The organism is Bradyrhizobium sp. NAS96.2 (genome assembly GCF_001908235.1).
GTDB lineage: Bacteria > Pseudomonadota > Alphaproteobacteria > Rhizobiales > Xanthobacteraceae > Bradyrhizobium.
Genome location: NZ_LGHK01000083.1, coordinates 1 through 40,474, shown reverse-complemented (window position 1 = coordinate 40,474; position 40,474 = coordinate 1). Strand labels below are relative to the sequence as shown.

The window sequence follows — 40,474 nt, the reverse complement described above, 5'->3', positions numbered from 1 at the left end:
GCACCCCTTCCCTACTTACCTTCCTCACAGSAGGACTACCCCAATGCGGGAAATCAAACTCCAGGACCTCAAATCTAAAACGCCCGCCGAGCTCGTCTCGTTTGCGGAAGAGAACGGGGTCGAGAATGCCAGCACCATGCGCAAGCAGGAGCTGATGTTCGCAATTCTTAAAAACCTCGCCGCCGCCGAGACCGACATTGTCGGCGAGGGCGTCGTGGAGGTGCTGTCCGATGGCTTCGGCTTCCTTCGTTCGCCCGACGCGAACTATCTGCCCGGCCCTGACGACATCTACGTTTCGCCGTCGCAGATCCGCCGTTTCGGCCTGCGCACCGGCGACACGATCGAAGGCCATATTCGCAGCCCGAAGGAAGGCGAACGCTATTTCGCGCTGCTGAAGGTCAACACGCTCAATTTCGAAGACCCGGAAAAGTCGAAGCACAAGGTCAATTTCGACAACCTCACGCCGCTGTTTCCCAATCAGCGTTTCCGCATGGAGCTTGAGGATTCCACCAAGAAAGATCTTTCTGCCCGCGTGATCGACATCGTCGCGCCGATCGGCAAGGGCCAGCGCGCGCTGATCGTGGCGCCGCCGCGCACCGGCAAGACCGTGCTGATGCAGAACATCGCGCACTCCATCACCGCCAATCATCCTGATTGCTATTTGATCGTGCTTCTGATCGACGAGCGTCCGGAAGAAGTCACCGACATGCAGCGTTCGGTGAAGGGCGAGGTGGTGTCGTCGACCTTCGACGAACCCGCCGTGCGCCACGTCCAGGTCGCCGAGATGGTGATCGAGAAGGCCAAGCGCCTGGTCGAGCACGGCCGCGACGTCGTGATCCTGCTCGATTCGATCACCCGCCTCGGCCGCGCCTACAACACCGTCGTGCCGTCATCCGGCAAGGTGCTGACCGGCGGTGTTGACGCCAATGCGTTGCAGCGCCCGAAGCGCTTCTTCGGTGCCGCGCGCAACATCGAGGAGGGCGGTTCGCTGACCATTATCGCGACCGCGCTGGTCGATACCGGCAGCCGCATGGACGAAGTCATTTTCGAAGAGTTCAAGGGAACCGGTAACTCCGAACTGATCCTCGACCGCAAGGTCTCGGACAAGCGGACCTTCCCGGCGATCGATATCGCCCGCTCCGGCACCCGCAAGGAGGAGCTCATCACCGATCCGCAGGTGCTGAAGAAGATGTACGTCCTGCGCCGCATCCTCAATCCGATGGGCACCATGGACGCGATCGACTTCCTGCTCGACAAGCTCCGGAACACGAAGAGCAATTCGGAATTCTTCGATTCCATGAACACCTGAGGCCAAGGTCGAATAGAGGCCGAAGAGAACAGGGCGCTCCGCACAATCGGGGCGCCTTTTTTCATGCTGCGGATTTGCTGCAGCAAAGTGCAGTATGAATCGAGCTCGGTCAGTGCGCCGAATATTCATGTAACCGACTGATATAATTTATATTTATGATTTAGGTTTCAGCGCAAGCCGGCAGAACCGCAGCAAAATTGCTGCGTGGCTGATGCAATGAAACTCGGCTATGCTGCAATGCAGCATTCCGCAATATTGCATGCGAAATGGAAGCGGCATTGCCTTTGCCGATTGGCTTGGGAAGAAATAGGCAATGCATCCGCGCGACCAAACCATCTTCGCTTTATCCTCCGGACGGCCGCCGAGCGCGATCGCCATTGTCAGGCTGTCTGGCCCAATGGCCGCGTCGGTCATTGAAGGACTGACGGGCAAGATGCCGGCCCCGCGAGTGGCGACCCGCGCGCTGCTCCACAATTCAAAGCCTGAGCCAATCGATGACGCGGTCGTGCTCTGGTTCCCAGGCCCGGCAAGTGCGACCGGCGAGGACGTTGCCGAATTCCATGTCCATGGTGGACGCGCGGTGCTGTCGGCGACGTTCGATGCCATCGCCGCGTTCGACAACGTCCGGCCGGCTGAACCAGGCGAGTTCACCCGGCGGGCATTCGAGAACGGCAAGCTCGACCTGACTGAGGCCGAAGGTCTCGACGACCTGATTCACGCCGACACTGATCGCCAACGGCGCCAGGCGCTGCGACAGTTGAAAGGGCTGCTCGGCGATCGCGCCCGGGACTGGCGCGAGCGGATCATCGCGGCATCGGCGCTGATCGAGGCCGGCATCGATTTCTCCGACGAAGGCGATGTGCCGGCGGAGCTGATCGCGCCGGCGCTCGAGAAGGTCCGGGCGCTGCATGATGAGATCAGAGAAGTGCTAGCGGGGCAGGGCCAAAGCGAACGGCTGCGCGACGGTCTGGTGGTCGCGATCGCGGGTCCGCCGAATGTCGGCAAATCGACCCTGATCAATCAGCTCGCCAAGCGCGAGGTCGCAATTGTCTCGCCGTATGCCGGCACGACCCGCGACGTGATTGAGGTGCAGCTCGACCTCGACGGCTATCCGGTCACAGTCATCGACACCGCCGGGATCCGCGAGACGAATGACCCGGTGGAGCAGGAGGGTGTTCGCCGCGCCCGGGCCCGTGCCGCGGAAGCCGACCTCGTGCTTTGGCTGGCCGACAGCGGCACCGAGAAGGCGGGGCACGGTGGGACGACGCCGACCTGGCTGGTGCGAAACAAGATCGACCTGGTCAGGGCTCAGTCGGGCGAGGGTGGCAGCACCGCCGAATTCAGGATCTCGGCGGCCCGCGGTGATGGCCTCTCTGAGCTGATCACCGCACTGGTCGGTTTCGCCCACGACTATTTTGGAACCAGCGAAGGCGGTTTGATCAGCCGGGCCCGGCAACGCGGGTTGCTCGAGGAGACCGTCGACGCGCTTCAGCGCAGCATCGATGTGGTCGGGCAGGGTGAGGAGCTGGCGGCGGAGGAACTCCGCAGGGCGGCCACTTCACTCGGCCGTCTGCTCGGTCGGGTCGATGTTGAGGACATCCTGGACGTCATCTTCCGCGAGTTCTGCGTCGGGAAGTAGTCGGGGGCCGGACCTGTTTCACGTGAAACATGGTTTTGGATTGGTTAACGAGCGTCTCCCGTTTCACGTGAAACATTTGGCTTGGCGTGACCGCGCTTGTTTCACGTGAAACAGCTCCACCTGTCATTGTGAGCGGTCCGGATCGATCCATATTTCGCTCAGATGGTCGGGTCTCAGACAGCCGATCTCAACTTCGTTCTTCCGGCTTTCATCACTCCACGATAGAAGTCCCGCCATGATCTCCAGGGCAGACTCATTTGACGTCATCGTCATCGGCGGCGGCCATGCCGGCTGCGAGGCCGCGAGCGCCGCTGCCCGGATGGGCGCGCAGACGGCCCTGGTGACCCATCGTTTTGCAACCATCGGCGCGATGTCCTGCAACCCCGCCATCGGCGGGCTCGGCAAGGGCCATCTGGTCCGCGAAGTCGACGCTCTCGATGGTCTGATGGGCCGGGTCGCCGATGCCGGCGGTATCCAGTTTCGCATGCTCAACCGCCGGAAGGGTCCGGCCGTCCGCGGTCCCCGGGCTCAGGCCGACCGCAAGCTCTATGCGGCCGCGATGCAGGCGGCGATCACCGAGACCGCGAACCTCTCCGTCATCGAAGGCGAGGCGGATGAACTGATCGTCGTTGATGGGCGCGTGACCGGTATTCACCTGGGCGACGGCCGTCAGCTTTCCGCAGGTGCGGTTGTCATCACGACCGGCACCTTTCTGCGTGGTCTGATCCATCTCGGCGAGAAGAACTGGCCGGCGGGCAGGGTCGGCGAGGCACCAGCCATGGGCTTGTCTGCGTCGTTCGAGCGGGCAGGTTTCGTGCTCGGCCGGCTCAAGACCGGAACGCCACCGCGCCTCGACGGCACCACGATCGACTGGTCAACGGTCGAAATGCAGCCCGGAGACGAGCCGCCGGAGCCGTTTTCGGTCATGACGGACCGGATCACGACGGCGCAGATCCAGTGCGGCATCACGCGGACCACGCCGGCCACCCATGAGGTGATCCGGGCCAATGTGCACCGCTCGCCCATGTATTCCGGCCAGATCAAGAGCTCTGGACCGCGCTATTGTCCCTCGATCGAGGACAAGATCGTCCGCTTTGGTGATCGCGACGGCCATCAGATCTTCCTGGAGCCGGAAGGGCTCGACGACTCGACGGTCTATCCCAACGGCATCTCGACCTCGCTACCGGAGGAGGTCCAGCTCGCGATCCTTGCCAGCATCCCTGGCTTGGACCGGGTAAAGATGGTCCGGCCGGGCTATGCGATCGAATACGACCACGTCGATCCGCGCGAGCTCGATCCGACCCTCGAGACCAAGCGTCTGCGCGGGCTTTTCCTGGCCGGCCAGATCAATGGCACCACGGGATACGAAGAGGCGGCGGGGCAGGGCATCGTTGCCGGCCTCAATGCCGCTCTGGCCGCCAGTGGGACCGACCCGATCGTGTTCGACCGCGCTGACGGCTATCTCGGGGTCATGATCGACGACCTTGTGACCCGGGGGATCACCGAGCCCTATCGGATGTTCACCTCGCGCGCCGAGTATCGGCTGACGTTGCGGGCCGACAATGCCGACCAGCGGTTGACCGACAAGGGCATCGCGCTCGGATGCGTCGGAACGGCGCGCGCCGAACGCCACCGAACCAAGATGGCGGCGCTGGAAGCTGCGAAATTCTTGGCGAAGTCGCTTGCGATCACACCGAACGAGGCCGCCAAGCACGGGCTCGCCCTCAATCGCGACGGCAATCGTAGATCCGCCTTCGAGCTGCTGGCCTATCCCGAGATCGAATGGCCTGCGGTCCAGGCCATCTGGCCGGAGCTGTCGGCCATTGACCGTGCGATCGCGGTGCATCTCGAGATCGATGCGAAATACGATGTCTATCTGAAGCGCCAGACCGCCGACGTCGACGCCTTCCGGCGCGACGAGGGCTTGGTCTTGACCGATGTCGACTATGCCGACGTGCCCGGTCTTTCGAATGAAGCGCGGGCCAAGTTGCAGAAGGCGCAGCCGCGGACGGTCGGGCAGGCGGGACGGATCGATGGGATGACGCCGGCCGCGCTGGGTATTCTGGCCGCTTATCTGCGGCGCGAGGCGCGACGAAAATCGGCCAAGGCGACGGCCTGACGTTTCACGTGAAACAATGCGGCCTGACGCCGTCATTGCGAGGAGCGAAGCGACGAAGCAATCCATGTCTCCGCAAGCTGTGAGATGGATTGCTTCTCGGAGCTTGTCATCGGGCGCGCGTTCGCGCGACCCGTTGGCTCGCAATGACGGACACCAACCTGGCATTCAAGAGAATGGCTTCAGCCTCCCGTTCTGCAGACCTCCAAATCTCCGCAGCCGACAAAGCGGCGGCGCTGGCCCTCACCCCTGTTTCACGTGAAACGGAGGCGCGGCTCGATCGCTATGTCGCCCTCCTCCTGGAGTGGCAGGCCAAGACCAATCTCGTCGCGCCGTCCACGCTGCCGCATCTCTGGACCCGCCATATCTCCGATTCGCTACAACTCTTGAGCCTCGCGCCGACGGCAAAATCCTGGGTCGATCTTGGCAGCGGCGGTGGCTTCCCCGGCGTGGTGCTCGCCTGCGCTCTGGCCGAGACGCCGGGCACGCAGATCCATCTGGTTGAGCGAATCGCCAAGAAGGCCGCATTCTTGCGCGAGGCGATTCGGGTCACGGCGTCGCCGGGGACGGTGCATCTGGCTGATATCGGGGATACTGTGGATAGAATCGCGGGTCCCATCGATTGCGTCACCGCGCGGGCACTGGCTCCGTTACATCAACTGATCGGCTTTGCGGAGCCGTGGGTCAAAAAGGGCGCTAAAGCGCTGTTTTTGAAGGGTCAAGATGTAGAGGCCGAATTGACCGAGGCCACTAAATATTGGATTATTGAGCCAAAGCTACACTCCAGCCGGACCGGCGGACAGGGCTGGATCGTCGAACTCGGGTTAATCGAGCGGCGCTAGGGGACTCCGCAAGAGCAAATGGTATTTTGGTATGACTGTGATGGACGAGGTTTATCAAGGGGATAAGGCGCTCCAAGCGCCGGGCCATCCGCGCATCCTGTCGCTCGCCAACCAGAAGGGCGGCGTCGGCAAGACCACCACAGCGATCAATCTTGGTACCGCACTCGCTGCGATTGGCGAGCGCGTCCTGATCGTCGATCTCGATCCGCAGGGCAACGCCTCGACCGGTCTCGGCATTGATCGCCGCAACCGCAGCTGCTCGACCTACGACGTGCTGATCGGCGAAGCGCCGCTGCGCGATGCCGTGGTCGCGACCGCGGTGCCGCGGCTGCACATCGCCGCCTCCACCATGGACCTCTCCGGCCTCGAGCTCGAGCTCGGCACCACGCCGGGCCGCGCCTTCCGGCTGCGCGATGCGATCGCCGGATTGAACAACAACGTCTCGCCGGAAGCCGACTACACCTATGTGCTGATCGACTGCCCGCCCTCGCTCAACCTTCTCACCGTCAATGCGATGGCCGCGTCGGACGCGATCCTGGTGCCGCTGCAATGCGAGTTCTTCGCGCTCGAAGGTCTGTCGCAATTGCTGCAGACGGTGGAGCAGGTGCGCTCGACCCTCAATCCGACGCTGTCGATCCACGGTATCGTCCTGACCATGTTCGACTCGCGCAACAACCTCTCCAACCAGGTCGTTGCCGACGTGCGCCAGTTCATGGGCAACAAGGTGTACGACACCATGATCCCGCGCAACGTGCGCATCTCGGAGGCGCCGTCCTACGGCAAGCCGGTGCTGGTCTACGATCTCAAATGCGCCGGCAGCGATGCGTATCTCAAGCTCGCGACCGAAGTGATCCAGCGCGAGCGCGAGCTGCGCGCGCATTGATGGCAATGCGTAGGATGGGTGGAGCGAAGCGATACCCATCGCGGCACTGAATGAGAGTGATGGGTTTCGCTGCGCTCTACCCATCCTACAATCCAGATATCGAAGTTCGGAGTACTGCGTGTGAATCCAAGGGAGCTCGCAACAATGGCCGATGAAGCGCGTTCGCGACTGGGGCGCGGGCTGGCAAGCCTGATCGGAGATGTCGGCGGCGAGGCGGCCGCGCATGTCGAGCGGCCGCGCAACCAGCGCAAGGTGCCGATCGAATTCCTCAAGGCCAACCCGCGCAATCCGCGGCGCAGCTTCGCCGATGCCGAGCTCGGCGAGCTCGCCGATTCGATCAAGGCGCGCGGTGTGATCCAGCCGATCGTGGTGCGCGCGATCAAGGGCGCGCAGGACCGCTTTGAGATCATCGCCGGCGAACGCCGCTGGCGTGCCTCGCAACTGGCCGGCCTGCACGAAGTGCCGATCGTGCCGGTCGAGGTCTCCGATTCCGACGCGCTCGAGATCATGATCATCGAGAACGTGCAGCGCGAAGACCTCAACGCGATGGAGGAGGCGCTGGGTTATCACTCGCTCGCCGACGAGTTCAAACGCAGCCAGGAAGACATCGCCAAGATCGTCGGCAAGAGCCGCAGCCATGTCGCCAACATGATGCGGCTGACCAAATTGCCGAGCGAAGTGCAGGCGCTGATCTCGAAGGGCGATCTCTCCGCCGGCCACGCCCGCGCGCTGATCGGCGTGCCGGATCCGCTCGCGGCCGCGAAGCGCATCGTCGCCGAGGGCCTCAACGTCCGCCAGGCCGAGGCGCTGGCGCATGAAGAGGGCGTGCCGGAGCGCAAGCCGCAGAAGGCGCGCTCGGGCAGCGCGACCAAGGTCGACAAGGATGCCGATACGCTGGCGCTCGAGAAGCGCGTCAGCGATGCGCTCGGCCTGACCGTCACCGTGAGCCACCGCGATCCCGGCGGCACCGTCCAGATCAACTACCGCAACCTCGAACAGCTCGACGAAGTGGTGCGGCGGCTGGAAGGCGGCTAGTTTTTCCAATCTCTCTCCTCGTCATTGCGAGGAGCGATAGCGACGAAGCAATCCACCTGTCCCCATGTGCGGAGCGATGGATTGCTTCGCTTCGCTCGCAATGACGACCCCAAGACAGGACGATTTCATCCTCTTCGCTTCGCATTCACCGCGATCGAGAGCAGGGCGCGATGCGCGATCACGGCGGCGAGCGCGGCCTGCTTGCGCATGTCGAGCGCCGCGGTCGCAAGTTGATCGATGATGTTCACCAGCCGCTGCGGCGTAAAATTTCGTAGCGCGATCTCGACCGCGGGTTTGCGCGAGAAGTGCAGCCGCGGAAATCCGCCTTCGAGCACGGCTGACGCCGGGGTGCCGTCCGCGATCGCCAGCGCCGATTTGTGCAGCCACGCCGCCTGGCGCTGCGCGGCCGAGATGATCACGCCGGGATAGGTGCCGGCGACCATCGCCTTGGTGAACTCGGTTTCGACCAGCGCCGCGTTCCCGGCGAACGCACCGTCGACGATCGGATCGAGCTTCAGCTCGGAGGCGTCGGAGACCACGGTCATGACGTCATCGAGCGTGATCTCGCCCTTGCCGTGCGCGAACAGCGCGAGCTTGCGCAGCTCGTTGCGCGAGGCCATGCGATCGCCGCCGAGCAGCGACATCAGCACCGCGCGCGCATCTTGCCCAAGCCGCAGGTTGGAGACGCGCAGCTCGTCCTCGATCAGCTTGGTCAGGTCGCGCTCGGTGTCGGGATAGCAGCCGATCGCGACCGCGTTCTTGGCGCGCTCGCAGATCTTGCGCAGCGGCGATTCCGGGCGGAGGTCGCCGGCCTCGATCACGATGCGGCAATCCCTGAGCGCCGTCGTTTCGGTCAGCGTCTCGACGCCGCTTGCGAAATTGCGCGAGCCGGCGCGGACGCGGATGGCGCGGCGGCCGCCGAACAGCGGCACTGTCATCGCTTCATCGACCAGCCGCGATGGCTCGGCGGCGAGCTCGTCGCCATCGAGCCGCACCAGCGAGAATGGATCATTGGGATCGTCGACCGCGGAGGCCATCAGCGCGTCGGCGCGCTCGCGCACCAGGCCGAGGTCCGGGCCGTAAAGCAGGATGATCGGGCGGCCGGCGTCGGGCCGGGCGAGGAAGCTGTCGATCTCTTTTCCGCGAAGTGCGACCAATGCGGCGATCAGGTCCCGCTGGAGAAGAACGAGGCGAGCCGGGTCTGGATATTGTCGGCGATCTCCTGCGCGGCGCGGTCCTCGGCATCGCGGAGGGCGCGCTGGCGCGCGAAGCGCTGGTAGGAGCCCGGCATGTCATAGGACACGCGCGAGAACGTGGTGCCGGTCATCACAGACTTGTTCGAGGCGATCTCGACCAGGTTGAACTGGGCGTCGATACCGTAGTTCTCGCTGGTCGGCAGCGCGGTGGTCGGGTCGATCATCAGCGATGAGCGGCTTGTATAGAAGCGCAGCACCAGGCGGTGCGTCGGCGGCATGCCGGTGGCGGTGCCGTAGAGCTTGAAGGCGAGGGCGTTGCGGACCTCGACGCCGACCCGGGCCTCGCGGGAGGCGTTCGGCTTGTCGACCGGCGGAACCTCGACGCCCATCAGCTTTTCGCGCAGGGCGGGCGAACCGTCGAGGGTGCGCTCGGCATACATCGGCTGGAAGCATCCGGCCGTCAGCGCGGCCAAGGCAGCCATAGCGATGAGCCGGGCGGCGATCCTGATCCTAGCCGACAACATTGACGATCCTCATGGGCACCACGATCACCTTGCGGACAGGCTTGCCGTCCAAGGCGGCTTTTACCGCATCGAGCGCCAAAACGGCAGCCTCTATATCCGCATTTTGGGCGGTGCGTGGCACGGTAACATCACCTCGTTTTTTACCGTTGACCTGGACGACCAGGGTCACGCTGTCTTCAACCAGCAGATCGCGCTCGATTTGCGGCCAATCGGCCTCGGAAACCAGCCCGGTCTGGCCCAGAACCACCCAGCACTCCTCGGCCAGATGCGGCATCATCGGCGAGAACAGCTGGACCAGGATGGTCGCGGCTTCCTTGACGGCCCAGGCCACATCCGCCGCCGGCTTGTCACCTCTGGCCAGCACCTCGGCCAGCGCATTGGCGAATTCGCGGATATGCGCGAGGCAGACGTTGAAATGCAGCCGCTCGATCCCGGACGACACCTTGTCGAGCGCGCCATGGGCCGCCTTGCGCAGCGCCTGCGCCTCGGCTCCGAAACTGGCCGGCCGGGCCGTCGGCGCGGTCTTGGCGATTTCGGCCGATTCGTTCACCAGCCGCCACAGCCGCTGCACGAAGCGCGCGGCACCCTGCACCCGCTCGTCGCTCCAGATCACGTCGCGGTCGGGCGGGGAGTCGGACAGCATGAACCAGCGCGCGACGTCGGCGCCGTAGCTCGCGATGATGTCGTCAGGGTCGACGGTGTTCTTCTTCGACTTCGACATCTTCTCGATCGGGCCGATCGCGACGTCCTCGCCGGTCTCAAGCAGCACCGCGCGGCGGGCGTTGCCATCAACCTCGATCTTCACCTCGGCCGGCGTGACCCAGGTGCCGTCGGCCTTCCTGTATGTCTCGTGCACCACCATGCCCTGGGTGTACTGCCCCTTGAACGGCTCATCGAACTTGATGTGACCGGTCGCCTTCATGGCGCGCGTGAAGAAGCGCGCATAGAGCAGATGCAGGATGGCATGCTCGACACCGCCGATATACCAGTCGACCGGCATCAAGCGATCGACCACTTCTAGGGTGGTCGGCGCGTCCTTGTTCCACGGATCGGTGAAACGCGCGAAATACCAGGACGAGTCCACGAAGGTGTCCATCGTATCAGTCTCGCGCACCGCCTTGCCGCCGCACTTCGGACAGTTGACGTGCTTCCAGGTCGGATGGTGGTCGAGCGCGTTGCCCGGTCTGTCGAAGGAGACATCCTCCGGCAGCGTCACCGGCAGCTGGTCGTCGGGCACCGGCACCACGTCGCACTTGGGACAATGGATCACCGGGATCGGGCAGCCCCAGTAGCGCTGCCGTGAAATGCCCCAGTCGCGCAGGCGGAAATTCACCTGCCGCTCGCCGACCGGTGCATTGCCGCGCATTTCCGATTCCAGCCGCTTGGCGACCTCTTCCTTCGCGGCTTCGATGGTCATGCCGTCGAGGAAGCGCGAATTGATCATGCGGCCGTCGCCGTCATAGGCGACGTCGGTGATGACGAACGTCTTCGGGTCCTGTCCTTCCGGGCAGACCACCGGCACGTTGCCGAGATTGTACTTGTTGACGAAGTCCAGGTCGCGCTGGTCGTGCGCAGGGCAGCCGAAGATCGCGCCGGTGCCGTATTCCATCAGCACGAAGTTCGCGACATAGACCGGCAGCTTCCAGCTCGGATCGAACGGATGCACCGCCTTGATGCCGGTGTCGAAGCCCTGCTTCTCGGCGGTGTCGATGATCGACTGCGCGGTGCCGATCTTCTTGATGTCGGCAATGAACTCCGCAAGCTTCGGATTCTTGGCGGCAGCCGCCTGCGCCAGCGGATGATCCGCCGAGATCGCCATGAATTTCGCGCCGAACAGCGTGTCCGGCCGCGTGGTGAAGATCTTCAGCTCGGTCTCGCCGGCCGGCGTGGTCGCCGCATCCAGCGCGAAGCGGATCAACAGGCCCTCGGAGCGGCCGATCCAGTTGCGCTGCATCAGCCGCACCTTGTCCGGCCAGCGGTCGAGACCATCAAGCGCGTCCAGCAGTTCCTGCGCGTACTTCGTGATCTTGAAGACCCACTGGCTCATTTCCCGTTGTTCAACAACGGCGCCCGAACGCCAGCCGCGGCCGTCGATCACCTGCTCGTTGGCGAGCACGGTCATGTCGACCGGATCCCAGTTCAGCTTGCGCTTCTCTCGCTCTGCGAGGCCGGCCGCCAGCATGTCCAAAAACATCTTCTGCTGATGCTTGTAGTAGCTGGGGTCGCAGGTCGCGAACTCGCGGGACCAGTCGAGCGACAGGCCGATCGACCGCAGCTGCTTTTTCATCGCGGCGATGTTGTCGTAGGTCCAGGCCTTCGGCGCCACCTTGCGCTCGATCGCGGCGTTCTCCGCCGGCAGGCCGAACGCGTCCCAGCCCATCGGATGCAGCACGTTGAAACCCTTGGCGCGCATGAAGCGGGCCAGCACGTCGCCGAGCGTGTAATTGCGGACATGCCCGATATGGATGCGCCCGGACGGATACGGGAACATCTCGAGCACGTAGTATTTCGGCCGCTTATCGTCGTTCTTGGAGGCGAAGATCGCCTTTTCGTCCCAGATGGCTTGCCAGCGGGGTTCGGATTCACGGGCGTTGTAGCGTTCGGCGGTCATGAAATCGCAAGGATTTTGGGTGGTTTTCGGTGATTTTCGGGTCCCATCCGGGGACGGCGGACTAGGCCACAAAAGCGCCTGTTCGGTCAACGGCTTGGGGCCTGCCAAATGGTCATGCCGGGGCCGCCAGCGAGGTGGGCACCCCGTCAGGAGCCCGTTTGGTGTCGTCACCCGGCTTGACCGGGTGACCCAGTATTCCAGAGACGTCCATGCTTGAACCGAGGGGCCGCGGCGTACTGGATCGCCCGGTCGAGCCGGGCGACGACAGCGTCATATGAGGCGCAATTCCGCATTCCCGCGACATGATTTGCCCGAGTTTTGTCCCTCGGGCACCGCCCGAACAGCGCCCGCGATGGCGCGACCGGTCAATGTCTGCGCGCGTCGGTCGTGTTTGATGCCAAAGGCACGACGGATGCTCGCGCTGATCTCGGGGGCGCAAGATCCTGGATGAAATCTCTGAGGGCCTCGGTGTCGAACGGCTTGCGGAGTATCTTTAGACTTGGGGGTGCTGCATTTGCAGCGTCGCTGTAACCGGTTGTAAGGGCGATCGGCAAACCCGGGTACCGCGACCGCACTTCTCTCGCGAGCCCGACGCCATCGATGGTTCCTGGCATGACGATATCGCTGAAGACGAGATCGATCCTGGTGCCGGCATCGAGCAGTTTCAACGCCGCTTCGGCCGAATCCCGATAGATCGTTTCATAGCCCAGATGCTCGAACAGCGAGGATGTCACGTCCGCGACTTCGGGGCTGTCGTCGACAACAAGAACCGTCTGCCGCTGCGGCTGCTTCGGTCTTGCTCTGGCGGCGGCGAGGTCTTTGCTGGCGGTTTGCTCGTCTGCACAGGATGGCAAATAGATCGTAATCGTTGTTCCCTGACCAACCTTGCTGTCTGCCGTCACCGTTCCACCCGCCTGGTGGGCGAAACCATAGACCTGGGACAGACCGAGACCGGTGCCCTTGCCGACCTCCTTGGTCGTGAAGAACGGATCGAACATCTTGGACAGAAGATTTGGCGGAATACCGGTGCCGGTATCGCCAAGCGCTATTGCAAAGAAAGCCTTTGCGCGGCGATCGCCGCCGGTCTCCTGGTTCGCGGTCACCGCATGGACGGACAAGGTGAACGTGCCGCCGCTTGGCATTGCATCGCGCGCATTGACGGCGATGTTGACGATCGCAAGCTCCAGCTCGGCGAGGTCCACCTTGACCGAGGCTATGCCCTCACCGACGTTCTCGTTGTACACGATGTTCCCGCGCAGCGAGCTTTCAATCATGGTCCGCATGTTCTTGATCGATGCATTCAGATCAACGACCGTCGGGCTGAGATGCTGATGACGAGAGAAGGTCAACAATTGGCGCGTGAGGCTCTCGCCGCGTTTGGCCGCGGTCTGGATGGCTTCGATTGCTTTGGGCAGTTTTGGATCAAGCAGGCGTGTGAAGATCTGGGCGCTGCCTCCGATGATCATCAATAGATTGTTGAAGTCGTGCGCAATCCCGCCGGTCAGTTTGCCGATCGCCTCCATTTTCTGAGACATCGCGAGCTGTTCGCGGGCCTGGACCAGCTTTTCCTCCGCGTCGCGCCGCTCGGTTGCGTCGCGCAGAATACTGATGAAGCCGATCAGATTTCCTGCGTCATCGTGGCTCGACGAGACGGAGCCCGTGATGAAGAACGGCGTACCATTCTTTCTGATGCGCCAACCCTCCACGTCGTACTTGCCTCTTTCGATTGCCGTCTCGAGCGCGTGTGCTGGCGAGCCCGCGCGGCGTTCATCCGGCCGATAGAAAATTCCAAAATGCTTGCCGATGATTTCTTCCGAGCTGTAGCCGATGATCTTTTGAGCGGTGCTATTCCAACTCGTAACGTGTCCCTCTCGATCGAGCGCAAAAATCGCATAGTCGACGACGCCTTCGATAAGGGTCTGGAAATGCCGCCTGATGTTGTCGAGCGCCAAGGCTTTCCGTTCAAGTTGACCGTTCAGTTGGTCCCGGACAGAAAGGAGATGGTCTTCCGTGGTCTGGCGCGTCGCAATTGCCGCTGCCAGCGCAAGAGGAGGTGCCGATACGCTGATCGAGAGCACGAGCAAGGATAACAGTGCGCCATTCGGATCCATTTTCGGAAATGGATCATTCCCTACCGAAAACCCCCACACGGCCATTCCGACAAAAATGAACGCAGCCGTCGACACGGTGCATCGATCGCCGCGCAGGCCGGCCCAGATCAAGGGCAGCAGAACCAGAAAGCCCAGAAGGCTCCGATGCGGCAGCAACACGTCGAGGTCAGGGCTGATGAGGTCGCTACCGATGAGCGGGCTGTAAGCAACGATCCCGACGATGCCGGCGAGAACGGGGATAGCGATCGATTCCAACAGCTTCCATTTGGAAGGAATGCGTAAGGGCATCGTCGCCCAGAGTACGATGAGCGGAGCAATGACCAGGGTCCCGGCAGTGTCCGCAAGCCACCAGGTCACCCCGGCGACGACGGAATCGGAAAGGCTCAATTCATTGGCGAGCGCGAAGCCGGCCGAGGCGATGGTTGAACTGATGATCGTGGTCGGCGCACAGGAAATGATTGCAAACTTCGCGACACCGACAGGCGTGGCAAACGTCTGGCGACCGTTCGACCAACGGTCGATCAGCCATGTCCCGGCACATGCAGCAAGCAGGCTGCCGATCCCGGCGGTGCCAAATTCCAGGAGCGATCGGTCGGCCATAAAGTAGGGAGAGATGGCCCCCACCAGGATCGCCGGCCAGATCCGGTAGCCGCGCAGCAGGACCAGCGCGAGCGCAAGCCCGGTCGGTGGCCACAGCAGTGTCGCGGTTGGATTGATCGCCGGAAGGAGCCGCGCGGCTTCGGCAAGGCCGCCATAAATCGCGGCGATTATCAGGATTTCGACCGCGTAGGTCGCAATGCTCCGAGCGTCGCCAAAAGCGAGCATCTTGGCTGTGCCGAACCCTGCCCTTTCCATCGCAAGCCTTTGCAGTGGGCATCTCAAGAATGCGTTGGCGACCTGTCCCCTGATCCAGTGTCACCAAAAGAGGCGAATCGCATTGTCATGACGTCGATGTTCCCGCCAAGCACTCAACGCAGTTTTGACCAAAGCATGGCCGCACGATGGTGAGTAGAGGGATGCCCGGCAACTTCGGAACGAGGGGCTATCGGGCAGCACCATTGACCTAATAGCAGTGGCGCACCGGGATCCGAAACGGGTCACGGCGGCATCCGGAATATCAATTGGGTACGATCCCGCTGCCTGTCGATGGGAGCGCCAGCAATCATTTTGTTTGTTGGCGCGAGGGATGAGCACTTGATGCTGCTCCACCTGCACGGGGCGATGCAGCTAGCTCGCCAGCGCCATCCCGGCTTCATCCAGCGTCTGCAGGAAGCCGTGCTCGATGACGGCATTCCTGCCGCGGCGCTTGGCGGCGTAGAGGGCGGCGTCGGCGGCTTCGATCAGATCGCCGGGGCGCTGGGTCTCGTTCGGCTTGGTCGTTGCGACGCCGACGCTGACGGTGACGACGCAATGGCTCGAGGGCGCGTGCGGTACGGCAAGGCCAAGTACTGCGGTGCGCACCGTCTCGCCGATCGCCAGCGCATGCGCGGCGTCGGTGTTCGGCAGCAAGAGGCAGAATTCCTCGCCGCCATAACGGCCGGCGAAGCCCATCGTGTCGGCGGCGATACCGGACAGCACCTCGCCGATCCGCGTCAGGCAGGCGTCGCCTTCGGGATGGCCGTAGGTGTCGTTGTAGAGCTTGAAGTGATCGACATCGATCATCATCAGCGACAGCTCGCATTCATACTGCTGCGCCCGCATCCACTCGAAGTCGAGCCGGCTCTGGAAGCCGCGGCGGTTGGCGAGGCCCGACAGCGCGTCGATCGAAGCCATCACGGTGAGACGGTCGTTGGACTCAACGAGCTCGCGCTCGCGCTGGCTGAGTTGCGCCGCCATCGCGTTGAAGGCGCGCGCCAAGGGCACGAACTCCGACGGCAGCTTGTGCTTGGCGACGCGCGCCGACCAGTCGCCTTCGCCGAACCGCCTTGCCATGCCGGTCATCAGCTCGATCGGATGGATGACGAGCCGTTCTGCGCCGACGAGGGCGCCCAGCAAAACGAAAAGGCAGACGAAGCCGAGCTGCAGATAGGCGGTGCGGATCTCGCGGTTGATCGCCGCCGTCACCTTGGCCTCGTCCATGCTGACGATCAGCCGGGATTGCGTTCCGGCGATGCGGGCGAAGCTCAGCGTACGTTGTGCGCCGTCGGAAGCCGTGAGCGACACCGAGCCCGACGGTTCGTCGTAGCTCAGCGCCTTCTCGGCAATTGCCGACATCAAGGGGATGGTGTCGAGCGAGTGGCCGATCAGGCTTGCATGATCCGATGGAGCCGCGATCACAACGCCGGTGCTATCGACCAGAGCGGCCGACATGCCGGGCTGGCCGCCGAGATTGGCCATGATCTGCGACAGCCAGTCGATGTTGATGCCGGCGACCACGATGGCGTCCTGTTCCGGATTGATCGCGGCCACCGGATAGGCCGCCATCATCATCGCGCGGCCATTGGTCCTGCCGCGCAGATAGTCGCTGAACACGAAGCCGCGGTTGTCCTGCGCCTTCTTGAAATATTCACGATCGCCGATGCTGAGCCCGACCTGGCTGTTCAGCGTCGAGCATTGCACCAGTCCGTCCCTGGACACGAACATAATGCTGCGGATCCAGGGCAGCACCGTCGGCAGGCTGGCGCGGAGCACCTCGCAGCTCTGCCCAATGCCGCCGGAGGCGCGGATATAGGCGGCCGATTTCAGCATGGTCTCGACCGAGGATACCACTTCGCGCTGGGTTTCAGCGGCGTGTGCGGTGAGGTTGGCATAGCCGGCCGCGGCCTGCGCGATCTGCTTGCTGCGAGAATCTTCCAGCGTGCGGACGCGATCGAGCATCAGCGGCGCGACCAGCATCACCGCAAGCAAGGCGAGCCGGGCACGGATACCCAGAACCTTCTTGAGCCTGACCCGGTTGCGGTTGAAAGTGACGCCCGACATTCTATTCCCTTGCCCGCGCGCAAGGTAGAATGCAGGGCTTCAAAAAGCCTTTCCCGAATTTGGTAAAATTCGAGCCAACCCTCGCACCTGTCAGAGAACGGCACAAGCATGACGCAAAGCCCGACCACGCCGTTATCGGCTGATTCACCACATGGCCTCGCCGCCGTGGAGCAGGAGATCGCGCGTGCCTGCAAGGAGGCGCGGCGCGATCGCGCGTCGGTAACGCTGATCGCGGTGTCGAAGACATTCGATGCCGACGCAATTTTGCCGATTATCGGCGCCGGACAGCGCGTATTTGGCGAAAATCGGGTGCAGGAGGCCAAGGGCAAGTGGCCGGAGCTGATCCAGGCTCATCCCGGCGTGAAGCTGCATTTGATCGGGCCGTTGCAGTCGAACAAGGCCAAGGAGGCTGTCGCGCTGTTCGATGCGATCCATTCGGTCGATCGCGCCAGCATTTGCGAAGCGTTAGCCAAGGAAATCAAAAATCAGGGGAAGCACCCGGAACTGTTCGTCCAGATCAATACCGGCGAGGAGCCGCAGAAGGCCGGCGTCGCGCCGCAGGACGCGGATACCTTCATCGCGGCGTGCCGCGACAGATACGGCCTGCAGATTTCAGGACTGATGTGTATCCCGCCGGTCGACCAGGCGCCGGCGCCGCATTTCGCACTCTGCGCCAAGATCGCCGCGCGCAACGGGCTGACAAATCTCTCGATGGGCATGAGCGCGGATTTCGCCGTGGCGATCGCGATGGGCGCGACGCATGTGCGGGTTGGGTCTGCGATTTTCGGGACGCGGACCGTGCCGCATAACTGAAGCCGCATAACTGGTGTCGTCCCTGCGAAAGCATGCGAAAGCAGGGACCCATAACCACCGAAGGTAGTTGTTGAGCGCCGACTAGCCGCGTGCCGTTTGCGTCGGCCGCGGCGTATGGGTCCCTGCTTTCGCAGGGACGACAGCGGTGTGTGCCGTAAGCGCTGCGCCTACGAGAACTTCACCGACACCTTCCCGATTGCGCCGAAATCGGCGGCGAAGACGTCGCCGGCGGCGATCGGCAGCGGTGGGTGGCAGGTGCCTGTCGTGACGACCTCCCCTGCCCGCAATGTGATGCCGAGCGCGCGCAATTCATTGGCGCACCAGGTCAGCGCTATCAGGGGATCGCCGAGCACGTTCTTGCCGTGGCCGACATAGCGCTCGCCGCGCAGCGTGATGGTCGGGCGTTCCTCGACCAGATCGATCGCGCGCCAGTCGGCTGATGTTGCAACACCGAGCACGAACAGATGGGCGCAGGCATTGTCGGCGATCAGCTGCGCCTCGCCGGCGGAGACGAAGTCGGCAAAACGCGAATCCGGAATCTCGATCGCTGGATGCAGCGTGCCGGCCGCCTCCAACACTTCCCTTACGCTGTACGGCGTTGCGCGCGGTACGAGATCACGCGCCATGCGGAAGGCGAATTCCGGTTCGCCGACGCGCATCTCGATGCCCTTCATCGACGCGGTGCCGCCATCTGCGATCACCGTTTCGGCGAGGATGCGCCCCGCCAGCGGCCCGGCGACGTTGATGTGCCTCTGGCCGGCCTCGCTGGTCGCCGCGATCTTCCAGCCGAACAATTTTTCGCGCGACGTCTTCTCGAGCTCGGCCTGCACCGCGTAGCCCTCGGTGCGATCGCGCGGCCGGATCGCGCCATCGAGTGCACCGAGTTTGGTGCCCGCGTGCCAGTGCTCGCTCAGAACTTTTGCGGCGGCGGCGATCTGGTTGTTGTCGAGCATGCTTCTTCGCTCCCGCGAGACTTAATTTTGGGAATTATTTTGTCTTGTGCGCAATCACAGCACAAACGCGTCGCGTCTGTCGTGTGGGAAAACCGATGCTCAGCTATTCCAACGTAGCGTGGATACCGGTTCGCGTGAAGAAAACGCGTCCAACAAAAGGGCCTCAGCCGATGATGATCCGGGTCCGCGGGGCCATCCGCCGCAACAGCCGCAGCATCGACGCCTTCGTCATCGAGACGCAGCCCGCGGTCGGTCCGAAATTCGGCCGCGCCAGATGCAGGAACACGGCGCTGCCGCGGCCGGCGATCCGCGGCGCGGCGTTGTGGTCGATCTCGACAATGAAGTCGTAGAGATGATCCTCGCGGGTCAGGCGGTCGCCGCCCTGCTCGCGGTCGAGCCGGATCGGCTGGTTGTAATGGCGGTCGCTGGGGTCCTCGCACCAGGCGTCCTCGCGGCGGATCGGCCGGGTCGGCAGCAAGGTCACCGGACGCCGGTGCCGGTCGGCGCGCCACCAGAGTTGCCGCGGATGGAAGATGCCGCGCGGGGTGCCGCCGTCGCCCTCGCGCTTGTTGGCGAGGATTCCGCCGCGTCCGAGCGCCACCGGAACGGTCCAGCCGTCGGCCGTCAGCCAGCCCCGGCGCGGATTGCCGGCGGCGGCGCGGACCTCGATGGCGGAGAGCGGGCGATCACGTTTGGCTGTCATATAAGTGATTGAAATAGCTGATCTTCCCTTAAGAATCGTTCCAAACTGAACTTGCCTAGGATGTTCGGATCATTCTATCACCCGGCATTACAGGACATTCACGTCCTGCCCCGCCGGATTTGAGGTAGACTACCGTTGCCTTGTGAATCGGTAACAATCGCCTACCTGAGCACATATCTAGCCGATGTTACGGTCTTAAGCGCCCTCCGCCTCTGACCGCCCCGCCCCCGAAGGATTGTACCTATGGCCAATGCCCGCAAGATCTTGATCGTGGATGACGATACCGATCTGCGCGATACGCTGGTCGAGCAGCTGTCTCTGCACGAGGAATTCGAAGCCTCCGCGGTCGACACCGGCGCCAAGGGCGCCACTGCCGCCAAAGCCAATTCTCCCGATCTGGTCCTGATGGACGTCGGCCTGCCCGACACCGACGGCCGCGAAGTGGTCCGCAGCTTGCGCAAGGGTGGCTTTAAGGCCCCGATCATCATGCTGACCGGCCACGACACCGATTCCGACACGATCCTCGGCCTGGAGTCCGGCGCCAACGACTATGTGGCCAAGCCGTTCCGCTTCGCCGTGCTGCTGGCCCGGATCCGGGCGCAACTGCGCCAGCATGAGGCCAGCGAGGACGCGGTGTTCTCGGTCGGCCCCTACTCGTTCCGTCCCGGCTCGAAGATGCTCACCGGCGCCAATGCCAGGAAGGTGCGGCTGACCGAGAAGGAAACCGCGATCCTGCGCTTCCTCTATCGCGCCGGCCAGATGCCGGTGTCGCGCGAGACCCTGCTCCAGGAAGTCTGGGGCTACAATTCCGGTGTCACCACCCACACGCTGGAAACCCACATCTACCGCCTCCGCCAGAAGATCGAGAAGGACGCCGCCAACCCGGAAATCCTGGTGACGGAAGCCGGTGGCTACAAGCTGGTGCCGTGATACGCTTCGCGCTCAACGATTCGTGAAATCGAGGCGCACCGCGGTTACCGGACCTGAATGTCGATCGATGATGACGTAGCCCTGCTTGAGCGGGTCCCGACGATGCGTCTGTTGGGCGAGAGCTCCTTGCGCATGCTGGCGATCGGCTCCGAGCAACGCGACTTCAACGCAGGCGAGGTGCTGTTCAAGGTCGGCGACGCCGCGGACGCCGGCTATGTCGTGCAGCGCGGCAGCTTCCGGGTCGAGGAAGGCGGCGCCGAGATCATCGCCGGCCCCGGCGCGCTGATCGGCGAGCTCGCATTGATCGTCGCGATGAAACGCCCGTCGACCGCGACCGCATTGGAGCGCGGCTCGGTGATCCGCGTCGCCCGCAGCCTGTTCCAGCGCGTGCTGGAAAGCGATCCCGCTGCGGCCCGCCGGCTGCGCGACGAACTCGCGCTGCGCACCAGCCAGCTCGCCAGCGATATTCTGATGGCGGGCGGGAAGTTGAGCACTTAGCTGCTGAGATTTGGCCGACAGCGGAGCCGCGTACTCCACCTCTCCCCTTGTGGGAGAGGTCGGATTGCATCGTGAGATGCAATCCGGGTGAGGGGTGAGGTCTGTCCACCAGCGTGGTCCCTCGAGAGGCCGTCACCCCTCACCCGGATCACATTCCGCTTCGCTTCATGCGATCCGGCCTCTCCCACAAGGGGAGAGGCGAAGCGAAGCAAGCGGCGACGTTCTAAACCTCCATCACCGCGGTCACCGGCACATGATCCGACGGCCGCTCCCAGCTGCGGGCGTCGCGGGTGATCTTGAAGTCGCTGACCTGATCCTTCAGCGCGCGCGAGACCCAGATGTGATCGAGCCTGCGGCCGCGGTCGCCGACGGTCCAGTCCGCGGCGCGATAGCTCCACCAAGTGTAGACCTTTTCCGACATCGGGATCCGCTCGCGCGCGATGTCGAACCATTCGCCATGCGCCTGCGCCGCGAGCAGCTTCTCGGTCTCGACCGGCGTGTGCGAGACCACCTTCAACAGCTGCTTGTGCGACCACACGTCGTTCTCGTGCGGCGCGACGTTGAGGTCGCCGACCAGGATGTGGCGATCGTCGCCGCGCGGATGCAGCGGCTCGCAGCTTTTCATCTCGTCGAGGAATTGCAGCTTGTGCTCGAACTTCGGATTGAGCGCGGGATCGGGAATGTCGCCGCCGGCCGGCACGTAGAAATTATGCAGCACCAGCGGCTTTGAAATCTGCGCCTTCTCGCCGAACGAAACCGAGATGTGCCGCGAGTCGATCTTGTCGCAGAATGTCCGGATGTCGGTCGTCTCGAACGGCAGCCGTGAGACGATGGCGACGCCGTGATAGCCCTTCTGCCCGTTCAGCGCGACATGCTCATAGCCGAGCCGCTTGAAGCGCTTCAACGGAAACGCATCGTCGATGCATTTGGTCTCCTGCAGGCACAGCACATCCGGCCGCGCGCTCTTCAGGAATTTGGCGACGATATCGATGCGCAGGCGCACCGAATTGATGTTCCAGGTGGTGACGGAGAACCGCATGAGAGCTGCGTCTTAGCATGGTTCTCGCGGCGGGTTTCAATTGTCCACAGGGGGAGATGCGTAGGATGGGTAGAGCGAAGCGAAACCCATCATCTTCCCACGCGGATCAAAGGTGATGGGTTTCGCTGCGCTCTACCCATCCTACGGCATCTCGCTATCCGGGCGACGAACCGGGATAGGTCGTGAAGTCGATCTTGAACAGCCCGGGATCGGGCTTCTGCGTGGCGTCGAGATTGTAGACCGCAACCGTGGTGTCGTAGCCCTGCGGATCGGTGACGGTCCACTGCTTGAGCTTGCCGTCCTTGGCGCCGATCATCAGCAGGAAGCGGCTGGTGCCGACCAGCGCCTGCTTCTCCTCGATCGTGATACTGACGAACACGTCATCGGCAGTGACGCTGACGACGTTGGTGTCCTTCATCAGATCGATGCGGTCCGACAACAGATAGCGCAGCGGGGTCTGCGACAGCGGATAGATGTCCTGGGTGGCGAGCCTGCGGTCGCGCACCGCCACCGAGGAGCCGTCGGCGATCACCTCGATCGTGCTCGGATTGTCATATTCGAAGCGCAGCTTGCCGGGCTTCTGGATGTAGAAATCGCCCTTGGTCTTGGTGCCGTCGGGGCCGACCTGGACGAAATTCCCGACCAGGGTCTGCAGCGACGACAGATAGGCCGAGACCTTGGCGGCCTGCGCCTTCTGGTTGGCGTCGAAGGTCTGGAAGATGCTGGCGGGCACGTTGCGGCGCGGATCGGGAATCACCGGGTCCGGCGGTGCCTGGGTGGCGCCCGTCGTCGTCGGTCCCTTGTCGGCATTGCTCTGCGCGCCGGCGTCCTTGGCCTTCGGTGCTGCCTTGGGTGCGGCGGGTTTCGGCGAAGGCGCATTTTGCGCAGTCGCGCCGCCTGCGATCGCGGCGGTGACGAGAAGAGCCAGCGCAGTGCGCGCGCCGCGGTCAATGAGGTGTTTTGCCATCAGATATGTCAGGTCTCTGTTCGACGCTCGTCCCGCTTCGCCGGATTTTATCCCGCCTCTTCCGAGGGAGATATGGTTTTTCCGTGATGATCGCCCCCGATCAGAACTGGCCTTCTTCCTCCCCGACCAGGATTTCGCGCTTTCCGGCGTGATTCGCCGGGCCCACGATGCCCTCAAGTTCCATCCGCTCCATCAGCGAGGCGGCGCGGTTATAGCCGATCTGCAGCCGGCGCTGGATGTAGGAGGTCGACGCCTTGCGGTCGCGCTTGACGATCGCAACCGCCTGCGTGAACAGGTCGCCGCCGCCGTCGCCGCCCATGCCGGTGGCATCGAACACGGCGCCGTCCTCGTCGGTCGGCTCTTCCGCGGTGACGGCTTCGAGATATTCCGGCTGGCCTTGCGTCTTCAGATGACGCACCACCTTCTCGACTTCCTCGTCGGAGGCGAACGGGCCGTGCACGCGGCTGATGCGGCCGCCGCCCGCCATGTAGAGCATGTCGCCCTGGCCGAGCAGCTGCTCGGCGCCCATTTCGCCGAGGATGGTGCGGCTGTCGATCTTCGACGTCACCTGGAAGGCGATGCGGGTCGGGAAGTTCGCCTTGATCGTGCCGGTGATGACGTCGACCGATGGACGCTGTGTGGCGAGGATCACATGCAGGCCGGCGGCGCGCGCCATCTGCGCCAGGCGCTGCACCGCGCCTTCGATGTCCTTGCCAGCGACCATCATCAGGTCGGCCATCTCGTCGACGATGATGACGATGTAGGGCAGCGGCTCGAGGTCGAGCTTCTCTTCCTCATAGATCGCCTTGCCGGTCTCCTTGTCGAAGCCGGTGTGCACGGTGCGCGTCAGCTCTTCGCCCTTGCCCTTGGCCTCGACGAGGCGCGCATTGTAGCCGTCGATGTTGCGGACGCCGAGCTTGGCCATCCGCTTGTAGCGCTCTTCCATCTCGCGCACGGCCCATTTCAGCGCGACCACCGCCTTCTTCGGATCGGTGACGACGGGCGTCAAGAGATGCGGGATGCCGTCATAGACCGAGAGTTCGAGCATCTTCGGGTCGACCATGATCAGGCGGCACTGATCCGGCCGCAGCCGGTAGACCAGGCTCAGGATCATGGTGTTGATGGCGACCGATTTGCCGGAGCCGGTGGTGCCGGCGATCAGCATGTGCGGCGTGCGCGCCAGGTCGATGATGACGGGATCGCCGCCGATCGTCTTGCCGAGGCACAGCGGCAGCTTTGCAACCGACTCGGTGCTCTCCTTGGCGACCAAGAGCTCGCGCAGGTAAACCTTCTCGCGGTGCGCGTTCGGCAGCTCGATGCCGATGGCGTTGCGGCCGGCGACCACGGCGACGCGCGCCGACAGCGCGCTCATCGAGCGCGCGATGTCGTCGGACAGTCCGATCACGCGCGACGACTTGATGCCGGGCGCAGGCTCCAGCTCGTACAGCGTGACCACCGGGCCGGGATTGGCCTTGACGATCTCGCCGCGCACGCCGAAGTCCTGCAGCACGCCTTCCAGCGCGCGCGAATTGTTTTCCAGCTCGGCCTTGCTCAGCGGCTGGCGATCGCTCGCCTTCGGCGCACTGAGTACCGAGACCGACGGCAGCTCGAACTTGTCGGAATTCTTCTTCTTCGGCTTCGGCTCGGCCTTCTTGCGAGGGGCGCGGGCGGCGGGAGCTTCATCCTCCTCGTCCTCTTCTTCCTCGTCGTCGAAAGCCTCAGCCTCGTCTTCGTCGTGATCGTCATGCGCGGGCGCGATCGAGGGCGCAGCGCGGCCGCCGCCGATATTGGGCTCCTGGCGCTCGAACGCAGCGCTGCGGCCCTGCGCTCCGCTCGACACCAGCGATCTATAGGCTGTGGTGAACAGCCAGCCGAGCCGGGCCTTCGCGCTCATCAGCGCGTGGAACAGCCAGCCCAGCGAGACCGAGCTGCGGTCCTCGTCGTCCTCGACGAACGGCTCGTCGTCGTCCGAGATCGGCGTCAGCTCCTCGTCCTGCTCCTTGGCGCCCCAACCGCAGGCGAACAGGAAGCACGCGGCCATCGCGACAAACAGGATCAGCCCGAGCACGACGCGGTAGATGAAGCCGGGCGGGCCGAACACCACGGCCGGCGCGCGCAGCAGCGCGTCGCCGACCACGCCGCCGAGCCCGGTCGGCAGCGGCCAGGCGGTGTTGTGCGGCCAGCAGCTGGCGAAGCCCGCCGCGATCACCGTGCACAGGATCCAGCAGCCGAGCCGCAGCGCCTCGCGGTCGAACGGGCGATGCGTCAGCATCCGCCAGCCCCACACTGCGACCGGCAACAGCAGCATGATCGCGCCGAGGCCGAGGATCTGCATCAGGAGGTCAGCGCCGATCGCGCCGGGATAGCCGAGCACGTTGCGGATCGCGCGCGAGGTGGCATGGCTCAGCGACGGATCCTGCACCGACCAGGTCATCAGCGCAGCAGTGATGCCGCCTGACAGCGCGATCAGGCCGAGCCCGGTCAGTTCGCGCAGCCGCCGCGCCAGCGCCTCGCGCAGCGAGAGCGGCAGATGGCCGACCAGGGGGATGACACGTTCGATCGCTGGCATACTCAATCTTCGCGCTTCGCGATTAACCGAGGGTTTCGACCAGGCGATGCATCGCCTCGGCCGTCGATTCACTGTCGGAGACCAGCGCGAGGCGGATATAGCCCGCGCCCGGATTGGAACCGTCGTTCTGCTCGCGCGCCAGATAGCTGCCGGGAATCACGCGCACGCCGGCATCGCGATACAGCCTGACGGTTGTCGCCTCGTCGCCGCCGCGATCGGAGACGTCGAGCCACACGCAAAAGCCGCCGGCGGGCCGCTTGTAGCCGTAGCGGCTGCCGAGGATCTGGTCGGCGAGATCGAACTTGATGCGATAGAGCCTGCGGTTTTCCTCGACATGCGCCTCGTCGCCATAGGCGGCGACCGCGACATGCTGCAGCGGCACCGGCACCTGCGGCGCGGCGACATTGCGCAGCTCGAGGAATGCGGCCATGAACTTTCGATCGCCGGCGGCGAAGCCGACGCGCATGCCCGGCAGGTTCGAGCGCTTCGACAGCGATTGGAATGCGACCACATTGGTGAAGTCGGGTCCGGCGCATTCCAGCATGCTGCCGGGTGCTTCGCGGGTGTAGATCTCCGAGTAGCACTCGTCGCTCAGGATCATGAAGCCGTGGCGATCGGCGAGCTGCTTCAGCCGTGTGAAATAGGCGCGCGAGGCGACCGAGCCTTGCGGATTGGCCGGCGAAGCAAGGAAGAACGCCACGGTGCGCGCCAGCGTCGCCTCGTCGATCGAATCAAGGTCGGGCAGGAAGCCGTTGGCGAGCGTGGTCGGCAGATAGATCTGCTCGCAGCCGGCCGCGCGGGCGCCGGCGCCATAGGCCGGATAGAACGGATTCGGCATCAGGATCGCCGGCCGGCCCTTGCGTGGCGAGACGTAGCGCGCTGCCGTGATCGCGGCGAAGAACAGCCCCTCGCGGCTGCCGTTCAGCACCGTCACCTCGCTCTCCGGGTCGACCGGGCGCGGCAATTGGAACCGGCTCGATAGCCAGGTCGCGGCCGCGCGGCGGAACGGCTCGATGCCCTTGGCCATCGGGTAGCGGCCGAACTCGGCGGTGTGCTTCGAAAGCACCGGCCCGACGAAATCAGGCACGGGGTGCTGCGGCTCGCCTACCGACAGCGTAATCAATGGCTTAGCCGGTTGGTACGGCGCCAGAAGCTCGGTGGTTCGCACGAATGGGGAACGCTCGGCCTGGCCGGCGGATGCGACATCGCCGGCGCCCTGCGCCAAGCCGGATGAGGCGGTCATTGCCATGGTTGAAATGCCAGCACTTTCACTGCGGTCGGGGTTGAGGGGCGCCGACCGTAAACCGATCAAGTCACCATAGATAGGGCGAGGTTAAGACGCGATTAACCATCGGCGGCGGGGCACGATCGGCCGGCCCGTGATATCAGCGCTCGCCGATCAAAACCGCATCGAAATTGCGCCGAGATTGCTTTTGGACATGATCCATCGCCGCGCCGTCAGGGCGCTCATCATCACGGGCGAGCGCGAAGTCCTGCTGATGCGGATTCGCCCGCCGCACGGGGATTGCTTCTGGATCGCGCCCGGTGGCGGCAGCGAGGGCGACGAGACGGCGGAAGCAACGTTGCGGCGGGAGCTTGCCGAAGAATTGGGGCTGGTCGATTTCGAGCACGGCCCCGCCGTCTGGCGGCGTCACCACACCTTCAATTGGGGCGGCCGGCGGATCTCCCAGAAGGAAGAGTACCGGATCGTTCACACCGATCGATTCGACCCTGTGATGGCTGATGCGGCCGAGGCGAAGGTGCTCGACTGTTTCCGCTGGTGGCCGATCGCCGATCTGCCCGGCGCGGAAGAGCGTTTTACCCCGCTGTCGCTCGCCACCATCCTTGAAAACTATCTGCGCGACGGCGCGCCGGGCGAGCTGCCGGACGAGGAAGTCCTGATCGACTGACCCGGTTTGCCGGTCACCAGAGCTTTTCCGCTCCGATCGAAGCGGAACGGAGCTCTAGATTCCTGTTTGACGCGTTTTCTTCACGCGAACCGGTATCCACTTCGCTCGAAAACGCTCTATCGCGAATTCGAGCGATCCGCTTTACCCGCCGTTAAGGCCGGCGCGCGCGGCACGAAATCCTTCAGCAATTCGCAACACAGCACGAATGAATGATCCCGCGAATTGGGAGGGCGTGCAGACGGAAATGGCCATCAAGATCGAGACACGCGGCGATGTCCTGCGCCGCACCGGCAAGGTGATGGTCATTGCCGCCGGCATGACCGCGGTGATGTCCTTCGGCATCGGCATGCTGGTGTTCGGCCGCGATCTGGCCGCGCCGATCACGGTCGGCCAGATGCAGGCCTTTGGACTCACCGCCGGCGTCTTCATCGCCATCGCGCTCAGCGGCGCCATGTCATATCGCGCGGGGATGTTGATGCTGGAGCTGGCGCAGACCCGGCGCGAGCTCGCACAAATCTCGCAGACCGACCAGCTGACCGGCCTGTTGAACCGGCGCGGCTTCGATGCCGAGGCGGCCGCCGCACTCGACAAGGCGGAGACGGACGGCGCGTCAGCGGCGGTGCTGATGTGCGACATCGATCATTTCAAGTCGATCAACGACCGCTACGGACATGAGATCGGCGACAAGGTGCTGGTCGAGATCGCCGATGTGCTGGGCCAGTTCGCAGTCCGGCACGGCGCGCTGGTCGCCCGCTATGGCGGCGAGGAATTCGCAGCTGTCGTGACCGGCCTGAGCCACGAGCAGGCCGCGCGCGGCGCCGAGGAAATCCGCCGCGATTGCGCTGAAAGAACCATCCTCGACGGCGTGACCCGGCTGCCGGTGACGATCAGCGTCGGCTTCACCGTGAAGCAGACCGGCTTCGATCTCGGCAACCTGATGCGGACCGCCGACCAGGCGCTCTACGCCGCCAAGCGCCACGGCCGCGACCGCGTCGAGCACGCGCTGGATGCTGCGTGATGGGTGTGCCCTAACCTCCCCTTGAAAAGGGGAGGTCGCTTTGCTCGCCAGAGCAAAGCGGGTGGGGATCTTGTCTCTCCACTTGCAGCGTCGCCTGCGGCTGACCCCCATCCTGGCCTTCCCCCTTTCAGGGGGAAGGAGACGACGGCTACCGGCACTGAACGTGTATCGTCTCAATGCGCCGGCAGCTTGTCGAATGACGGCTTGCCCTCGGGCAGATGGTGAAAGGTCTGCTTGTCGCAGGCGTAGATCGTCATCTGCGGGGTGAACACACTGGGGTCGTCGAACGTGCCGACCTTCAGGATCGTCGCGGGCAGGCCGGGCACCTTGGTCACCAGATGCGTGCCGCATTCCGGGCAGAATTCGCGGGTCACGGCGCGTTCGAGGTCCTTGCGCGTGAACTGCTTGGGCTGGCTTGCGGTGTATTTGAAGCCGGTGGTCGGCATCGCCATGAACAGGTTCGGGCCGCCGCCCGTGATGTACTGGCATTCGCGGCACAGGCATTGCGCCGCCATCATCGGTTCGCCCTCGGCCTCATAGCGCACGTTGCCGCAATAGCACCCGCCTTGCACCTTCATGACGTCCTCCCGTTCTTGTTGTCGGTTTCGTTGTTTGTAGCCTGTCATTCCACAATGGCAGGCAATTCCGACATTATTTTCTCAAGCCGCGGAAAAAAGAAAGGGGCTCCAACTTGCGCTGGAGCCCCTCAACGGTCCGGACATTGCCGGGTATGTGCCCGGACCGTAGTTCTGGACCTGGCCCCGGAGGGAGCCAGAGTCCCGGGAGAACTCACATGTTGTAGGCGCGCTCCGTGTGCTCGGTGATGTCGAGGCCTTCACGCTCGGTCTCGACGTTGGCACGCAGGCCAACGATCACGTCCACGATCTTGTAGAGGATCGCCGAACCGATGCCCGACCACACCAGCGTGGTGGCGACGCCCCAGCACTGCGAGATCATCTGCGCCGCGAAGTCGTAATCGGCGACCTTCGGCGGGATCGCGGTGTAGTCGATGATGCCCGCACCGCCGAGCGCCGGGTTGACCAGGATGCCGGTGCCGAGTGCGCCGATGATGCCGCCGACGCAGTGGACGCCGAACACATCGAGCGAGTCGTCATAGCCGAGCGCGTTCTTCACCACCGTGCAGAAGAACAGGCAGACCACGCCGACCACGAGGCCGAGCACGATGGCACCCATCGGACCGGCGTAGCCGGCCGCCGGCGTCACCGCGACGAGGCCCGCGACCGCGCCCGAGAGCGCGCCGAGCAGCGAGGGATGGCCCTTGATGATCCATTCCGCGAACATCCAGGCCAGCGCCGCCGCGGCCGTGGCCACGAAGGAGTTGGTCATGGCGAGTGCAGCGCCGCCATTGGCTTCGAGGTTCGAACCAGCGTTGAAGCCGAACCAGCCGACCCAGAGCAGCGAAGCGCCGATCATGGTCATGGTCAGCGAGTGCGGAGCCATCAGCTCCTTGCCGTAGCCGGTGCGCTTGCCGATCAGGAGCGCGCCGACCAGGCCGGCGATGCCGGCGTTGATGTGCACGACGGTGCCGCCGGCGAAGTCGATCGCACCCTTCTTGAAGATCCAGCCGGCGTCGGCGTTGATCGCGTCGAGGGCGGCCTGCGCCTTCGTCTTGGCATCGCCGTCAGCCGCGGCGGCGAGCGCCTTGGCAGCATCCTGGATCGCGTCCGGGCCCGGCCAGTACCAGACCATGTGTGCGATCGGGAAGTAGATCACGGTGACCCAGATCGGGATGAACAGCGCGATCGCCGCGAACTTCATCCGTTCGGCAAAGGCGCCGACGATGAGGGCCGGCGTGATCGCCGCGAAGGTCATCTGGAAGCAAACGTAAACCAGCTCCGAGATGTTGGCGTCGACCGAGAAGGTCGCAGCCTTTGAGTCCGGCGTGACGCCCATCAGGAAGGCCTTGGAGAAGCCGCCGATGAAGTCGGAGCCGCCGGTGAAGGCGAGACTGTAGCCGTAGAGGGCCCAGAGCACGGTGACGATGCAGACGGTGTAGAACACCTGCGCCAGCACCGAGAGCATGTTCTTGGAGCGGACGAGACCGCCATAGAACAGCGCGAGGCCCGGGATGGTCATCAACAGCACCAGCACCGTCGAGGTCAGCATCCAGGCGTTGTCGCCCTTGTTGACGGTTGGCTCGGCGTAGGCGGCGGTTGCGGCAAAGAGGCCGACTGCGAGGGCCGCCAGTCCCGCGCCATAGGGACGCTTGAACGTCATGTTATATCACTCCTGAGGTCTTAAGGTTTGAGCGCGAAATCAGAGGGCCGCGGCATCGGCCTCGCCGGTGCGGATGCGCACGGCGTGCTCGAGGCTGATGACGAAGATCTTGCCGTCGCCGATCTGTCCGGTCTTGGCGGCGGAGGTGATGGCGTCGATGGTCTTGTCGACCTGGTCGGAGCCGACTGCGACCTCGATCTTGATCTTGGGCAGGAAGCTCACGGCATATTCGGCGCCGCGATAGATTTCCGTGTGACCCTTCTGACGGCCGTACCCCTTGACTTCCGTCACCGTGAGACCGTGAACGCCAATGGCGGTCAGGGCGTCACGGACCTCTTCCAGCTTGAATGGCTTAATGATCGCCATAACAATTTTCATGAGTCCTATCCCCGCTTGGGCCCGGTGCGAACGAGCACCGGGAGTTTCGACTGAGGTTCACCACGCGGAGGACTTCCACTACGCGGGCACAGCCGGGACCCTTAGAATCAAATGCCGTGCCAACCGGCCGGTGTTCGCTAATGGATTATGAATCCGGACGTTTTCCCGCATTGCGGGAGCCGGGGGCCCCTGCGCTATTCCGTCGCGCCTAAAATCTAATCAGGCCGGCTCAATTCGTGAGCAAGCCAGGGTCCGGACACAATTCTGCTCAGCGGGGGAGCAGTGATGGGTATCTAAATAGGGCGATGCCGGACCATTAGGCGGCGTCGCGCGCCGCGAAGACCTTGTCGATCAAGCCCCATTCGAGCGCCTGCTGCGCGGACATGAAGTGATCGCGGTCCAGCGTCCGCTCGACGTCGGCTTCGGTGCGCCCGCAATGCTGCGCGTACAGCCGGGTGATGCGCCGCTTGGTCTCCTGCATCTCGGTGGCATGGATCAGGATGTCGGACGCCTGGCCCTGGAAGCCGCCGAGCGGCTGATGCACGTGGAGGCTCGCATTCGGCAGCGCGGCGCGGTGGCCGGGTTCGCCGGCCATCAGCAGGAACGAGCCCATCGAGCGCGCGGTGCCCATGCACAGCGTGTGCACCGGCGCCTTGATGAACTGCATGGTGTCGTACATCGCAAGCCCGCTGGTGATCACGCCGCCATAGGAGTTGATGTAGAGGTTGATCGGCTTGTTCGGGTTGTCAGCCTCGAGGAACAGCAGCTGCGCGCACACCAGCCCGGACATCGCATCATTGACCTCGCCGTTCAGGAAGATGATGCGCTCGCGCAGCAGCCTGGAATAGATGTCGAAGGAGCGTTCGCCGCGGGTCGACTGTTCAACGACCATGGGGACGAGTTGCATCGTGTCGCGCATCGGCGACCTCCATGTCTGCAGGTGATGAAGTCTCAGCGGGTGAAGTTTGCGATCAGGCCGCGCGCATCATGGTGCGGCGGTTGCTGTTGGCTGCCTGCGGCTGTCTTGCTCGCTCGTCGCAGGCTTGCTGGATGATGCGAAAGCGGGTGCCGCCGGCCTCGTTCGGCTCGATCCGGAAGGTGACATGGCTTTCGCGAAACGGCGGCTCGGACTCGCGGAGCCGGTAACGCACCTCTTCGCCTGTGATCGTTGCTTCCGGCTCGGCGCCGGCGAGATCGCAATCCGGCAGCCAGCGTTCGCGCAGCGCCGGAATCGTCACGGCGCGCCAGACTTTCTCAGGCGGTGCGTCGAGCTCGTATTCGAGCACCAGAGCTTGGTCCGCGTCAGGCTCGACTGTGTCGCTCATTGATCCATGTCCTTCAGCAGGTCGGAGAGCGCCTCGATGCGCTTCGGCCAATAGGCGCGGTAGCGGGCAAGCCAGGTCCCGATGCTGGCGATCCCGTCCGGGTCGACTTCATAATTCACGAAGCGGCCCTGCCGCTGCTCGCGCACCAGGCCCGCCGCGCGCAGCACCGCGAGATGCTGCGACATCGCCGGCTGGCTGATCTCGAGGCCGTCGCGCAAGGCGCTGGCGTTCAGGCTGCCGTCAGCCAGCTTCTCGAACACCTTGCGGCGGGTCGGATCGGCCAGCGCCTTGAAGATATCAGCTTCGATCATGCCGACACATAAGCACACACTTATGTGTCGCGCAAGTCATTCCGGTCATTTGCCGGACAGCTGCTTTTCCAGTCCGGCGGTATCGACCAGGTCCCAGTGCTCCGCGAATCTGCTGCCCTCAACGCGCCAGATGTCGATGGTCGCAAACGAGATCTTCTTGCCGGTGGCGGCAAATCCTCGAACGGTGCGGTCGTGCGTTGCCGTGTAGATGCAGCGCGCGACCACCTTGTCGCCGTCGATGATGCGATCCTCGATGTGCATTTGAATATCGGGCCAGGTTTCCTGAATGCGATGAAAGTTCTCGACCTGCGCGGCCAGCCCGGACGGGCTGCGGCCTGAGTGCTGGATATAGGTCTCGGCGAAAATTGCCGGGAATGCAGTCGTGTCGTGTGCATTGATGGCGGCCGCATAGCGATCGAGCAGCGCGGAATTCGCGGCGTTTGCATCGGCCGCCGAGGCGGCTCGCGCCGTCGTGCGTGGAGCGATCGCAACGGTTGCACCAGCGGCGGCGAGGGCGAGAAAGAGGCGGCGATCGGTCATTTCAGGAGCTCTCCGGGACGCGAGGGTTAGAGGTCAAATCGCAGCGTTGCTGTTGTGACAAGCGACGTCACCGCGTGGATGCGGGCGATCAGCGCTACGACAAGCGCAACCTCGATTCCGACAGACGCGATCGGTATCAAATGAGAGATGGACCATCCAACTCCGGAGAGCCGAAGCGCGGTCAGAACGATGTCGGCCAGCACGGAGCCGATCAGCGCCGCTCCCGCAGCGGCCGACAGCATGAACGATCGCTGCAGCCGGGTCTTGTCGAGCGCGCCCGGCTGCATGCGGAACGCATAGACCCATCCGCACAGCCCGGTCATCAATGCCAGATAGAACGCATAGCGGTCGAACGCGTAGGCGATGACGCCGATATCCGGGAATCGTGCAGACCCGCTCGTGCTCCAGCCCGTCGCCGCATACCACGCAACGCGCGCTTTCATGGCGGCGAATACGCCAAGCACGATCAGAACGACGATTGGTCCGACGGCTCGGGACCGCTTCAGCAGCGATGTCGCCGCAAATTGCGCGGCAATGATTTTCGCCGGGCCGAACAGCTCGATCGCGCGGCGCTCCGCCTCCATGGTGTCGCCGTCCGAATGGCGTTCCGCGGATTGGCGAAGGTGATCCTCGACCTCTTCGCACACCCGGCGCGACAATGACCGGTCAAACGACAGTTCATGCGCGAGTTGCTCGAGGTATCTGACGATCAAGTGCGACACAGCTTGGGCTCCGCAAGAAGAGCTTCAATCGCGCTTGAGAACTGGACCCATGACGTCCTGCGTGCGGCCAGCGATGCACTGCCATGCTTGGTCAGAGAGTAGACCCGGCGTCGGCGGCCAATCGGCGACTTTTCCCAATGACTGGAGAGCAGCTGCGACGTCTCGAGGCGATGCAACACCGGATAGACCGTGCCTTCCGGCAGATCGAAGGCTCCGCCGCTCCGGCGGCGGATCTCCTCGATGATCGCATAACCGTGCGCCGGGGCCGCCTCGAGCGCGGCGAGCACGATCATGTCGAGATGGCCTTTGAGTATTTCGCCTTCCATGCCTAGTATTACTAGGCAATGTAAGACTAGGTGTCAAGCATCTCGCGCCGTGGCCTTCGTTCGACCCCGCAGCGGGCGGGCGCCGACATTGGCCGCAAAGTCGCGAGATCGCGGCGCTCGGTTACTTTGCATGGGGTTGTTTTGCGAGTTTGCCCTCGCGGCGCCTCATGAGCTCGGCTGCTACTGCAGCGCCTCGCCGTGCTGCGAGATGTCGAGGCCTTCCATCTCCTGCTGCATCGAGACGCGCAGCGGGACGAAGGCAGAGACCAGCTTGAGCAGCACGAAGGTGATGCCGCCGCACCAGACGAATGTGACGGCGACGCCGTAGAGCTGGATCAGCAACTGCTCCGGATTGCCCTCGAGCAGGCCGGAGGTGCCGCCGATCGCGGCCGTCGCGAAGATGCCGGCGAGCAGCGTGCCGGTCAGGCCGCCGATGCCGTGCACGCCGAACACGTCGAGCGAGTCGTCATACTTGAAGCGATGCTTCAGCCAGGTACAGGCCCAGAAGCAGATGAGGCCGGCAATGATGCCAATGATGACGCCGTGCGACGGCGCGACGAAGCCGGATGCCGGGGTGATGGTGCCGAGCCCCGCGACCGCACCCGAGATCATGCCGAGCACCGACGGCTTGCGGCGCGTCGCCCATTCGATCGCGCCCCAGGTCAGCGCGCCGGCGCAGGCCGCAAGATGCGTCGCGGTGATCGCCATCACCGCGCGCGAGTTGGCTGCGAGCGCCGAACCGCCGTTGAAGCCGAACCAGCCGACCCAGAGCAGGCCTGTGCCGACCACGGCGAGCGACAGATCGAACGGCGACAGATTGTCATGGCCATAGCCGTGCCGGTTGCCCATCACCTTGGCGGCGACCAGGCCGCTGATTCCGGCGGAGAGATGCACGACGAGGCCGCCGGCGAAATCCAGCACGCCCGCCGAGGCGAGGAAGCCGCCGCCCCACACCCAATGCGCCAGCGGCACATAGGCGAAGATGAACCAGCCGATCGAGAACAGCACATAGGCGGAGAACCGCATGCGGTCGGCGACCGAGCCCGCAACCAGCGCCACCGTGATGATCGCGAACGTCATCTGGTACAGCATGAAAAGCGCTTCCGGGATGGTCTTCGCCGCCGGATTGACGCTGTCCATGGTGATGCCGGCCAGGAACCAGCTGTCGAGCGAGCCGAGCCAGGGACCGTTGCCGACGAAGGTCAGCGAATAGCCGAAGGTGACCCAGAGGATCGAGATCAGCGCGACGGCGGTGAGGCTCTGCGCCATCGTCGCCAGCACGTTCTTCTTGCGCACCATGCCGGAGTAGAACAGCGCGAGACCCGGGATCGTCATCATCAGCACCAGCGCGGTGGCGACGATCATCCAGGCGGTGTCAGCGGCGTTGATGCCGGGGTTGGCCGCAGAATCTTGCGCCAAGGCCGGCGCGCCCGACGCGAGCAGGATTGCAGCAGTGATCGGCGCAGCTGATATCGCTGCACGAAGAGCTCGTGCCCCCATCATCATTCCCCGGCGGTCGTGGTTTCTTGGCGTGGATTTGGAGTGGATTTGACGTGCGCCGGCGTCGTTGCCGGCGCGACCTCGATAGAACTCAGAGCGCGTCGTTATCGGTCTCGCCGGTGCGGATGCGCAGCGCGTGGTCGATCGGCGTCACGAAGATCTTGCCGTCACCGATCTGGCCGGTGCGGGCGTGTTCGGTGATGACGCTGACCGCCTTTTCGGCGAGCTCGGTGTCGACGGCGATCTCGATCCTGAGCTTGGGCAGGAAATTCACGACATATTCGGCGCCGCGATAGATCTCGGTGTGGCCCTTCTGGCGGCCATAGCCCTTCACTTCGGTCACCGTCATGCCGTGAACGCCGATCGCGGTCAGGGCCTGGCGGACTTCGTCAAGCTTGAACGGTTTGATGATCGCGACGACGAGTTTCATGGTTCAGGCCTTTATTCCCTTGAAGTTTTCCCTGTGCGCCCCGTCCCCGGAGCGGCGCTTGCCGCCGCCACCGGAGCGGCAATTTGCCGTCCCGCACATTTCGCGTCCGCCAAATCTGGCAGCTTTCTGGGCAAATGGCACAAAAAAGTTGCAGGTTGAAGGGGAAAACGTGCGCAGCGGGTGAACTCCGTCACTGTACGGGACGACTACCGTCCGCCACAATGTGGCTTTCCCGCCCCGGCCAGCGGTCCCGCTGGCTCGTTTCGCCTACCGCGTGTCCACATGCGCGCGCCCCGAGGAAACAAGAAATGTCGAACCGAAACTGGTTTTATGCATCCGAAGGCCAGCAAAAAGGCCCCCTGCCTGAAGCTCAGCTCCGCGACTTGATCACCCGTGGCATGGTGGGCGCCGATACGCTGGTGTGGACCGAGGGAATGGCCGGCTGGCAGAAGGCCGGGGAGATTCCAGGTCTTGTTCCGAGCGCTGGGGCGCCGCCGGCGTTTCCGCAGGCCGGTGGACCGCCGCCGGTTGCGGCATCGGCAAGCTACAGCGGCGGCGCGCTGTCGGCCGACTTCCCGATCTGGGGCCTGTTCGGACGCAGCGTGCTGATGTTCATCGGCCAGATCTTCGTCATCCCCGCGCCGTGGACCGCGACCGGCCTGTACCGCTTTGCGATTCCCTATATTCGCGTGCCTGGCCGGCCGCACCTCGCCTTCACCGGGCAGCCGCTGGACATCTGGTACGTCTTCATCGTGCTCGGCCTTCTGACCTATGCCGGAGCCGCCAACAGCAACATCGTCACGCTGCTCTCGCTGCTGTTGCAGGGCTTCCTGAGCTGGATGATCGTTCGCTGGATCTTCGGCCGTCTCAGCTCGAGCGGCCAGGACCTGCCGATCTCGTTCAACGGCAGCCCGGCCGTCTATGTCGGCTGGTACGTGCTGATGGTGATCGCGTCCATCACCATCATCGGCTGGGCCTGGGTGATGACCGCATGGCTGCGCTGGATCTGCCGCAACGTCGAGGGCACGCGCCGCGAGGTCACCTTCAATGCCTCCGGCCTCGACGTGCTGTGGCGAACCATCGTGTTCGCGGTCGGCTGCGGCTTCCTGATCCCGATTCCGTGGGTGCTGCGCTGGTACGCCAACTGGTTCATCTCGCAATTCGCGTTGACCGAGCGCGGCGCTCACGCCGACGCGTAAGCGTCCTAGGCCTTGCGTTCGCGCACCGAGCCTTCTTGCGCGACGGACGCCACCAGCGTGCCGTCGGGCTTGAAGATCTGGCCGCGGGTCAGACCGCGGCCGGACTGTGCGCTCGGCGAATCCTGGGCGTAGAGCAGCCATTCGTCGGCGCGGAACGGGCGGTGAAACCACATCGCGTGGTCGAGGCTCGCCGGCATCATGCGCCGGTCGAACAGCGTGCGGCCATAGCGCGCCATCACGGCATCGAGCAGCGAGAAATCCGACGCATAGGCGAGCGCGCACAGATGCAGCGCCGGATCGTCGGGCAGCTTGGCCGCGGTGCGGATCCAGACATGGATGCGGCCATCGTCGATCTTCTGGCCGAAATAGCGGCCGAGCTCGACCGGGCGCAGCTCGATCGGCCGGTCGCTCTCATAGTAGCGGCGGATGAACTCCGGCATCTCCTTGAACATCGGCTGCTTCGACACTTCCTCCGCGGTCAGCTTCTCCGGCGGCGGCACGTCGGGCATCTTCTCCTGATGATTGAAGTTGCTCTCTTCGTCGGAATGGAACGAGACCATGATGGAGAAGATCGCGTTGCCGTGCTGGATCGCGGTGACGCGGCGGGTGGTGTAGCTCTTGCCGTCGCGCAGCCGCTCGACCTGGTAGATGATCGGGATCTGCGGATCGCCGGGCAGGATGAAATAGCAATGGATCGAATGCGGCAGGCGGCCTTCGACAGTGCGGCACGCCGCGACCATCGCCTGACCGATCACCTGGCCGCCGAACACGCGCTGCCAGCTCGTCTTCGGGCTGTTGCCGCGGAACAAATTCACCTCGAGCTGCTCGAGATCGAGGATGGACAGCAGGTCGATCAGGCTCTTGGACATGGGATGCGCATCCTGGATGGGTTGAGTGCCGTCATTCCGGGGCGCGGCGTAGCCGCGAGCCCGGAATCCATTCATCCACGGAAGATGCGGCGTGATGGATTCCGGGCTCGCGCTACGCGCGCCCCGGAATGACGAATGGGGCTGAATGGCCGCTCTTGTTTCTGCCCCCTGTTTCGCCCAGCTATTATCAGGTAGCAAGCACAGTCTGATGGCGTCGGGCGCGTAAGGAAAAGGCATGCCGGCACAACGAAGTATCGTGATCTGCGGGGGCGCATTTGCGGGGCTGGCGCTGGCCGTGGCATTGCGCCAGGGGCTCGGGCCGGACATCCCGGTCATCGTGGCCGATCCGGCGCTGAGCCAGCGCCCGAGCCGCGATCCGCGCGCGACCGCGATCGTGGCGGCCTGCCGGCGGCTGTTCGAGACCCTCGGCGTCTGGGGTCAGGTCGCGCCGACCGCGCAGCCGATCACCGACATGGTCGTCACCGACTCCAAGCTGGAGGACGCGACGCGCCCGGTGTTCCTGACCTTCGCCGGCAATGTCGAGCCCGGCGAGCCGTTCGCCCATATGGTCGAGAACCGCTATCTGATCGATGCGCTGGCGGCGCGTGCCGAGGCAGAAGGCGTCGAGCTGCGTGCCACCGCGGTGTCGACATCGGAGTCACGCCCCGACGGCGTCAGCGTGCGGCTGGCCGACGGCACCGAGATCGATGCGAGCCTTCTGGTCGCCGCCGATGGCGCGCGGTCGAGGTTGCGCGAGCGCGCGGGGATTGCGACCCATGGCTGGGACTATGATCAATCCGGCATTGTGGTGACGGTCGGGCATGAGCGCGAGCATCATGGCCGTGCCGAGGAGCATTTCCTGCCCGCAGGCCCGTTCGCGATCCTGCCGCTGACCGGCAACCGCTCGTCTCTGGTGTGGACCGAGACACGCAAGGACGCCGCGCGTATTGTCGCCTTGAATGAAGAGCAATTCCACGCCGAGCTCGAGCAGCGCTTTGGTTTGCACCTCGGCGAGATCAAGGCGATCGACAAGCCGCGTGCATTTCCGCTCGGCTATTTCGTTGCGCGCTCGTTCATCGCCGAACGGCTGGCGCTGATCGGCGACGCCGCGCATGTGATCCATCCGATCGCGGGGCAGGGGCTCAACATGGGCCTGAAGGATGTCGCGGCTTTGGCCGAGGTCGTGGTCGACGCGGCGCGGCTCGGCATCGATCTCGGACAGGCCGACGTGCTCGAGCGCTACCAGCGCTGGCGGCGCTTCGACACCATGGCGATGGGCGTTGCCACCAACTCGCTGAACTTCCTGTTCTCCAACGAATCGACGCTGCTGCGCACCGTGCGCGACATCGGCCTCGGCCTCGTCGATCGCGCGCCGCCGTTGAAGAGCATGTTCATCCGCCAGGCGGCAGGATTGTCAGGCGAGGTGCCGCGGCTGCTGAAGGGTGAGGCGCTGTAAGCTTTCGCAGCTCCGTAGCCCGGATGAGGCGGAGCGAAATCCGGGTAAGATCATCCACGGATAGAGCGGTCCCGGATTGCGCTGCGCTTCATCCGGGCTACGCGGTTACATCAATCGATCTTGCGGGCCTCTTCCGGCAGCATGATCGGGATGCCGTCGCGGATCGGATAGGCGAGCTTGGCCGAGCGCGAGATCAGCTCCTGCCGCGCGGCGTCGAATTCCAGCGGACCCTTGGTGATCGGGCACACCAGAATTTCGAGCAGTTTTGGGTCGGCGGTGCTTTCGAGGTGGTCGGTCGTCGAATTCATTGCGGCCTCCGGCTCGCGGTGATGTAGCACATCCAAATGTCGGCTGTCAGCGCTTCGTCATCCGCAGCAACTCGTCGATCGCCGCCTGCTGCTGGGCTTTCGGCAGCGTCTGCTCGGACAGTGCGTAGCCGATGAACGCCCAGTAGAAGATCTGCGCCCGGCCGCGCGCTTCGTTGTCGGGAAATCCGGCATGCCGAAGCAAGGTTTCGATATAGCCGATGCGGCGCCGGTCGACCTCGAGCACGGCCGCGCGCGCCGCGGCGTCAGCGGTGGCCCAGCTGCGCACC

The 40,474-nt window shown here is 64.1% G+C and carries 38 protein-coding genes and 1 pseudogene; 13 read left to right on the top strand and 26 right to left on the bottom strand.

What is annotated here, in order from left to right; genetic code table 11:
* Window positions 1–43: 43 nt before the first annotated feature.
* Entirely contained in the window at window positions 44–1,309 is a 1,266-nt protein-coding gene (gene rho, locus AC628_RS19570) for a transcription termination factor Rho (RefSeq protein ID WP_016841461.1), read from the top strand.
* 153 nt (window positions 1,310–1,462) lie between these two features.
* Here rho and AC628_RS19565 read toward each other — a convergent pair whose 3' ends face one another.
* Complete coding sequence (locus tag AC628_RS19565) at window positions 1,463–1,723, bottom strand: hypothetical protein (protein WP_245321229.1); 261 nt, start codon at window positions 1,721–1,723, stop codon at window positions 1,463–1,465.
* On the opposite strand from AC628_RS19565, the gene mnmE reads away from it, so the two are divergent.
* The 5 genes from mnmE to AC628_RS19540 all read left to right on the top strand — a co-directional run bounded on the left by mnmE (window position 1,623) and on the right by AC628_RS19540 (window position 7,824).
* Window positions 1,623–2,948, top strand: coding sequence for a tRNA uridine-5-carboxymethylaminomethyl(34) synthesis GTPase MnmE (mnmE, locus tag AC628_RS19560; RefSeq protein ID WP_074128415.1), 1,326 nt, complete (start codon window positions 1,623–1,625; stop codon window positions 2,946–2,948). The two genes, AC628_RS19565 and mnmE, sit on opposite strands and share 101 nt — an antisense overlap.
* Before the next feature lie 235 nt (window positions 2,949–3,183).
* Complete coding sequence (gene mnmG, locus AC628_RS19555) at window positions 3,184–5,067, top strand: tRNA uridine-5-carboxymethylaminomethyl(34) synthesis enzyme MnmG (RefSeq protein ID WP_074128413.1); 1,884 nt, start codon at window positions 3,184–3,186, stop codon at window positions 5,065–5,067.
* Window positions 5,068–5,240: 173 nt separating this feature from the next.
* Entirely contained in the window at window positions 5,241–5,906 is a 666-nt protein-coding gene (rsmG, locus tag AC628_RS19550; protein ID WP_074128418.1) for a 16S rRNA (guanine(527)-N(7))-methyltransferase RsmG, read from the top strand.
* 31 nt (window positions 5,907–5,937) lie between these two features.
* Window positions 5,938–6,789, top strand: a complete 852-nt coding sequence (locus tag AC628_RS19545) for a ParA family protein (RefSeq protein ID WP_074128412.1) — start codon at window positions 5,938–5,940, stop codon at window positions 6,787–6,789.
* Window positions 6,790–6,933: 144 nt separating this feature from the next.
* Window positions 6,934–7,824, top strand: coding sequence for a ParB/RepB/Spo0J family partition protein (locus AC628_RS19540; protein WP_074128410.1), 891 nt, complete (start codon window positions 6,934–6,936; stop codon window positions 7,822–7,824).
* A 125-nt stretch (window positions 7,825–7,949) separates the two neighbouring features.
* Here the strand turns inward: AC628_RS19540 and holA are convergent, their stop codons facing one another.
* From holA to AC628_RS19515, 5 genes are all read right to left on the bottom strand, one after another.
* Window positions 7,950–8,981 (bottom strand): DNA polymerase III subunit delta, encoded by a 1,032-nt coding sequence (gene holA / locus AC628_RS19535; protein ID WP_074128409.1) that lies wholly within the window; start codon window positions 8,979–8,981, stop codon window positions 7,950–7,952.
* 8 nt (window positions 8,982–8,989) lie between these two features.
* Window positions 8,990–9,544, bottom strand: coding sequence for an LPS assembly lipoprotein LptE (lptE, locus tag AC628_RS19530; protein ID WP_074128408.1), 555 nt, complete (start codon window positions 9,542–9,544; stop codon window positions 8,990–8,992).
* A complete protein-coding gene (gene leuS, locus AC628_RS19525; RefSeq protein ID WP_074128407.1) occupies window positions 9,531–12,155 on the bottom strand; it encodes a leucine--tRNA ligase in 2,625 nt (874 codons plus the stop codon). Before leuS ends, lptE begins: the two co-directional genes overlap by 14 nt.
* 365 nt (window positions 12,156–12,520) lie before the next feature.
* Window positions 12,521–15,121 (bottom strand): MASE1 domain-containing protein, encoded by a 2,601-nt coding sequence (locus AC628_RS19520; protein ID WP_074128405.1) that lies wholly within the window; start codon window positions 15,119–15,121, stop codon window positions 12,521–12,523.
* Between the two features lie 372 nt (window positions 15,122–15,493).
* Complete coding sequence (locus AC628_RS19515) at window positions 15,494–17,185, bottom strand: sensor domain-containing diguanylate cyclase (protein ID WP_074128404.1); 1,692 nt, start codon at window positions 17,183–17,185, stop codon at window positions 15,494–15,496.
* A gap of 108 nt (window positions 17,186–17,293) precedes the next feature.
* On the opposite strand from AC628_RS19515, the gene AC628_RS19510 reads away from it, so the two are divergent.
* Window positions 17,294–17,998 carry a YggS family pyridoxal phosphate-dependent enzyme gene (locus tag AC628_RS19510; protein ID WP_074128403.1) on the top strand — a complete coding sequence of 235 codons (705 nt, stop codon included), beginning with the start codon at window positions 17,294–17,296 and terminating at the stop codon, window positions 17,996–17,998.
* 167 nt (window positions 17,999–18,165) lie between these two features.
* On the opposite strand, the gene AC628_RS19505 is transcribed toward AC628_RS19510, so the two are convergent.
* Together AC628_RS19505 and AC628_RS19500 are read right to left on the bottom strand one after the other, a co-directional pair.
* Entirely contained in the window at window positions 18,166–18,951 is a 786-nt protein-coding gene (locus AC628_RS19505; RefSeq protein WP_074128400.1) for a 2-keto-4-pentenoate hydratase, read from the bottom strand.
* A gap of 163 nt (window positions 18,952–19,114) precedes the next feature.
* Window positions 19,115–19,654 (bottom strand): L,D-transpeptidase family protein, encoded by a 540-nt coding sequence (locus AC628_RS19500; protein ID WP_074128397.1) that lies wholly within the window; start codon window positions 19,652–19,654, stop codon window positions 19,115–19,117.
* Window positions 19,655–19,897: 243 nt separating this feature from the next.
* Here AC628_RS19500 and AC628_RS19495 point away from each other — a divergent pair, with 243 nt between their 5' ends.
* Together AC628_RS19495 and AC628_RS19490 are read left to right on the top strand one after the other, a co-directional pair.
* The gene (locus AC628_RS19495; protein WP_016841446.1) at window positions 19,898–20,584 is read left to right on the top strand and encodes a response regulator transcription factor; all 687 of its coding nucleotides are present in this window, start codon (window positions 19,898–19,900) and stop codon (window positions 20,582–20,584) included.
* A 57-nt stretch (window positions 20,585–20,641) separates the two neighbouring features.
* Window positions 20,642–21,082, top strand: coding sequence for a Crp/Fnr family transcriptional regulator (locus AC628_RS19490; RefSeq protein ID WP_050425197.1), 441 nt, complete (start codon window positions 20,642–20,644; stop codon window positions 21,080–21,082).
* A gap of 223 nt (window positions 21,083–21,305) precedes the next feature.
* Here AC628_RS19490 and AC628_RS19485 read toward each other — a convergent pair whose 3' ends face one another.
* The 4 genes from AC628_RS19485 to AC628_RS19470 form a co-directional block, all read right to left on the bottom strand.
* Entirely contained in the window at window positions 21,306–22,121 is an 816-nt protein-coding gene (locus AC628_RS19485) for an exodeoxyribonuclease III (protein WP_074128395.1), read from the bottom strand.
* 154 nt (window positions 22,122–22,275) lie between these two features.
* Window positions 22,276–23,088 carry an outer membrane lipoprotein carrier protein LolA gene (locus tag AC628_RS19480; protein ID WP_074128394.1) on the bottom strand — a complete coding sequence of 271 codons (813 nt, stop codon included), beginning with the start codon at window positions 23,086–23,088 and terminating at the stop codon, window positions 22,276–22,278.
* Window positions 23,089–23,188: 100 nt separating this feature from the next.
* On the bottom strand, window positions 23,189–25,663 hold the full coding sequence (locus AC628_RS19475; RefSeq protein ID WP_074128393.1) for a DNA translocase FtsK: 2,475 nt from the start codon (window positions 25,661–25,663) through the stop codon (window positions 23,189–23,191).
* Between the two features lie 16 nt (window positions 25,664–25,679).
* Window positions 25,680–26,906 carry an aminotransferase class I/II-fold pyridoxal phosphate-dependent enzyme gene (locus AC628_RS19470; RefSeq protein ID WP_074128392.1) on the bottom strand — a complete coding sequence of 409 codons (1,227 nt, stop codon included), beginning with the start codon at window positions 26,904–26,906 and terminating at the stop codon, window positions 25,680–25,682.
* 190 nt (window positions 26,907–27,096) lie between these two features.
* Here AC628_RS19470 and AC628_RS19465 point away from each other — a divergent pair, with 190 nt between their 5' ends.
* Both AC628_RS19465 and AC628_RS19460 read left to right on the top strand, forming a co-directional pair.
* Window positions 27,097–27,567 carry an NUDIX domain-containing protein gene (locus tag AC628_RS19465; protein WP_074128391.1) on the top strand — a complete coding sequence of 157 codons (471 nt, stop codon included), beginning with the start codon at window positions 27,097–27,099 and terminating at the stop codon, window positions 27,565–27,567.
* A 244-nt stretch (window positions 27,568–27,811) separates the two neighbouring features.
* Window positions 27,812–28,585, top strand: coding sequence for a GGDEF domain-containing protein (locus AC628_RS19460; protein ID WP_074128417.1), 774 nt, complete (start codon window positions 27,812–27,814; stop codon window positions 28,583–28,585).
* 173 nt (window positions 28,586–28,758) lie between these two features.
* On the opposite strand, the gene AC628_RS19455 is transcribed toward AC628_RS19460, so the two are convergent.
* From AC628_RS19455 to AC628_RS19405, 11 genes are all read right to left on the bottom strand, one after another.
* Window positions 28,759–29,163: a GFA family protein gene (locus AC628_RS19455; RefSeq protein WP_074128390.1), complete on the bottom strand. Its 405-nt coding sequence runs from the start codon at window positions 29,161–29,163 to the stop codon at window positions 28,759–28,761.
* Between the two features lie 211 nt (window positions 29,164–29,374).
* Window positions 29,375–30,823 carry an ammonium transporter gene (locus AC628_RS19450; RefSeq protein ID WP_074128389.1) on the bottom strand — a complete coding sequence of 483 codons (1,449 nt, stop codon included), beginning with the start codon at window positions 30,821–30,823 and terminating at the stop codon, window positions 29,375–29,377.
* Window positions 30,824–30,862: 39 nt separating this feature from the next.
* Window positions 30,863–31,201 (bottom strand): P-II family nitrogen regulator, encoded by a 339-nt coding sequence (locus AC628_RS19445; protein WP_021082517.1) that lies wholly within the window; start codon window positions 31,199–31,201, stop codon window positions 30,863–30,865.
* Between the two features lie 316 nt (window positions 31,202–31,517).
* The gene (locus AC628_RS19440) at window positions 31,518–32,120 is read right to left on the bottom strand and encodes an ATP-dependent Clp protease proteolytic subunit (RefSeq protein WP_074128388.1); all 603 of its coding nucleotides are present in this window, start codon (window positions 32,118–32,120) and stop codon (window positions 31,518–31,520) included.
* Between the two features lie 52 nt (window positions 32,121–32,172).
* On the bottom strand, window positions 32,173–32,526 hold the full coding sequence (locus AC628_RS19435) for an SRPBCC family protein (protein ID WP_074128387.1): 354 nt from the start codon (window positions 32,524–32,526) through the stop codon (window positions 32,173–32,175).
* On the bottom strand, window positions 32,523–32,837 hold the full coding sequence (locus AC628_RS19430) for an ArsR/SmtB family transcription factor (protein WP_074128385.1): 315 nt from the start codon (window positions 32,835–32,837) through the stop codon (window positions 32,523–32,525). The genes AC628_RS19435 and AC628_RS19430 overlap by 4 nt, the downstream gene beginning before the upstream one ends.
* Window positions 32,838–32,882: 45 nt before the next feature.
* Window positions 32,883–33,377 carry an ester cyclase gene (locus tag AC628_RS19425; RefSeq protein ID WP_074128383.1) on the bottom strand — a complete coding sequence of 165 codons (495 nt, stop codon included), beginning with the start codon at window positions 33,375–33,377 and terminating at the stop codon, window positions 32,883–32,885.
* A gap of 26 nt (window positions 33,378–33,403) precedes the next feature.
* Complete coding sequence (locus tag AC628_RS19420; protein ID WP_143201690.1) at window positions 33,404–34,099, bottom strand: hypothetical protein; 696 nt, start codon at window positions 34,097–34,099, stop codon at window positions 33,404–33,406.
* Window positions 34,087–34,392, bottom strand: coding sequence for a PadR family transcriptional regulator (locus AC628_RS19415; RefSeq protein WP_210190232.1), 306 nt, complete (start codon window positions 34,390–34,392; stop codon window positions 34,087–34,089). The genes AC628_RS19420 and AC628_RS19415 overlap by 13 nt, the downstream gene beginning before the upstream one ends.
* A gap of 213 nt (window positions 34,393–34,605) precedes the next feature.
* Entirely contained in the window at window positions 34,606–35,925 is a 1,320-nt protein-coding gene (locus AC628_RS19410; protein WP_074128416.1) for an ammonium transporter, read from the bottom strand.
* Window positions 35,926–36,016: 91 nt separating this feature from the next.
* Window positions 36,017–36,355, bottom strand: a complete 339-nt coding sequence (locus AC628_RS19405) for a P-II family nitrogen regulator (RefSeq protein ID WP_074128375.1) — start codon at window positions 36,353–36,355, stop codon at window positions 36,017–36,019.
* A gap of 308 nt (window positions 36,356–36,663) precedes the next feature.
* Between AC628_RS19405 and AC628_RS19400 the strand changes: the two genes are divergently transcribed.
* Complete coding sequence (locus AC628_RS19400) at window positions 36,664–37,554, top strand: DUF4339 domain-containing protein (RefSeq protein ID WP_074128373.1); 891 nt, start codon at window positions 36,664–36,666, stop codon at window positions 37,552–37,554.
* Window positions 37,555–37,559: 5 nt separating this feature from the next.
* Here AC628_RS19400 and tesB read toward each other — a convergent pair whose 3' ends face one another.
* Window positions 37,560–38,423 (bottom strand): acyl-CoA thioesterase II, encoded by an 864-nt coding sequence (tesB, locus tag AC628_RS19395; protein ID WP_074128371.1) that lies wholly within the window; start codon window positions 38,421–38,423, stop codon window positions 37,560–37,562.
* A 235-nt stretch (window positions 38,424–38,658) separates the two neighbouring features.
* On the opposite strand from tesB, the gene AC628_RS19390 reads away from it, so the two are divergent.
* Window positions 38,659–39,879, top strand: a complete 1,221-nt coding sequence (locus AC628_RS19390; RefSeq protein WP_074128369.1) for a ubiquinone biosynthesis hydroxylase — start codon at window positions 38,659–38,661, stop codon at window positions 39,877–39,879.
* 110 nt (window positions 39,880–39,989) lie between these two features.
* Here AC628_RS19390 and AC628_RS19385 read toward each other — a convergent pair whose 3' ends face one another.
* Window positions 39,990–40,187 carry a Trm112 family protein gene (locus AC628_RS19385; RefSeq protein WP_018269337.1) on the bottom strand — a complete coding sequence of 66 codons (198 nt, stop codon included), beginning with the start codon at window positions 40,185–40,187 and terminating at the stop codon, window positions 39,990–39,992.
* Window positions 40,188–40,233: 46 nt separating this feature from the next.
* Window positions 40,234–40,474 (bottom strand): annotated as a pseudogene (locus AC628_RS19380) (TetR/AcrR family transcriptional regulator); the annotation flags it as partial.

Excerpts from the sequence above, each read along its gene's own strand:
- rho (WP_016841461.1), top strand. The coding sequence starts at position 44 with ATGCGGGAAATCAAACTCCAGGACCTCAAATCTAAAACGCCCGCCGAG.
- mnmE (WP_074128415.1), top strand. The coding sequence starts at position 1,623 with ATGCATCCGCGCGACCAAACCATCTTCGCTTTATCCTCCGGACGGCCG.
- AC628_RS19565 (WP_245321229.1), bottom strand. The coding sequence starts at position 1,723 with ATGACCGACGCGGCCATTGGGCCAGACAGCCTGACAATGGCGATCGCG.
- mnmG (WP_074128413.1), top strand. The coding sequence starts at position 3,184 with ATGATCTCCAGGGCAGACTCATTTGACGTCATCGTCATCGGCGGCGGC.
- rsmG (WP_074128418.1), top strand. The coding sequence starts at position 5,241 with ATGGCTTCAGCCTCCCGTTCTGCAGACCTCCAAATCTCCGCAGCCGAC.
- AC628_RS19545 (WP_074128412.1), top strand. The coding sequence starts at position 5,938 with ATGACTGTGATGGACGAGGTTTATCAAGGGGATAAGGCGCTCCAAGCG.
- AC628_RS19540 (WP_074128410.1), top strand. The coding sequence starts at position 6,934 with ATGGCCGATGAAGCGCGTTCGCGACTGGGGCGCGGGCTGGCAAGCCTG.
- lptE (WP_074128408.1), bottom strand. The coding sequence starts at position 9,544 with ATGTTGTCGGCTAGGATCAGGATCGCCGCCCGGCTCATCGCTATGGCT.
- leuS (WP_074128407.1), bottom strand. The coding sequence starts at position 12,155 with ATGACCGCCGAACGCTACAACGCCCGTGAATCCGAACCCCGCTGGCAA.
- AC628_RS19520 (WP_074128405.1), bottom strand. The coding sequence starts at position 15,121 with ATGGAAAGGGCAGGGTTCGGCACAGCCAAGATGCTCGCTTTTGGCGAC.
- AC628_RS19515 (WP_074128404.1), bottom strand. The coding sequence starts at position 17,185 with ATGTCGGGCGTCACTTTCAACCGCAACCGGGTCAGGCTCAAGAAGGTT.
- AC628_RS19510 (WP_074128403.1), top strand. The coding sequence starts at position 17,294 with ATGACGCAAAGCCCGACCACGCCGTTATCGGCTGATTCACCACATGGC.
- AC628_RS19505 (WP_074128400.1), bottom strand. The coding sequence starts at position 18,951 with ATGCTCGACAACAACCAGATCGCCGCCGCCGCAAAAGTTCTGAGCGAG.
- AC628_RS19500 (WP_074128397.1), bottom strand. The coding sequence starts at position 19,654 with ATGACAGCCAAACGTGATCGCCCGCTCTCCGCCATCGAGGTCCGCGCC.
- AC628_RS19495 (WP_016841446.1), top strand. The coding sequence starts at position 19,898 with ATGGCCAATGCCCGCAAGATCTTGATCGTGGATGACGATACCGATCTG.
- AC628_RS19490 (WP_050425197.1), top strand. The coding sequence starts at position 20,642 with ATGTCGATCGATGATGACGTAGCCCTGCTTGAGCGGGTCCCGACGATG.
- AC628_RS19485 (WP_074128395.1), bottom strand. The coding sequence starts at position 22,121 with ATGCGGTTCTCCGTCACCACCTGGAACATCAATTCGGTGCGCCTGCGC.
- AC628_RS19480 (WP_074128394.1), bottom strand. The coding sequence starts at position 23,088 with ATGGCAAAACACCTCATTGACCGCGGCGCGCGCACTGCGCTGGCTCTT.
- AC628_RS19470 (WP_074128392.1), bottom strand. The coding sequence starts at position 26,906 with ATGGCAATGACCGCCTCATCCGGCTTGGCGCAGGGCGCCGGCGATGTC.
- AC628_RS19465 (WP_074128391.1), top strand. The coding sequence starts at position 27,097 with ATGATCCATCGCCGCGCCGTCAGGGCGCTCATCATCACGGGCGAGCGC.
- AC628_RS19460 (WP_074128417.1), top strand. The coding sequence starts at position 27,812 with ATGGCCATCAAGATCGAGACACGCGGCGATGTCCTGCGCCGCACCGGC.
- AC628_RS19455 (WP_074128390.1), bottom strand. The coding sequence starts at position 29,163 with ATGAAGGTGCAAGGCGGGTGCTATTGCGGCAACGTGCGCTATGAGGCC.
- AC628_RS19450 (WP_074128389.1), bottom strand. The coding sequence starts at position 30,823 with ATGACGTTCAAGCGTCCCTATGGCGCGGGACTGGCGGCCCTCGCAGTC.
- AC628_RS19445 (WP_021082517.1), bottom strand. The coding sequence starts at position 31,201 with ATGAAAATTGTTATGGCGATCATTAAGCCATTCAAGCTGGAAGAGGTC.
- AC628_RS19440 (WP_074128388.1), bottom strand. The coding sequence starts at position 32,120 with ATGCGCGACACGATGCAACTCGTCCCCATGGTCGTTGAACAGTCGACC.
- AC628_RS19435 (WP_074128387.1), bottom strand. The coding sequence starts at position 32,526 with ATGAGCGACACAGTCGAGCCTGACGCGGACCAAGCTCTGGTGCTCGAA.
- AC628_RS19430 (WP_074128385.1), bottom strand. The coding sequence starts at position 32,837 with ATGATCGAAGCTGATATCTTCAAGGCGCTGGCCGATCCGACCCGCCGC.
- AC628_RS19425 (WP_074128383.1), bottom strand. The coding sequence starts at position 33,377 with ATGACCGATCGCCGCCTCTTTCTCGCCCTCGCCGCCGCTGGTGCAACC.
- AC628_RS19415 (WP_210190232.1), bottom strand. The coding sequence starts at position 34,392 with ATGATCGTGCTCGCCGCGCTCGAGGCGGCCCCGGCGCACGGTTATGCG.
- AC628_RS19410 (WP_074128416.1), bottom strand. The coding sequence starts at position 35,925 with ATGGGGGCACGAGCTCTTCGTGCAGCGATATCAGCTGCGCCGATCACT.
- AC628_RS19405 (WP_074128375.1), bottom strand. The coding sequence starts at position 36,355 with ATGAAACTCGTCGTCGCGATCATCAAACCGTTCAAGCTTGACGAAGTC.
- AC628_RS19400 (WP_074128373.1), top strand. The coding sequence starts at position 36,664 with ATGTCGAACCGAAACTGGTTTTATGCATCCGAAGGCCAGCAAAAAGGC.
- tesB (WP_074128371.1), bottom strand. The coding sequence starts at position 38,423 with ATGTCCAAGAGCCTGATCGACCTGCTGTCCATCCTCGATCTCGAGCAG.
- AC628_RS19390 (WP_074128369.1), top strand. The coding sequence starts at position 38,659 with ATGCCGGCACAACGAAGTATCGTGATCTGCGGGGGCGCATTTGCGGGG.
- AC628_RS19385 (WP_018269337.1), bottom strand. The coding sequence starts at position 40,187 with ATGAATTCGACGACCGACCACCTCGAAAGCACCGCCGACCCAAAACTG.